Source organism: Salinicoccus jeotgali, from assembly GCF_055379195.1.
The window spans coordinates 1,436,935-1,494,605 of the sequence record NZ_AP043830.1; the positions used below are offsets into that span (position 1 = coordinate 1,436,935).

Here is a 57,671-nt window from a genome sequence, read left to right on the forward strand (position 1 = left end):
TGCCTGAAATATAGTGCTGGATCATTGCATACTGTACATGCAATACACCTTTTGGCTGACCAGTAGAACCACTTGTATAGTGGAGAATCATACCATCTTCCTTATCCAGCCATTCAATTTCAAAATCTTCTGAAGCATTATTATAACTTTTATTGAAATCGATGTATTTATCTTCTACATCGTCTCCTACGACAATGACTTTTTCTAAAGAAGGCAAATCGTCGACTGGGATTCTTGGTAGCAGCTCAGGTGTTGTTACAATGACTTTAGCATCACTGTTCTCAAGTCTATCCCTTACCGCCTTTTCCATGAAAGCCTCGAACAATGGACCAACGATTGCACCGAGTTTGAGTGCGCCCAACAGCGTGAAGTAGAGTTTGGGGCTTCTTGACATGAAGATGAAGACCCTCTCCCCTTTCACGACTCCACCCTCATCTTTTAGGATATTCGCAGCTTTGTTCGACGCCTTCTTCATATCTTCGAAGGTAAACGATGATTTGTTATCTCCATTCTTATAATGGAGCGCCACTTTATCACCACGACCGTTATCCACATGCTTATCGATTGCTTCATAAGCCATATTGAACTTGCCCGTTTCATACCAGGAGAAGTTCTTCTCGACTTCTTTCCAATCATGGTTTTTTACCGCTTCTTCATAATCCTTCAAGTTAGGATTTTGATCTGTTGCTTCATAAAGTTCCACGTCCATAATCTTAACTCCCCTTTTGTGTTTTCACTTTTACAATTCTTATTATATAATAGAATAGTAGCATATTTCAAAATAATTAAAATAACTTTCCAGGAGGTCTTCTTTTTGCGTCACATAAAGGCATACAATAAAGAAGAATATGACACGCAAAACCAATCATTTATCATAGAAGGACCGCTGACCGAAAAAGAACTTGAGCAGTTCACATATGATGATGGTCTTGATGCATTCCGCCGTCCTGCTGAACAGTTCGATGCATTAAAGGAAATTGCAGAGCTTGAGGAAGGAAGGATTATAATCGCACGCCTTAAAGACCATATCTTAGGCTATGTGACTTTCCATCACCCGGATCCCATGGAACGTTGGTCTGATGGTAATCTGCCTTATATCATGGAACTTGGAGCGGTTGAAGTCACTCTTAGCTATCGCGGTTTCGGCCTTGGCAAACAGATGCTTAAACATGCCATGAAAGACAATTTCATGGAAAATTACATCATATTGACTACAGAGTACTATTGGCATTGGGACCTCAAAAATAGTGGCCTCGATGTATATGAATATAAAAAGCTCATGATTGATTTTATGGCAAGTTCCGGTTTTGAAGTCTTTCAGACGAATGACCCCGAAATAACAGGCCACCCGGCCAATACACTCATGGCACGCATCGGTGAAAATATAACCAATGATCAGATGATGGAGTTTGACAAGCTCAGATTTAAAAATAGATTTTTTTTCTAGGAGGTTAAACATGCTAGTAGAAAGAATTATGACCAGCCCGGTTAAGACACTCTCACCGGAGCATACTATAGAAGACGCCTTGAATATGATGAGCACATATTCATTTAGACATATTCCAATTGTCGATGGTAATGGAGGCCTTCAAGGTATAGTGTCCGACCGCGATGTGAAGCTGACACTACCCTCAGTACTGTCTGATGATGACCCTGACTTTACGTTGAAAGTTCCGATATCGAGAATTATGCGAAAAAGGGTAACCTACTGCCACCCTTTGGACTTTGTTGAAGAGATAGCCCTCGATTTCTATCATTACTCCATCGGGGCGATACCAGTGCTCAGGAATGAGCAGGTTGTCGGCATCATCACGCAAAAGGACATGCTAAACACTTACTTGGAACTTACGGGTATAACTGAACCCGGCTCAATCATTGAAGTGGACATTGAAGACCGGACTGGCGTCATCTACGATATCGGTAAAGTTTTTAAGGATCTGAACATAAAGATAATCAGCATTTCCGTCTATGGAAATAAGGAAAAGAAAGGGTATAAGACAATTGTTCTCAGGGTGCAGGCGATGAATCCACAAAAAGCCATAGATACTCTTAAAGGTAAAGGGTTTTCAGTGCTTGAACCTTCTGAGATGGGCCAATGACGAAACCAATCTATATCTATGATGATTCATTGCTGAAATATCGCTTTAGTTCCACCCACCCTTTCAATCAAATGCGGGTCAAGATGACAACCGACCTACTCACCATGTCCTCACAACTCAATGAAGCTGACATTATCAAACCTCGTGATGCCACTGACGCAGAACTTGGCCTGGTTCATAAGCAGGATTATATGGATGCGGTCAAACAGGCGGGGGAAGGCAGATTGTCTCCTGAAAAAATGGAAAGTTATGGCTTGAACACAGATGACACACCAAGTTTTGAGGGAATGCATGAAAAAAGCCGTATGCTGGTCGGTGCTACATTGACTGCTGTTGATGCAGTGATGGAGGGGCGTGCCAAAAAGGCCTTAAGTCTTGCCGGTGGCCTCCATCACGGATTCAGCGGTAGAGCAAGCGGATTTTGCATCTACAACGATTCGGCTGTCGCTATAGAGTATATGCGCCAAAAATATAATCAGCGTGTGATGTATATTGATACGGATGCCCACCACGGTGATGGTGTCCAATGGATATTCTATGACAGCAATGAAGTCATGACTTATTCCATCCACGAAACGGGACGGTACCTATTCCCGGGTACTGGCAGCCTTACAGAACGTGGCACGGAAGAAGGTTTTGGATTTGCCGTCAATCTTCCAATTGATGCATTTACAGAAGATGAATCTTTCCTTGAAATCTTCAAGGAAACGTTGGAGGCTGCCATCATTAAATTTAAACCGGACATATTATTCAGTCAGAATGGTGTGGATGCACATTACAGGGATCCGATGACGCATCTTTCAGTGACTTCAAACACATTTGAGGAGATTCCAAGATTCGTCAATGAGATGGCAGATAAGTATACGGATGGAAAATGGATCGCAGTTGGTGGTGGCGGTTATAACCTATGGCAGGTCGTACCCAGGATGTGGGCGCAGATATGGCTTGCCATGAATGATATTCCTCCTTTACGGGGGCGGTTGCCTGAAGCATTCATCACCAAGTATGAAAGCAAATGTCCAGTTGACTTCCCAGTCCTCTGGGAAGACGATTTCAGTGATTATGATGATATACCCAGGCGGCGAGATATCAATGAAAAAAACAGGAGTATGCTCTCACGTGCCATGCTTCATATAGAAGATCAGTAAGGATACTCGGATATATGTGTTTTATGTGTATTTTTTAGCTGTGATATGGTTATACCGAATATTCATACCCATTACGACAGATGGGCATAAGAAAAATTTTGAACCTTATTTTGTCATTCACCATCAAAAAAACGGCTCGGAAATCCTAATTTAGGATTTCCAAGCCGTTTTCCGCTTCAGAGTTTGCCTCAGTGCGTTTACTTTGTAGTGGACCGATATTCAATTTTGTATGGGAGGATGACATTCGCTTCTTCAATCGGTTCATCCTTCATGTACTTCGTCAACAGCCTCATCCCGACAGCTCCGATATCGTAAAGCGGTAGAGCTATGCTTGATAAGGATGGACGCGACATATTGACCAGTCTTGTGTTGCTGCAGCTGATAATTTGTACATCAGCAGGCACCTTAAACCCTTCATCCATATAGGCATGAAGAATACCTATTGCAGTCTCATCACTCATGGTAATGATGACATCAGATTCAACAGTACGCAATTTCTCGAATATTTCTTTTCCAGACTGATAGTCTTCACCAGTCGAGAATATCAATTCATTTCTGAAATTTTTTCCTTTTTCCTTATAGGCAGCTTTAAGCCCTTCCTCAATATGCTGTTCAAGCTGCTCAGAATAGGAAGCTTTGACAAAACTGATCTGGGCGGCTCCTTCTTCAAAAAACTTCAAGGATGCTTCTTTAATTGCTTTGTGATAGTCAATATTGACTGAAGGCAGATTCTCATCCTTCTCACTTGTTCCACAGATGACTACAGGAAGATGCGAGCGCTTGATATCATCCAAAGTTTCGTCATTCAATGCACCACCCAAAAAGACGATGCCATCCACTTGTTTACTGATGAGACTCAAAAAGGCATCGCGTTCCTTTTCCGGATCATTATCTGTATTGGTGATGATGACCTGATAATTATACATTTCTGCTATATCATCCAATCCTCTTGCCAAAGAGGAATAGTATAGATTGGAGATATCAGGAATGATGACACCGACTGTTGTCGTTTTCTTGCTTGCCAGACCGCGTGCTACAGCATTAGGTCGATAATCAAGACGCTCGATGACGTCTTTGACTTTCTTTCTGGTATCTGGTTTAACATTGGGATTCCCATTTAATACCCTAGAGACTGTCGCCATCGAGACTTTGGCTTCCCGGGCAACATCATATATTGTAACCGTCATATTGCACCCCCGCGCGCTTTCTGAAAGCGCTTTTTGTATTATGATAACACGAAGAACAGCAATTAGTCACTGTTATGAGATGTTTTGATGAAATTTATCAAACTCCTCAAGTGTCATCTGCTGAGCCTGATCGCTAAGGGCATTTACAGGATCTGGATGCACTTCAGCCATTATGCCATCCGCACCTGCTGCAAGGGCAGCATTGGCACAGTCTGCCATGATTTCCTTAACTCCTGTTGAATGCGTAACATCAACCATGACAGGAAGATGAGTTTTTTGCTTAAGCAGTGGTACAGCAGAGATATCAAGGGTGTTTCGTGTCATCTTTTCATAAGTCCTTATGCCACGCTCACATAATATGACATTACTGTTGCCTTCTGAAAGTATATATTCGGCAGCCATCATAAACTCTTCTATTGTTGCACTCAGACCCCTTTTCAGAAAAACTGGTTTGTCGGATCTTCCAACAGCTTTCAATAATTCGAAGTTCTGCATATTGCGTGCACCAATCTGGAACATGTCCAAGTAAGGCTCGGCCAGTTTAACATGTTCAGGCGCTACAATCTCACTGATCACTTTCAGATTATAAGTCTCCTTGATCTTCAGTAATATTTCCAGACCCTCTTTGCCAAGACCTTGGAATTCATAGGGAGATGTACGCGGTTTGAACGCCCCTCCCCTTAAAATATCGAAACCTTTACTTTTCATGTGTTCTGCTACTGTCGCCACTTGATCGAACGATTCTACTGCGCACGGCCCGAAAATATGTACAGGAGAACCTTCACCTATCGACACATCGCCTACTCTCACAACAGTGTCCGTAGCTTTGGTAGATCTTGACACCAACAAAGGTGTTTTCCCTTTAGACTCGGCTGTAAGATTCAGGAGCGCCTCCATTCCTTCTCGTGAACCGAGCTCGCCAGCCAACTGTTCCAACCTTTTAAAATGATCAGTCATGTTGAAGGATTCTGGTTTGTCTAGCATTAATTCATGCCGTTTTTGAAAAAGTTCAAGCAATTCAATATCCGTATCCAAAATGGCTTTTTCAATATCCTTGCTTTGTCCATTCATGTTTTCACCTCATAAAATTAACCACATGCATGTACATGTGGTTAGTAGAAGAATGCCATCATATTATTACTATTTCTTATCTCCGTCAAGTGTTTCCTCGAATTTAGATACATCAACCGTTCTTACATCGTCACGGCCAGGCTCTTGGACTTCTTCCTGAATTGCATCTTTTTGAGCTTTGACGGCAGATTCGTCAAGGGATTTGACTCTCTGCTTTTCCTCTTGCTCACCTTTTTTTGCTTTTATCTCATCTTTGGTTTCATTAACTTTATTGCTGAGCTCTTCTTTTTTTTCTTGAGCCTTTTCCTTCAGACCACCCTGTCCCCCACCGGTTTCAGAGTTCAGGCCTTCTGAGAGCTTCTGGGTCTGCTCGGAGATATCATCCCTAAGCGCATCGCCAGATTTTGGTGCCAGTAATAAACCGCCGACTGTACCTACAATTAAACCGACAGCCAGGCCGACAGTGAAATCCCTGCCGGTCGATTGATGGACTTGTTCTTCATACTCTTCAACACCATGAAGGTGACGGTCACGGTTATAGGTTTCCATATATAAACCTCCTGTTATTTACGATCTTGTTCAAGACCTGCATTGATGCGGTCTTCATCTACATTATCGCTTTCTGTTACCGCTCGATTTACAGCGACCGGAAGATTATCCGGATCTGTTTCTGCTGTTGCAGAATATTTCGTGTTAAAAGCACTATTGCGCTTTTGTCTCATCTGCCATTTGTCGGCAACTTCCATCGCTACGTTTGACCATTGGACGACTTGCGAAATCTTATCTTCATTTTGGGAAATGTTATGTGTAATGGAGTTTGTCACTCTATCTACAGATTCATTAAGATTCCCCATGGAATTACCGATGCCTTGGACTGCATCCACTACAGAATTGAGTTTTGCAGATTTACCCTGAACATCTTCAGCAAGACGGTTCGTCTTATGAAGCAGGTCTGTCGATTCCCTAGTGATGCCTTGTATCTGACCTTCTACACCATCAAGTGTTTTTGCAACATGATCCAGATTCTTCTTCACTGAAAACAGTACTACCGCCAGTGCGATACAAAGAATCAGAAAAGCAATTGCAGCAATGCCTGCAGCAATATATAAAACTATTTGCCAATCCATTCCAACGCCTCCATATTCATTTATATTTGATTAGTCATACTTAAGATTAACCCAAAACATACGGGTGTAAACATGATTCATCCCTATTATGATAATAACTCTGTAAATCTCTTCTCATATTTCTGTATATCTCCCGCACCCATGAATATTATTACGGCTTCCTTGTGCATATTCAACTTCCCGATATCTTCTTCATCAAGGAGTTCAGCTCCTGGTATGAGCGCCACAAGATCCCGACTTGATAGGCTGCCCGCGTCTTCACGTGCGGAACCAAAGATATCCACTATATAGGACTTGTCGGAGCCGGACAATACTTCTGCAAATTCCTTAAGGAATTTTTCGGTTCTTGTAAATGTATGCGGTTGGAACACCGTAACGATTTCCCTTCCGCTATACTTTTTTCTGGCCGTTTCCAAAGTAGCCCTGATTTCACGGGGGTGGTGTGCATAGTCATCCACTATCACCATTCCATCTTGGTAGGTTTCGCTGAAACGCCTTTTAACCCCCCCAAAAGTGGTGAATGCTTCTTTAATGTTGGTCATATCCAAGTCTTCTAAGTAACTGACGGCTATGACAGCTAAAGCGTTTAAAACATTATGGTCTCCATGGAGGGGAATAAGGAAGTTGTTCAGGAATTCTCCTTTAAAATAGACGTCAAAAACCGTCCCATTGCTATTTGACTCTATATTATCAGCATAGAAATCGTACTCTTGCCCTATCCCATAGAAGTAGACAGGCACCTGATAGTCGATCTGCTGCGCATAATGGTCTCCACCATAAGCAATGACTGCTTTTTTCACCTGGGAAGCCATATCGGAAAATGCATCTATAACATCATCCAAGTCTGTGAAGTAGTCGGGATGATCGAAATCAATGTTGGTTATAATTGCGTAATCCGGATGGTAGCTTAGGAAATGACGTTTATATTCGCACGATTCAAAAGCGAAATATTCACTACTCTCAAGTCCGAAACCTGTGCCGTCCCCTATCAGGAATGTAGTGTCCACATCCCCATTCATAACATGGCTGAGAAGTCCCGTGGTCGATGTTTTACCGTGGGCCCCCGTGACTGCTATCGATGTAAACTGATTCATGAATTCAGATAAAAATTTATGGTATCTGATGACTGGATACCCGAGTTCATGAGCCTTTTTAATTTCTTCATGCTCGTCATTGAATGCATTGCCGGCAATATACGTCACACCTTCGACAATGTTATCGGCACTAAAAGGCAATATCAAGATGCCCTTATCTCTAAGTTGGTACTCTGTAAACACTTCTTTTTCTATATCTGATCCTTGGACCTGGTGCCCAATATCATGCAGAACTTGTGCTAAGGCACTCATGCCTGCTCCTTTGATTCCTATAAAATGATATTTTTCCATGAGACCACCACACTTTCATAAAATCTATTCATTTTCTCATTCCCTTGATGTGGGAAAATATCCTCTGCTTGATTTCCGGGGTCAGAACGCCTGCGTTGACTCGTACAGGCTGATTGGAAATTGGGATTTGAACCAGCATATCGTTTCCTTCTGCAAGTTCATTACTGCCATCGATCACCTTCGATTTTTCATCCTTAAACGACAGACGCGTCTGCATCTGTTGAAGCAGCTCGAATCGGATTCCAACATCACTTCTTGAATGGTTCAAGATCAAGTGCATTCCAAGCGGTTTGCCTTTTTTAAGCAGTTGGACGATTGCCCGTATCGCTTCAGGATTATTGTACTCGAACAAGTCAGATAAATCATCAATCACTACTACTATGACACTCTTTTTAGCATCATTGCTGACCCTTTGGTTATAACTGCTCAAGTTCCGCACATTCGCTCTTCTGAACTGGTTATGCCTGTCGTTCAGTTCATTGAGGGCATCTTCAAGTACCGTCTTGTCCCCAATTGACTTAGGTGTGCTGAACATGTGGGGCAAATCTTTGTAGGCGTCATAATGCGCCTTATCAGAAGCCACATGAATCCGAAACTCATCGGGGCTATGGTTCATCAGTAGGGAGACGAGTATATTGTCGATGACTGATGAGGTCTCTGCTTCATTTCCACCGTAAAGCAGGATATGTCCGGCTTTTGGCAGAAGGAAGCTGAAAATTTGATCGTCGACGGTTTTGCCCATGACGAACTTGTAATCATTTTTGCGAAGTCTAAGGCTGCTGGATGTAAAGAGTGTGGCGAAGGAAATGGGATAAGGTTCAGGTAGCATGAACTCTATCCCGATATTCGATGTGCCTGTAATCGGTGCTATTATCTTCATATCATCAAATGGTAGATATGGCAGTAGATGTTCTTTAAGCTTACCGACTACATTCAGCCTGAAATTCCGGTCCAAAGACAGTTCATAGCGGGCGGTTACACCATTCGTCTTGACATCACGCAGACGGGTCGGCACACCAATGGCCTGGAACGCTGAAACGATGACATCCCCCAGGCCTTCATCCCTCAACTCATACTGGCCATCCTTTTGCTGTCCCAGAATTTCGAGCGGCGGCAAGGTGTTTTTTGGTCCACTGCGTTTCACAGGGCGGTTAGGTGCGCTTTGTGATTTCTTTTTATCATAGGGCGTCATGATGACATTAAAAGGAGTTGATGCTTTAACCGAGTTTTGTTCATCAGCCTCTTTACCATCGTTTTCTCCAGATGAACTATAGGTCAACTTTCCAGGAGCAGTTCGCATTCCCTTCTTTTGTAGCGGGCCCTGATATTGGTTATGCTGAATTTTCGCCTTCTTTTTCTGGCGTCGTGCCCGTTCTTCGCGCTGGCGTTTCAATTCCTCGACGAGTGGAGACACATAGCCTCCATCTTTTTTTTCTTTTGCTTTTGCCTCGGATTCTTCTTTCTGATCCGGTTCGTGACCTTTTTTTGTTCCATGGATCGCAGAAGGCACTTCACGGGCTTTACTTATCGTGAACTTCGATGCACGGCGTTTCCTGGAATTATGCTCATCCAACAGAATCTTCTGTTGCTGTTGTCTGATCAGATCTTTTGAAGGTTCGTCAAAATCATCTGGGCTGCTTTCGCTACCCTTCGCCTCGTCGCCTATATCCAGCGGAAACCTGAAGTTTTCGCTGCTTGGATTTCTGTCTTCGAAATCACGACTGAATCGTCTTCTCCTTCTTCCTCTATCCACTTTCATCACCCTTATTTAACTTCAAATGGTTGTGATACTTCATAGCTGTCGTCCAACACATAAATTCCTTTGACACCATCATCCTCGAGGTTGAGTTCTTTCTTCGAACAGATCATCCCCGATGATTCCACGCCTCTTAATTTAGAAGGCTTGATATACATCCCGTCCGGCATCACTGCGCCGACTTTAGCGACCACTACAAGTTGGTCTTCACTTACGTTAGGTGCCCCGCATACTATCTGCAGCGTTTCATCACCGACGTCCACTTGACATACATTCAATTTATCAGCATCGGGATGAGCTGATTTCTGTATCACTTTTCCGACTACGAACTTTGGTGATAGATCTGGTTGGATTGTTTCCAGTCCGTCCTTCTCAAGTAGGTTATTGATTTCCTGAACAATATTTTCATCAGGCTCTATATTGACATCATCGGGCATAGTGATATGTTTTGAAGCATTGAATATATTCAATCCTATGATCCTATTCCCACTTTTAATGATTGTAACATCATCATGATACTCATAGATTGGATCATCCGCTTTTTCAAAGGTAACAAGTAGTACATCACCGACGTGTTTCCTGTTATATGTCAATTTCATTCTTCTCTACCTCTTTTATTGTTCTGTTGTTTCCCGAGTATGAATACCGGCTGCAGTTTGTCGCCATCATAGGAGAAGGACAGCGAAGTGATTGGTGTCAACCCTTCGGCGAAATACTGCATCATCATTTGTGCCATCACATCATAGCCCACATTATTTTTGACATCTGCGATTATAAGGACGTCCTGATGCGGTAAACCGACCATCATTTCACCTTCCATACTGTGGTACATTTCTCCGAGGAAGGCGTCATTCAGGATCCTGGTCGCATCATAGCCATCATTGTGGTTGATGAAATAGAAATCATTTTCCTGGATTGTATCCTTTTTGTAACTGATGGGTAATTTCTCAAGGTTTTTCCAAGCGAGTTTCTTTAAAGCTGCTTTATCGATGCCTAAGGAGTTGAGCAGTTCTTCATCAATCAGACGGTAGCTTTTCTCAAAATCGAGGGCATAATAGATATTTGTTTCATTTGTATGGTCATCTGTTATGAAAGGCAATCCACTTTTAGTTTCTTTATGGAAACTCGTTGACCTTACAACAGGATAGATGGCATTCTCATCGAGTGTCAATTCGCCTTCTTTCATTCGCTCGAGAGTTTCATCGATATAATACACCACTTCATCGACGAATTTATCATCCTTCTTTGCTTTGTCCACGGCTTTTGATAACGCAATATCCAATCCTTTGCCATTGTCAATGCGCTCCACCCTCAGCATTTCCTCTTCGCGATCAAATGCTGTCTGAAAATCATCACGCTTCTCCTTTAATTTCTCGATGATTCTGTCTCTAAGCTGAAAAATATTCATAAAAAAACCTCCACATCTGATTCTAATCTCATGTTCCCAGTTTAAGTGTCTGATCCCCTTCTTTTATCAAGCCTATACGTTTAAGCAGGATATAGAATATCAGAGTTACAACGGCTGGTAAAATAATTTGGAAGATCAGGATAAGTAACAGTACTTCCATCGTCGGCCCCATGGTTTCTATGGTCATGATCTGTCCAACAAGCCCGCTTGTGCCCATCCCGGCACCGGCAGCATTATTTTCCATCGGAAAGAATACGGTCATGATAGGGGCGATGATTGCACTCGCAAGGATTGGAGGCATAAGGATAAATGGATTCAACAATACATTAGGCACTTGGAGCATTGATGTGCCGAGGCCGATGGATAATACACCAGAAAAACCATTGTCCCGATACCCCGTCACAGCAAGACCCACCATATGACAGCAACAGCCAATGACTGCAGCTCCCGCAGCAAGTCCGCTTATATCAAGCATCAGGGCAAGGGCAGCACTCGATAATGGGGCCGTCAATGTAATGCCGAATATGACTGCTACCAGCATACCCATCACAAATGGACGCTGTTCCGTGGCAAAGACGATTACATCGCCCATGCCAGTCATGAAATCACCGATTACAGGTCCAATAAAACGCGCCACACCGTATCCGATGATAAGGGTGAAGAGCGGTGTCAATATAATATCTATTCTGGTCCTTCCAGCATATAGTCTGGCAATCTCTATAGAGGCGATGCTCGCAATATAACTACCTGCAGCCCCACCCATGTCATAGGCTGCATAACTGATCGCCACCACAGTGAAGATGACAAGAGGTGGCGCCTTCAAGCCGTATCCGATTGCGGCCCCTATGGCAGCTCCTGCCATGCTCATCGCCACAGCCCCTATCTCCCTAAAACCTGAAAGGTAAGGGATATATGTGCCGATGGTATCAATGATGAGGCCGATGATCAGTGATGAGAACAGACCGAGTGCCATAAAACTCATGCCATCTATGAACCATCTCCTAAGAAGCGTCCTCATCAGTGTCCTCTCAACTGTTCAACCTTTTGGGCGTCAATACCCTTCACAAGCTCCATCAGCATCTTCCTCGCTTCAAGATAGTCATTCCTATTGATGATTGAGTGGCTCGTGTGTATGTAACGTGCCACAATCCCAACCACTGCACTCACCACTCCATCATTGGCAACATGGATGCTGCCTGCGTCCGTGCCGCCTGGGGACTGATAGTATTGATATTTGATATCGTTCTCTTCCGCCGTGCTGATCATATAGTCGCGCATCGGTTTGGATAGGATCATTGTGCGGTCCATTATTCTCAGGAGGGTTCCCTCACCCAGTTTCCCAATGTCATCATTTTTACCCATCATATCATTCGCCGGGGAACAATCCACTACAAACGCGATGTCTGGCTGTATCATGTTGGCGCTTGCTTTTGCCCCTCTGAGCCCTACCTCTTCCTGGACATTCGCGCCGACGTATAAGTCACAATTAAGCTCAACATCCGCCAGTGCCTCGAGCGTCTCTATCGCGATCAGACAGCCGTAGCGGTTGTCCCAGGCTTTGGCGAGAAGTTTGTCCTCATTTTCCATCACTTGGAAATCCACATCTGGTACAACAGAATCTCCTGGATAGATGCCCATTTCCTCTAGTTCTTCCCGGCTATCTGCTCCGACATCAAGCAACATATCCTCGATCTTCACCATATTGCCTTTATCGTCCCTTTTTCTGAAGTGGACGGGCACGCTGCCTATAACCCCTGGAATCTCTCTGTCCCCAGAAGCCCTCACTTTAAACTTATGGCTAAGCAGTACATCATTCGACCATCCCCCAAGCGGAGTGATCTTCAATAGACCATTGTCGGTCGTTTGGGTAATCATGAAGCCCACTTCATCCATATGGCCTGCTATCATCACTTTAGGCGCATCTTTCACTTTGGATTTTTTAAGTGCAAAAATGCCTCCTAGACCATCTTGGATGATGTCATCCGCCAAAGGTGCCATTTCTTGTTTCATATAAGCGCGTACCTGATCTTCAAATCCCGGTGCGCCATGAAGTTCTGTCAATATTTTCATTCTCTCGAGAGTGTTGTCTGTGACTTTCATTACAATTCCCCTTTTCATGATCATTTGACACATAAATATGATAAAATTATTGCGATAGGAGGTCATACCATGCCATCTAGAAACATAAAGATTTCCATAGCTATTCTTCTTGCGCTGCTTCCCGCCCTTATATGGATCAGGATGAACAAAAACATCCACCCCCATGCCATCCTAGCAGAGTTACGTGCTCAATATGATGACATTACATTTATCTCACTTGACTATAGCCCTTCAAAGAAGAAGTTCCTCGGTCTCGAACGCGATGTCTACACTGGCCGTTTCCATACAGGAGAAGGAGATGCGACAAGGCGTTACCAATTTACTGCCGATGCTTATACAGGTGAAATGATGGAAGCTGTGGAACTGTAGTTCCCCAGCTTTTTTATTTTTCCATACCTTGAGAAACAATGGCGCCATTTACATTTTATCATTATTCATTGAGGAAATACACGACATAAAAAAAGCATCCTAGAAAGATGCTTTTAACCGATATATTTTATTTCCTTGAGCCGAGAACTTATTCTCATATTCAGTACGTATGTTCTCAGGAGGCTCATCAGCATGAAGATCCAGGATGACTTCTTCAAATGCCATTCCATAATTGTTCATGCTTCTCAGGCTGAACTCGAACAGATTCCTGTTATCAGTCTTGAATTCAACGTAGCCTTCCCTGTGCATTATTTTTCTATATCCATCAAGGAACCCTTCATGGGTAAGCCTTCTCTTCTCATGTCGATTTTTCGGCCACGGGTCGGAGAAATTGAGATATATCCTTTCCACTTCCTCTTCCCCGAAATATTCTTCCAGCTTACGGGCATCCAGAAGGACAAGCTTGATATTATCAAGCTCCTGTTCCTTCACCTTCTCGACTACACGGATCAGAACATTTTTGTCGAGCTCGATGCCGACGTAGTTTATTCCAGGGTTTCTTTTAGCCATTTCTATGATGAAGCTCCCCATTCCAGTACCGATTTCCATATGAATCGATTGCTTTGAAGGGAAAAACCCTTGAATATTTCCTGCATAGGACGAATCCGTATCCACGATATGCCCATGTTCGTTCAGAAAATCCATAGCCCATGGCTTATTACGCATCCTCATTATATACCACCTGTTACCGATTCTTATAAAACGTGACTCTATATGAAGCGGTCCCTCTCTATCACTTTGTTCAAAAAGATAATCCAGTCGTTCATGTCCTTAAACCGCTTATGGTCCTCATACCACTGGATCATAGTGATCGCCTGGACCAGAGTATACCACTTCATACGTTTCTTTAAATCTCTATTGAGCGGTTTACCATAACCCTCAAGCCATTCTTCCCAATCCTCCGGCTCCACATAAGTATACAGCAGCATCCCGAGGTCGATGGCCGGATCGGCTATCATCGCGCCTTCCCAGTCCACCAGATAAAGTTCATCCTGTTCAGACAGCAACCAGTTATTATGGTTGACATCCCCGTGACACACTGTGCAGAAGGATTCATCAATCTTTGGCATTTCATTCTCCAGATATTGAATGGCCGTCCGCACAGTATGATGGGCATTCACCTTAGGTGAAAGAGACGTTTGAATCTTATTGAGGAGGAGATCCGGCAACATCGGTTTCATGCCCAATTTTTTCAGCATGGTGCGGAGAGGATTGGATGAGTGTATCTTACTCATCAATAAAGCGACCCTCTCCGAGCACATTTCATCACGAGTCAGCTCCCGGCCATTCTTCCAATGCTGTGCCGTCACTACTTCGCCGGTCTCTATTCTTTTTGTCCAGACCAGCTTCGGAACGATGCCTTCAGCAGACAACGCAGCAAGGAAAGGGCTGGCATTTCGTTTCAGGAAGAGTTTCCTGCCATCCTGTTCCGCCTTATAGGCTTCACCGGAGGCACCACCGACGGGGTCTAGTGTCCAGCCGAGCTGATAGAAATGCTCCAAATTCCACACCTCTTTTCATCATCAAAGAAAAAAGCGCTAAATATTCAAGAATAAGATAGCGCAGATTTCTGTTCGTGTTATAAATTTTATAGTGTTTCTTCGGTTATTTCAAGAACTATCGTCGAACCGATTTTGATAACTGGATGTCCGGCACCTTCAAATCCATACAGTGCAAGCGTTGAAGGAATAAAAAATAATTAGAGTAATTTTTCCGTTTAACATTATTTGGACATGTTTAATTTTTGGGTCTTTTTTTGAAAGGTTTCTTGGATTCGCATCGTCATCGGACCTTTACTTCCTTCACCGATCGTCTGTCCATCCACTCTGCCTACCGCCAGCACTTCCAAAGTTGTGCTTGTAATGAATACTTCATCAGCTGCAGCGAGGTCAGCCAATGTAAAACTTTCTTCTTTTACTGGAATCTCCAATTCACCAGCTATTTCGAGTACTGAAAGTCTGGTAATGCCATTCAGTATTAAATTGTCCGCTGGATGAGTATATAAGACACCCTCCTTGACGATGAATACATTCGTTGAGGTTCCTTCCGTAACGATGCCATTGCGGTGCAATACCGCTTCTTTGGCCCCCTGCTCTACAGCACGCTGTTTTTCCAGTACATTCGGCAGCAGGTTGAGGCTTTTGATATCACACTTCAGCCAGCGGTAGTCTTCAGATGTGATGATGGCCGCTCCTTCTTTACTATGTGCGGCAGAGCCTTCAATCGTATTCATATATGCCATAACTGCAGGAGGCGTGTTAACCGGGAAAGAATGGTTTCTGCGATCTATACCTCTTGATACCTGAAGATAGATATAGCCATTGCTTATTTGGTTCTGTTGCTGCAGCCCAGCTATGATCTCCATGATTTCATTACGTTCGATCCCTTTGATCCCTATCTTTTCAATACTTCTGAAAAGCCGATCGATATGTGCTTCAAGTGTATAGAAAACGCCATTGTAAAGTCGGATGACTTCATAAACGCCGTCCCCAAAATAAAATGCTCTATCATTATAGTCAATCGAAATGTCAGAATCTTGCTTGAATTCACCGTTATAATAACTAATTTTCATTCAATTCACCCTTTATACATATTCTATGCAACGCTTCCAGATAGATTTCAGTGGCCAATAGCAGTTCTTCTATTTTCATCCGTTCATTCTTCTGATGCATAGTATCTTCCGTATCATTGAACATGGCACCATATGCAACACCCTTCTCGAGGACTCTCGCATATGTACCCCCACCTATCGTGAATGGTTCGGAATCATCTTCTACATGGTTGCGGTATGTATCTGTAAGTATTTTAACTAGAGGATCATTTTTATCCACGTAGTGGGGAGGCTGAAAGTCGACATCTTCGACAGTAAAGCCTTGTTCCATGATCTCCGCATCCAACTTTTCCACACTTGCTTCAAAATCGAGGCCTTCGGGATATCTCAGATTGACACCAAAGACGCCGCCATCGACTTCGGTATAGTTGATCATTCCGACATTGACGCTCGTCTCCCCGAGTTCCGGATGGGAGGCATCCATGCCGAGTAATGAACCATCGGTGCTGTTGGCCAGTCTTTCAGTGGCAAAACTTACGAAGCTCTCCGCATTATCATCCAGATTCAATCTCGATAGGAAGTCAAGCAGTATAAGTCCGGCGTTGACTCCTGCTTCTGGTGTAGACCCATGCGCACTTTTTCCTTGGACCCCGAGCTTCAGGAATCCGTTATCCACTTCATAATTCCCTTCTGCCTCAGTTTCGCGTAAAAAGTCTTCAAACGACTGGATCACTTCACTCATGTTCTGGAGCACTTTGAGTTTGGCTTCCGCATCTTCAGGCACCATATTATATCTCTCGCCTGAAATCAGAACCTTCAATTCGATGTTCGGCTCAGTTTCATCAACCTGAAGATTCTTTTGTACAAGATTGAATGTAGAGATGCCCTTTTCCCCATGTATAAGCGGAAATGCAGCATCCGGCGCAAACCCTGCCTCAGGCATCTCTTCTGACTTGAAATAGGCTTCTGTACATTTCCAATCGGATTCCTCATCAGTGCCGATGATTAGACGTGTCCGGTGTTTGAAGGGCAATTCTTGTTCATTGAGTATTTTCATTGCATAATAGGCAGCCATTGTCGGCCCTTTGTCGTCCTGCACGCCACGCGCGACAATTGTGCCATCCACGACTTTTGGCGTGAACGGATCGGAATCCCAGCCGCTACCCGGCGGAACTACATCAACATGCCCCAATATTCCAAACAGCGGCCCTTCCTTCCCTGCTTCGATATGTCCCGCTATCGAATCGACGGTCTTAGTCAGGAAACCATCCCTCTCACCAAGTTCCATCATGTAGTCCAATGCCTGTTTCGGTCCAGTACCGACTGGTGCACCTTCTACGGCCTCTCCCTTTACACTTTCTATCTCAAGCAACCCTTTGAGATCATTGATCAGTGCTTCACTATGCGATTCTACTAATGATTTATAATCCATCGATGACAACCCCCATAAAATATGACGCAATCTTTAGCTTAATGATAAAGAAAAGGAACCACAAAAACAAGGGGACACGTGTATATCACGCGTCCCCGTTATTATTACTTATTTTTCTTTTTTGATTGTAGACCTTCATCTGTGACGACGTGGATATTATGGTTGCCGTCCATCTCACCTTCGTCTTGTACCACATCAACATCTTCCTCGTCTTCTAGCCCTTCAATCACTTTTGCTTCATCCTTATTCAACTCACCGTGACTGACATCGTCCTGCAAATGTTCCTGCGGATGGATGCCGCCTTCTGAAATCCACTCATTGTTCATCTGTTCGTCTGTCAGCTGACCTTCTGCATCCATTCTGTCAGGTTTTGTGGAGTGTTCACCGGAAACACTACTTTTGCCCTGGCTTGCAGAAACCTTGTCACTATCATCTGAACCATCGTCTGAACTTGCTGATTCATCTTTGTTCATTCTTGATTTGGCTTTCTCCTGCGCTGACTGGGCATATCCTTTAGGATCTTCTTTAGCTTTCTCGATTTCGGATTTTGCCCGCTCCTGATATTCAGCAGCTTGTTTATTCACTTTTTCCTGTACATTTTGAGCGTAGCCTTTCGGATCTTGTTTCACCCGATCATATTCACTTTTCGCTCTTTCCTGGTATTCTCCAGCCTGTTTTGAAAGTTTGTCCTGAACATCTTGGGCATAGCTTTTAGGATCTTCTTTCACTTTATTGTATTCATTCTTCACTGCATCACGGTTTTCTTTCTTGGAAAGTTGTTTGGCAGCTACCGCCAGGCCAAGCATAGCTGCAACTTTCAGCAATCCACCTGTTTTTCTAGCCATTTAAAACACCTCTTGTCATATTATTTTGTAGTTGTCTACTGATTGATATTTACCCATTGGCATATTTGTTAAACGTTTCTCAACAAAGCAATTTCATTTTCTTTGAGTCGCCTGTATTCTCCAGGTTCTAAAGTCTTATCCATCTCCAAGACGGCAAAGGAGCTGCGCTCAAGGGCAATGACCTCATTTCCCAGGTAGCCGAACATTCTTTTCACCTGATGGAACTTGCCTTCGGTGATCGTCAACTCAACGACCTTCTCAGACAACCTATGTGCTTGAGCCGGAGCGCTCGTAAAATCTTTCAGAGGTATCCCTTCCCTGAGCAGCTCCAGGTCTTTTTCCTCCGGTACTTCTGACAATGTTGCGATATATGTCTTGGGTTGTTTTTTCTTTGGACTCAAAAGAGTGTGGGCGAGTTTGCCATCATTGGAGATCAGCAACAGACCGGTTGTATCTTTGTCGAGTCTTCCTACTGGAAAGAGTTCTTCTTTTTGCGGGTGATCGATCAGGTCGATAACAGTTGACGTGGCACCTTCTTCAGTGGAAGAAATGACACCTGAAGGTTTATTCAGCATAAAGTAGATGTACTGTTCGAGCTGGATTGTTTCTCCCTCCATCTCGACTGTATCTTCGGTTGAAACGGATGACTTCGGATCGGTTACCACTTTGCCGTTGACTGCGACATGTTTTTTTCTGATGAATCTTTTAACATCATTCCGACTGCCCACGCCGGCATTCGACAAATACTTGTCGAGTCTCATTTATAACACCTTCAATCTTTTGCGAATCTTATCTGCTCTACTTCCCAGTATTTCATCAGCCAGGCCGGTTCTGAAGGATAGTATCATATAGACTATTCCCCCCACCGGAACTGCGACGGCCATGATGATGATGGAGTTGAGTTTCTGCTCAACCTCGGTATTCAGGATGAAAATATAGTATACAACTTCGACTGCGAGAAGCATCACGAGACTGTAGACCATTATTTCCACCAGTGGTCTGAACAACGTCCTCAAGCTGAACCCACCGTGCTTTCTGATGATGTAGAAGTTGATTGCGACACCAATGCTAAGCGCTATGCCGGTGCCCATGACGGCTCCGACCGTGCCGAACTGCATTATAAGCGGAATATTGATTGCCGCCTTGATGGCAAGCATCGTCAGAACGACATAAAGCGTCAGATTCTGTCTATCGATGCCCTGAAGGATGGAGCATGTGATTGTGAATAATGAAATGACGATGCTGACCGGTGCATAGAACATCAGAATCTTAATGCCCATTTCATTATAGCTGTAGAACGAAGTATACAGTGGTGCTGCCAGGATCATCATGCCGATTGCTGCAGGTACTGCAAAGAACAGCAACATTAAAACCATCATCTTGATCTGGTGGTGTACGCCTTTCAAATTGCTCTGATGGTAGTTTTTCGTGATGAACGGCAAGATCGTAATAGCAAATGCAGAGGCAAAGGCCGTCGGAATCATGACGAGTTTGTGCGTCGTCAAGTTCAGCATGCCAAACCATGCATCATGAAACTCTTCAGGTACCCCTCCAAGGGCAAGACCATTATTATGGGTCAACTGGTCGATGAATAGAGTAAGTGGGATGCTGATGCCGACTATGATGAATGGAATACCGTATCTGATGATTTCAGAGTACATTTCCTTATATGAGAAATCATAGTCCGTCTCATCCGACTCGACCATTTTTTGGATATGAGGCTTTCTTCTGCGCCAAAAGAACCACAGTGTCGCCAGTGAACCAAGTCCCCCGATGAATGCTGCAAACACTGCAAGTTCATTGGCCGTCTGTACAGATCCACTCCAGACGTAGAGTACAAGAGAAGAACCGATGAGCAGGAAAGCGATCCTTAAGATCTGTTCGACGACTGCAGAGGCGCTTGTTGGTCCAAATGACTCGAACCCTTGGAAAATACCACGCCAAGTCGCCATGAATGGGATGATGATCACCGCAACGCCCACGACCCTGATGATGCGGGTGATATCTTCGGTAGACCAACGATGCTCACCATCACCGGCAGCAAGCGTCTGCAGTTCTGCAATATAGGGTGCCGCCATGAAAAGAATTAAAAAAGCGATGAACCCTGACGCCATCATGACGATCAGACTTGACCGGTATAACTTCTGGCTTGTGGCATACGCCCCTAATGCGTTGTATTTGGAGACGTACTTGGACACTGCCCCCGGCACTCCGGCTGCAGCAATAGACAGCATGATTGTGTAGGGCGTATACGCATAACCGTAGAGGGCAAGATTTTCTTCCCCGCCCATAATGCTGTAGAATGGTATCAGGTAAAGCATACCAAGGACTTTCGTGATGACTGTCGCGATAGTGAGCAGAAATGTTCCGCGCACCAGCTTATTTGAATCAGACATTTTATAACCCTCTTATTTTAAGAATAATATTCATTATAATCGAAAGCATAACAGTTTTAAACAAAAAGGAGAACAACAGATGTACCAGACAGTTGTAATAGGCGGCGGTGTGAGTGGGCTCATGGCGGCATTCGCCGCTTCCCAGACCCAAAAAAAAGTGCTGCTGATCGAGAAAAATAAAACTCTCGGAAGAAAGCTGCTCATTTCGGGGGGCGGCAGATGCAATGTCACCAACCGCCTTCCCTATGAGGAGATCATCAAGCATATCCCCGGTAACGGCAAATTTCTCTATGGGCCCTTCTCTACATTCGATAATGAGAGCATCATCGAATTTGTCGAAACCAGGGGGGTGGCGTTAAAAGAAGAAGACCACGGACGCATGTTTCCGAAAACGGACAAGGCAAAAGACATACTGCAAGTATTTCTGGACGCCCTTGAACGAAACGGTGTGGAAATCATGACTGAAACGATCGTAGATGAAATCATATCCGACAACAGTACGGTGCAGGGAGTCAGACTCACTGACGGCCGTACCATGAATGCCAGGTCAGTCATTGTAACCACAGGCGGCAAAAGCGTACCGCACACTGGCTCCACTGGTGACGGGCACCGCTTTGCAGAACAGGAAGGCCATAAAATCACTGAGCTCTTTCCGACGGAAGTTCCCATCACTTCTTCGGAACCTTTCATAAAATCAGGTGCGTTGAAAGGGTTAAGCTTGTCGGACGTCGCCCTTTCTGTGCTGAAAAAGAACGGCAAGCCGCGGGTGACCCATCGTATGGATATGATCTTCACCCACTTTGGCATCAGTGGCCCGGCAAGCCTCAGGTGCAGCCAGTTCGTCCATAAAGAGCTGCAGAGCCAGAAGTCAGAGACCATAAAAATGTCGATCGATTTCCATCCCGATGCAACTGTCGGCCAATTGAAGGAACAAGTGGAGCGTGCCATCAGGGAGAATCGGGACCGCTCCTTGAAAAACATCCTGAAGCCGCTCATGCAGGAGCGTATGGTAGTCTTCATGCTTGAATTTTTGGATATTGATGCAGCGCTGAGCGGCCATCATGTTTCCAAGGAAAATATCAATGCAATCATCCAGTTCCTGAAGCGTTTTGAGTTCGATGTAGATGGTACCCAGTCCATTGAAAAAGCCTTTGTGACCGGTGGGGGTGTAAGCCTCAAGGAAATCGTGCCCCAAACGATGGAAAGTCGTCTGGTGAAGGGGTTGTACTTTGCTGGAGAAGTGCTTGATGTCCATGGCTACACAGGCGGTTACAATATTACAAGTGCACTTGTCACGGGCTACGTCGCCGGCAACAGTACAGCACAATAGAAAACCCGCTTCCAAGGTATTTTGGAAGCGGGTTTTCTATTAATTGGCTACTATATTCACAAGTTTATCCGGAACCACGATTACTTTACGTACCGTTTTATCTCTGATCGCCTGTTGGACGTCATCGGATTCTATTGCAATTCGTTCCAGATCATCTTTTGAAGCGCCTGTTGGTACATTCATCTTCTGTTTCACTTTACCATTGACCTGAATGACGATTTCAATCTCTTTTTCAACAAGTTTTGATTCATCATATATTGGCCAATCTTCGTAGGCGATTGTAGTATCATATCCCATCTTTTCCCACAGTTCTTCCGCTATGTGCGGTGCGACCGGAGACAGGAGTTTGATGAAGCCTTCGACGAAATCCCTGTTTATCTGTTCTTTTTTATAGCCTTCGTTAACGAATACCATAAGCTGGGATATTGCCGTGTTGAAGTTGAGCGTCTCGTAGTCATCAGTCACTTTCTTGACTGTTTCGTGGTAGACCTTAGTCATATCGGCGGTTTCTCCATCGACTATGAAGTCCCTTATACTGCCATCCTCATCTATGAACAATCTCCATACCCGGTCCAGGAAGCGGCGGGCGCCATCCAATCCTTTATCACTCCAGGCAATCGACGCTTCGAGCGGCCCCATGAACATTTCATAGAGTCTCAGCGTGTCTGCCCCGTGGGAAGCGACGATATCGTCCGGGTTGATCACGTTCCCTTTGGATTTACTCATCTTCTCGTTACCTTCCCCAAGTATCATCCCTTGGTTGAAGAGTTTCTGGAAAGGTTCTTTAGTATTGACGACGCCGATATCGTACAGCACCTTATGCCAGAATCTCGCATACAACAGATGAAGTACGGCATGCTCTGCCCCGCCGATATATAAGTCGACTGGCAGCCAGTGCTCGATCTTCTCCTTGGAAGCCAGGGCGTCCGGGTTATGGGGATCGATGAATCTCAGATAGTACCAGCAGCTGCCGGCCCACTGTGGCATCGTATTCGTTTCCCGCCGGCCTTTGACACCATCTTCACGTGTGACGGAAATCCATTCTTCGTTGTTTGCCAACGGCGATTCGCCTGTCCCGGACGGTTTGATCTTCTCCATCTGTGGAAGGGTGAGTGGCAATTCATCCTCTTCCAGGACACTCATTGTGCCGTCCTCCCAGTGGATGATTGGAATCGGTTCGCCCCAATACCTTTGGCGGGAGAAGAGCCAATCATGCAGCTTGTAAGTCGTCTTCTGCTCCCCTACTCCTTTTTGCTCGAGGAGCTGGATTGCTTTTTTGATTCCTGCATCTTTATCCAGGCCATCCAACTCTCCAGAATTGATATGCAAACCGTCGCCCGTATAGGCTTCTTTTGAAATATCGCCGCCGTCAAGAACTGCTCTGACAGGCAGGTCGAAAGCATGGGCAAATTCGTAATCTCTCTCGTCATGAGCTGGTACAGCCATGATCGCACCTGTGCCGTAGCTCGCCAATACATAATCTGCAATCCATATCGGCATTTTTTCGCCAGAAAGCGGGTTTATGGCGTAAGCGCCTGTAAACACTCCTGTTTTTTCCTTTGCCAAGTCAGTCCGTTCAAGTTCACTTTTCATTGCTGCTTGTTCCTGATATGATTTGACCGCTTTAATCTGTTCATCTGAGCATATCTTTTCAATCAGTGCATGTTCAGGGGAAAGGACGGCATACGTCGCGCCATAGATGGTATCCGGGCGGGTGGTGAATGCTTCAAAGGATTCCTCGGTGCCGGCTATGTCAAAGCGTACGTTGGCGCCTTCAGATTTGCCGATCCAGTTGCGCTGCATGTCCTTTAAAGACTCTGGCCAATCCAATTCCTCCAAATCTTCGAGCAGTCGGTCGGCATATTCTGTGATCTTCAGCATCCACTGCTTCATCGGTTTTCTGACGACTGGGTGTCCACCGCGCTCCGACAACCCATCAATGACTTCTTCATTCGCCAGTACCGTACCGAGTGCCTCGCACCAGTTCACCGGCACTTCATCGATATAGGCGAGATCCTTTTTATAGAGCTGGATGAAGATCCACTGTGTCCATTTATAGTATTCCGGATCCGTCGTATTGATTTCGCGGTCCCAGTCATAACTGAAGCCGAGCTCTTTTATCTGACGCCTGAAATTATCGATGTTCTTTTCATTGAAGCTGCGGATATCATTCCCCGTATCGATGGCATACTGTTCAGCAGGCAGACCGAAAGCATCCCAACCCATCGGGTGCAGCACATTATACCCTTGCATGCGTTTCATCCTTGAGATTATGTCGGTTGCTGTATATCCTTCCGGATGTCCCACATGCAAGCCGGCTCCTGAAGGATATGGGAACATATCCAGCGCGTAGAATTTATCCTTCCCGATTTCATCCTCAGTTTTAAAAGTTTTCTGCTCTTCCCAGTATTGCTGCCATTTCTTTTCAATTTCTTTGTGGTTGAACGTCATGATAATCCTCCTTGAATATAAATAATCCCATGCCAATATAAGGCATGGGACGATCATATATGTATACGACCGCGGTACCACCCGCATTCACTTGATAGTGCAGCTCTTTTATACTACATGGAATTGATTCGTACCGGATGAGTTCCTATGCACGCATTGCCGGTTTGCAGCATCCACCGGCTCTCTGGAAATGATTATGCACAATACTAGTTCCTATACTTATAAATATAGATTATAAACCGCCAATAAGCAAGACGCAACCTCGCTATAGCCCCGTCCCTTCAATCATTAGAAGTTTTGTTTTTTTGTCTACTCCACCAGTATACCCCCCAAGCGACCCATCTGAGGCAATGACCCGATGGCATGGGATGATGATTGATATCGGATTTTTACCGTTCGCATTGGCTACTGCGCGTGAATAGGTTGGTCCACCGCAGTCGACTGCCAATTCCTTATAGCTTATGGTTTCGCCGTAAGGTATCTCGCTGAGCCGGCGCCATACTTTTCTCTGGAAGACCGTGCCGGAGCGGGTGATATCTACAGGCACTTCAAAAGTACGGCGTTCTCCTGAAAAATACTCTTCAAGCTCCGTTACACATTGGCGGATGACTCCGGACACTTCCGATAAATCCCCACCGACTTTCGGTCCATCAGCATGATCGAGTTCCACGATCACCCCATCTTCAGAACGAATTTTCAACCATCCTACTGGTGCATCCATAAAATAGATGTTTTGCATTTCCTTCACTCCTTATAGGTGATTTTGAATCCTTTATCATAGCGCTCTGCCACTTTGCGTAGCAGCCATATTGAAACCACTGCTGGTAATATGAGTGAACCAGCTACCAAAACTTGCCGGTCCACTCCAGTTGACCCGTCCATCAGCCCTGTAGCCACTCCTGTCAGCATAAGTACGACCACGAGGGAGAAGCTGATCATTACATTGCTTAGGGTATCAAGCCTTTTCCTCGGATTCCTATAGCTGACCACAGGGTTTTTGCTGCCTATCATCATGCCGATCGGCACTGCTACCAAGGCGGACAGCCATATCATGATGATTAGGAGGACGAGGTCCGCTGGCGTCGCTGGGGATAAGTACCAGACCACAGTGAAGGCCGCCATCATTACAGGTACAGTGGTCAGCAGAGTGAAAAGGTATTTAGAGACCGCAATGCTTGAGCCTTTAAGCGGCAGAGCTTTCAGCATGGCGAAATGTTCAGCATCACGCGCAGTATTATATGCTCCGACAAATAAAGACATCACCAATGTCCCTCCAACTGCCGATATGAGGATGTCGGTCATATCCAGAGTGCCCGCCTCGGTCTGCTTTGAGAATCCAGAGATGTATATTAGAAATAGTGGCAATAGATAATATGGCAATAGTACAGCCAGCTCCTTAAAGTCGCGCATTGTCACTTTCAAGTCTTTGCGCATCAGCGTAACGATTGGATGCATGACCTGCTCGTGTTTCGTTCCTGACTTCATTTTCTTGCCGGAATGACCGTAAAAATTCCAACCCCGGACCATCGCCCGTCTTGTCACATGGCTGGCTGATTTGGCCATTACGACCGCAAGCCCGACTAGAGACAATATGACTATGATGCTTTTTAATCCATCAAACCCGTAAAGGAACCCGTCGAATGACACAGGACTCCCAGGCATACTCTTCGTCCATCCTTCTATCGAATCCCCAAGAGCGAAGAAAGCGAGATAGACCAGTATGAAGGATGCAGCTCCTACGAATGAGAGTACCCCGCTGACCTTTTTGACTGGCAGGATATGGGCTGTCAGAAAAGTGCATAAATAAGCCAAGGATGTGATTACTACGCCTACTGCCAGAAAGTATACCGCGCTATTTACGAGCAGCATCCATTCCTCGAACCGAATGGCTAGGGCCACCCCCACTATCATGCCTATCGGCATAAGGATAATGGCCGCATGAAGAAATGCATGTTTGATGAACTTAGCCCAAAACAATTCCCCGGCCGAGATGGGAAAGGAGAGATACATCGGTACATTGGCACTTAAAATCATGTCCTTGATGATGAAATGTATCGACAGCAGAGTCAATATGACTATCGCGGCCAGCGACAGGATCATTATGTAACTGCTCAAATGATCCGTTTTCAGCGATAGCGTCAATGTAAAAAGTAATGATCCGAGCAACGGTAATGGCAGAAGCATGAATAGAAGCGCCATGATGATGTATAAAATCACCTTTGTTTCTCCCATTGACTTCCAATAGTTGAAGGCAGAACGCATTTCAGTTTTAAGTATCAGACGAATCATCGTGTGCCCTCTCCATCAGTCAATTCCAAAAAGATATCTTCCAATGTCGCGCCAACCGCTTCCTGCTTCAAGGAATCGAGCGAACCATGGGCACGTTTCTTCCCGTTATATATAATCAATATATCCGTGGCAATCTCTTCAGCAAGGGAAAGGTTGTGGGTCGTCAGGAAAACCGTTTTGCCGCTCTTTACGTACTCCATCAAGTATTGCTTGAGATTTCTGTTGCTTTTAGGATCGAGCCCCACGGTTGGTTCATCCAGAAATAGGACATCCGGCTGATGGACCAAGGCACCGACGAGAGCCAACTTTTGTTTCATGCCATGGGAATATTCTTCTATCAAGGTCCCGAGAGCGCTTTCTAGGTCAAACAGTTCCAGCAGTTCCTGTTTTCTTTCCATAAATACAGATTGCTCCATACGGTAGGCACTCGCTATAAAATTCAAATACTCATGGCCATTGAGCCTGCCTATCAAGTCAGGGGTATCCGGCACATAACTGATACGCTGCTTTAGCGCAACCTTATCGAGGCGCATTTCCTCACCAAATAGCTCAACTGAACCCGATGAGGGTTCGAGCAGGCCCGTCATCATACGGATGGTTGTGGATTTGCCGGAACCATTCGGGCCTATGAACGCAAACAGCTCGCCATCCCCCACTTCAAAATCGAGGTCTGTCACTGCATTATGTGCGCTATAGTTTTTATTCAACCGCTTTACTTTAATCATAGAATCTCCTCATCGTCCACACTCTGGATTAATAATTCCATCATACCTCATCTACGCCCTATGATAAACTTTGCATTTCTTCTTCAATTCTGTGGAGACCCGGTAAAACCATCCACGACATATGGTACACTTCTCAATATGTCAGGATGAGAGGTGGATGAACGATGGATTTTAAGTACAGTTTTGATGATAAACGATACCATACTTTGAATTATCATCTTAAAAATAAATTCAATGAAAAAATATTCAAGATCGCACTAGATGCTGGTTTTGACTGTCCAAACAGGGACGGCACCGTAGCCTATGGTGGATGTACCTTCTGTTCCGTCGCTGGCAGCGGCGATTTCGCCGGAGATCGGGTGGATCCGATACCGGTCCAATTTGAAAAGATCCGATCCAAAATGCAGTCACAAAAATGGAGGCATGGCAAATACATCGCCTATTTTCAGTCTTTTACCAATACCCATGCACCACTCGAGGTGCTGCGCGAGAAATTTGAAGCGGCGCTTGAAATTGAAGGAGTTGTCGGATTGTCGATCGGCACACGCCCCGACTGTCTCCCTGATGATGTCGTCGAATACTTAGCTGAACTCAACGAACGGACTTACCTATGGGTTGAACTGGGTCTTCAGACGATTCATGAAAGTACTTCAAAACTGATTAACCGCGCCCACGATTTGAAGTGCTATCGTGAAGGGGTCGATAAGCTCAGGCGACACAACATCAATGTCTGCAGCCATATAATAAATGGCCTTCCTGGTGAGGATTATCAAATGATGATGGAAACCACCAGGGCAGTGGCCGATATGAATGTTCAAGGCATCAAAATCCACCTGCTCCACCTGCTACATGGAACGCCGATGGTCAAACAGTATCAAAAAGGGTTACTCGAATTCATGACCCAGGCGGACTATGTCAATCTGGTCTGTGACCAGATTGAGGTGCTTCCTGAAGAAATGATCATCCATCGCATCACCGGTGACGGCCCGATCGACCAGATGATCGGACCGATGTGGAGCACAGATAAGTGGAATGTGCTCAATAGTATAGACACCGAGTTGAAGGTGAGGAATACGCATCAGGGACTGAAATATAAGAAGGAGGAGAGAGTCGATGTTTAGACGTATATTGCCTCAAGCAAAGCATTTATCAGAAGAAGTCATTCAGCCTGGCGACACTGTCATAGACGCCACGTGCGGGAATGGTCATGACACGAAATTTCTGGCAGAAGCGGTAGGACCAGACGGCGCAGTGTTCAGCTTCGATATCCAGGCCCAGGCGATCGAAACCGCCAAAGACTTATGTCATTCCCACAACAATATAGAATTCATATTGGACTCGCATGCAAACCTTGGGCGCTATATACCAAAAGGCACGCCAATCCGTTCCGCAATGTTCAATCTCGGCTACCTGCCAAAAGGTGATAAAGAAATCACCACTGTCTATGAGTCCACCTTCACCGCCTTAAATGAAATATTCAACCGTCTCACTGTCGGGGGGAGAATCATCATCGTGGTCTACCATGGGCACCCGTCCGGGAAAATAGAACGCGATAAACTGCTCGCCTCCCTTTCAGACTGGTCCCAAAAGGAAGCGCAGGTCCTCAAGTACCAATTCATCAACCAGAATAATGATGCCCCTTTCCTGCTGTGTGTGGAAAAAATCAGCATGCCTTAACGGTAGATTATTTTCCGCTTCATCAAAGAAGTATGCCCAACAAGTAGAAACCGCAGTTTCGATGTTATCTTCAGCCTATCCGAGTATATACAGGGACTTAAACATTTTTTTATTATATTAGAAGTTTACAGCTCGAAAAGAAAGATGAATATGGAATACAAAACGGCTCTACTTATGCCATGATGATCGTTGAAATGCTTCCCGAACTGAAACGTAGAGCCAAGGAAAATGACATTCCCGTCATATACTCAAACGATAACTTCGGCCTGTAGCATGAAGATATGAACCGGAGATAGGTGTGTTCTGTTCACTTCCTCCGGGGGATACATGCGGGAATTTAACTTGTGGGTGCCTTTTAATTGTGTGAATTCGGAGGTGGATGAAGATCACACCGTCTGCTGAAACTGATATTCCTGAAGCTTTTTAACGGTTCAAGTGAAAGTACAACTAAAAAATCCTTCAACCCAATAATATGGGCTGAAGGATTTCTTTCATTGACCAGGCACTGTCTCTTTTATATTTGTGCACAATAGGAATTACTGCGTAGACTATCTAATTTAAATGTCACTTTACTGCATGTCATCCATATAGGTGATGGACACTTTCAAATTTGCATTTTCTTCGCGTATCCTATCCAATAATTCTTTATCACTTGTCGTGTTTTTGCTGCGGATGGCATAAGTGTACAGAATCATCGTCCCCAGATTCGTCGTTTCAATCTGGCGAAGCGAGTGGCTGAGTGTATACTCATTGAAAGCATCCTCAAGCAGCCCATCATGATTCAGATTTTCTGGAACAGTAACTTTAAGTATCTGAGTATCCTTACCTTTCCCATATTCGAATTTATAAAGCAGGTACAAAACCAGACTTGCAAATAAAGTCAGTAGGATGGCCAATTTGAATTGGAAAAGTCCACTTGTCATGCCGGCACACAGGCCAAAAAATATGTAAGCAATGTCTTTAACGTTCGTGACAGCACTTCTAAAACGAATCAGTGAAAATATCGCAAACAAACCAAACGCTACTCCAGCATTGTCACTGACGACATTCATGACCACCGAGACCAAGACACTCAATATAACGATAGTATGGACGAATGATTGTGAATATCGTTCTCCAGTAAAAGTAATCATATATACTTGCGTAATAATCAAGCTCAGTAAAGCTGCAAGAACCAAAGCGACCATCACCATATAAATGCTTTCTGAATTCCCAGCTTGTGATTCAAATAAATTTGTAATGAAATCCACTTATATCATCTCTCCAATACAACTTTTTCTTTATTTATTCCGTTTGGCAGCTCATGGCCGCGCAGTAGTTCCATACTGGTGCAGTATTTGGATGCGCTGCGTTGTTCACACTCAAGCTCTTGCAATATGCGTGCCAACCACAGAGGAACACTGTTGTTCACTTTCACCTCTAACACGACCAACCCGGGATCAATAAAATTCACCCCGTCTGGACCGTTTTCAAGGTGAAGGTCCTCGCTGCGCGTCCGCAAGTTCAAATCAAAAGTAATGCGGAGTTGTGGATCATCGACGGCAAACAGAGCGAGTCGATCATAACTGACTATCATCTCAGGCCTCAACTGATACAGGCTTCGAAAACGATCTATTTCACGAAGAACTTGCGAGTCGCGAAGCATCTCCTTCACTTCTTCTTTTGATCCATCTTTCGTCATGGAAATATATCGGTACGCTTGTTGAAGTGGCAGGGATGTCCTACGCTTATTCACCACTTGACTATGCTTTTGCTTCACCTCAAAAAAAGAAGGATCTTCTAATCCGGCTTGACCATATATACGAAGGCGAAGTTTTTGTCTGAATGGCAATTTATTTTTGGTTTCAAAATATATTTTATGGTCGACACTATCGAAATATAGACTGGTGACGGTGTACCTCCCCTCATCTCCCAATCGGTCCGCCCTCATATAAGGCGATATTTTTTCCAAGAGTTTTTCGTATTGTTTCTTTGTAATAAGATATTTCTGTTCTCTTCTATTGAAGACTTCTACAGACATTCTCTGCACCTCTTAAGCGATTTTTAATAACCAATTTAAAAAAAGACAATTAGAGTACTTTACAGTAACATTATTATTTTGTCAATTTTCATTAATTTGTCTATATAGAGTAAATGTTTTCTATTTCTGCATCATTATTATTTAAAAGGAAAATCAAATTAAAAAAAGCCTCTTTAGAGGCTTTTTTTAATCAATCTTTGAATAGTAATGCACGGCTGTTGGGGTAAGTCGGAAATTGATTGAAGGGAATGGTCCAGTCCTGTTCTGGTACAGAAAAATCATATCTATTGACTAGGTGATCGGAGAATACCCTCATGCTGTGGAGGGTGATCCATTCTCCGGCACACCGGTGCATCTCCCTGAACTTCCCGCCCCCTTGGGCAATCATTTCATACTCTTCTTCGTAGGAGAGCGATGTCGCATTGTCCTTGTACCGAGTGATCTCAAATTTTTCAGGATCTGCAATCGTTCTCGCATCATGGTTGCTGCCGTAGAGGTCAAGCACTACCCAACTGCCTTCAGGTATTTCATAGCCGTCGATTTCCACATCACGCACTGCGATCGCCGGCAGCATCGGGAAGAATGGATAGTAGCGGCGCATTTCCTGGATGAATGGGTCTTGCAGGGCATCAAAATCTTCCTTTAGTGCCGTGCGAATGTCATCGTATGAGAACAACGCATGTCCCATCAGCGCAATCCAGACTGTCAAGGCGACTGTCGGTCTGATGATATTCAATAGTTCAACAGCAGCCACTTCCACAGGCAGCAGGTTGCCATCCAAATCAGTTGCCTGAGCAAATGTATACAATGCAAGATGTTCCTTGCCCTTCACCGGATGGGCGCGAGCTTCTTCTATCAATCCGCGTGCCCACTTTTCCGATTCATTGCGGTCTGTGACTCCCTTTATATGATCTTTAGGTGAAGTGACTGCACCACTGATCATGGATATTTGGTTCTGTGCCAGATCTTCAAGCGTCTTGTCGTCGTACCTCTCCAGATTGATGCCTGACCACTCGGCGATGGAATTGAACAGTACTCTGTTGGCTAGGTCGAACAACTCGAATTCTCCGTGCTGCTTGTCGAGTTCCGCCGTCAGGTTCCTATCCAATATCTTCTGGTAGTCCTCCATGCGTTCAGGTTTCATCAGATCCATGAAGTAATTTTTGCGATGGTGGTGCGCTTCACCGTCGAGTGTCTGGACACCATCTTCTCCAAACAATGTTTTCAGGATGGGGGTCGGCATTGCGCCGCCCCTTTTGAAGTTTTCCGGGTCGTAGAATTTGCGTGCCGCTTCTTTCCCGTAAGTGATTATCATCTCTTCATTCAAAAGTTCCGCTTTTACTACCGGCGCCCCTACATCCTGCCGAAGTTCCTCTAAAAGGCCATAGCCTTTATCCATCAGCTCTTTGATTTCGGTCAATTTGATTTTTGTTTCTGGTACTTGTTTCAATGTTCATTCTCCTAATACTTTTTTAAGTTCTACACTATAATGATAACGATTGATGTAAGCGCAATCAAATAAAATGCATGCAGACGACATTTATTATCCCGGTTCAGCGACAGCCAGCTCCTTGCGACGCCAACGTTTGGACAGTCAGTTTATGGAATTATGGTATTGGAGAAGATGAAGGTCTCCGGAAAGTCAAAGTACGCCGATCCGGAACAGCTGATCATCGAGGAAACGCGCCACGTAATGGTAAGGCTCTGTAATGTCGTCTCTTTGGAACACGCTGTGCTGGACATTGTCTAACGCCAGCAGTGTCATCTCGCTTGTATTTATATCTTTTAGAATCTTAACCGTCAACGACTTTTCAATGATGTCATTTTCCTTGCTTGTAATCGCCAGTATGGGAACATCCGGCATATCATCAATGTACTCAGAAGTATCTTTCATCTGATTGACGACAGTGCGGTACCAATGATGGCTCACTTTACGCACTAACAGCTCATCATTCTCGTACAGTTCCAGATATTTTTTGTCTGTCGTAAAATACCCGGGTTCGAGCCCAGGGTCAAAGCGTTGGGTGTCACTTCCCATTCTGATGCTCGAGCGGATTGTGTTTTTGCGGTTGATGAATGATTGCTTGAATGCAAGCAGCGGATTAAGCACTATCAATCCATCTGCCCTGACCATATTGTGTCTCAGTGCTTCAATTGCAATAAGCCCCCCAAGCCCTTGTCCAAGGATGAATGTTGGCAGTCGATAGGCCCGTGCCACCTCATGCCATTCCTTCATCCTATCCAGATATTGGGCGAAGTCGGATATGTGCCCTTTATTCATACGTGTCGTCTGGCCATGGCCCGGCAGATCACCTGTGACCACATGGTAGCCGTCATTTCTGAGCTGTGCGATCAGACCGGCATAATAATCATGATGCTCCATCATATCGTGTATGACGAGGACGACCCCTTTCGGCCGTTTATCAGTTTCCCACTTCCACATTACAAAGCTCCTAACATACTTAAATTCATTCTTATATGATAAACTTATTATAACAATACTTGGAAGAAAGGAAATATGAAATGATAATGGACTATAAGGGATATACCCCTGAAATTGATGAAAGCGCTTTTATCGCCCCGGATGCCACCGTCATCGGTGACGTGGTGCTCGGCGCCCACTCTTCTGTGTGGTTTGGCTCCATACTGCGGGGGGATGTCGCTCCGATCAGGATAGGTAGCCATACCAACATCCAAGACTTATCGATTCTTCATGAGACTCCTGATATGCCCCTGACCATAGAAGATCACGTCACTGTAGGCCATAAGACTACGTTGCACAGCTGTACAATCAAAAAACATGCTTTAATTGGAATGGACTCTACAATACTGGATGGGGCCGTCATCGGCGAAGGTGCTTTTATCGGCGCTGGAAGCCTAGTTACTCCCGGGACTGAAATCCCTCCAGGTACATTGGCGTTTGGACGGCCTGCAAAAGTGGTAAGGGAACTCACAGAGGAAGACAAAGAAGAGATGCAGAGGATAAATGAAACATATGTGAATCATATCCCGTATTACAAATGACACTATATGTTTCTTCTAACTCGAGATTCACGTATGATAATATAAAGATAAAATTCAGGAGGTACACTATGCCACTACTTAGGGATGTCTTCATCAAACTATCAGAGAATCAGGTTTTGAATGATGCAACAAAAAAGATGGGACTTAAATTCGGTGCAAACAAGGTCGTAGGCGGCATTTCCGTCGATGACACGATTGAACGCATCAAAGATCTTAATTCACAAGGTATGAGCGTGTCGTTCGATAACCTTGGAGAGTTCGTAACGAGACGTTCTGATGCAATACATGAGAAAGACATCATCTTAAACATGATCAATGCCATCGGCGAGAACGGTGTGGATGCCTCAGCTTCCATCAAACTCAGCCAGATTGGACTCAATATAGACTATGATTTCTGTATAGAGAATATTACAGAGATAATGGATGCTGCGAAAAAACACAATATGTTCGTCAATATCGATATGGAGAACTATGCATCATATGAAGATACCGTACGTGTCATCGATCATCTGATGGAGCGTTATGATAATATCGGTACTGTTTTGCAGTCCTACCTCTTCGATGCGAAGAATGACGTCTATAAATATAAGGACAGGAGAATCCGTCTTGTCAAAGGGGCCTACAAAGAGGCGCCTGCAGTCGCCCTCCAGGAAAAAGAAGACATCGATAAAGCATTCGAACTGCTCATCAGACTCCACCTGACAAAGGGTGATGGGTTTACATCAATCGCCACCCATGATCATAATATCATTGAGAAATCAATTGAGTTCATTAAGGAGAATGATATTCCGAACGACCGCTTCGAATTCCAGATGCTGTTCGGTTTCAGGAAAGAACTCCAGAAAGAGCTTGTTGAGCGCGGATACAATGTCTGCATCTACATTCCGTTCGGCAATGACTGGTACGCCTACTTCATGAGACGTCTCGCTGAACGTCCACAGAACATCAACCTTATCGTCAAATCCGTAACTAAAGACCCGATGTTCCAGACGGGAGTAAAAGTAGTAGGTGCTCTGGCACTTGGTGCCGCGGCACTGAAATTTTTCAACAGAAAATAGTTTATGAAACGAACCAAAAAAAGGGGTGCAGCTGCACCCCTTTTTTTAATACATGTCTTCATAAAAACTATTAATCAGCTTTTGCGCATTTTTTTGAAGTAACTGTACAGAGTTCGAAAGATAATCCGACCCTATCGTCAAAGCACCGAGCGCATACATACCTTGAACCGTGCCGACCTTCGGACTGATGACATGCCTGCTTGCATCCACCATGATGCCACCAAACTCACTTGGTGCTATGATCATATGGTTCATCAACGATTGGATGATTTTCGAATCCCCTCTGCGCACATCCTTGACAGGCCCTGTGGCGTTAATCAATGTGTCGACTTGATATTTTTCACCTTCTTTAGTCAGAATGGTGAATCCAGCCTCTTTTTTTATGTGTTCTGTACCGTCTATGATATGCAGCCTACCTTCTTCGCCCCATTGCACCAGTAATCGCGCTACCTCAGCAGGCATGGGTGAATGGTTCTCTTCAATCAAGTGATGATACTTTTCAAGAAAGGCTTTTTTATCATTGCGGGAGAGGTACTGATAGACATCACTGAAAATCGGATTGACTTTGATGATGAGGTACTGCAGCTGTCCCACTGTCTCTTGATGTTCAAGGTCATAATTCAAGTCCTGTAGTGTATTGCCTGTACGACGGAAGAATAGTGATTGATCAATATTTTGATGCTCCAATTCCTTTTTGAACAGTGTAATGATATCTGTGAGCGCTATTTCATCATTCCGGATTCTATTTTTCAGAATTTCTTCAGTAAAATACTTCAATTTGATTTCTGTCTGCTCTCCTCTGACAGAAGGCATTTCACCACTGCGGGAAAATAGAGAAACTTTTTCCACTTGTTTATCCATAATCAGATAACGCACACAGTCAATCGCCGAAAGGCCTGCACCGAGGATTCCTATATTGTCATCTTCAATGTCTGCGAGCTTTCTTGAGAGGGGGTAGGGATCATAGAGGAAACCCTGACTCCCTTTAAGATCATAGGGATCGCCGTAACTGAGCTGTCCGATGGTCAGAAAGACGCGGTCGTATAACACTTCTTCCCCTTCTATGGAAAGCGTGAATTTCCCGCTACCGGAATCATATTCAATCCCGTCAACTTTTGTATATTTCAAATGTACTCCTCCGTGTGCGGACCCAATCCCCTCCAACTGATCTTTAACATAATCCCCGAATTGTTGACGGCTGGTATACATTCTTCTACCATTTTCTGTTCTAAGCCAGGTTTCATAATCCGGGTGGCTCTCTCCTAGCGACATTTCATCAGCAGGAACATTAATGAGCAGATGCTCATTATCTTCCTGATAAGCCTGGCCTCTGCCCATCGTATACGCGTTATCGTATATATCAACTGTAATCTCACTAGTGAATCGTTCATCGTGCACAAGATGGCTTAATATGGATACCCCTGTTACGCCACCACCTATAATCGCCACTTTAGTCTGCTTCATACACCCACACTCTCTTCCTTCTTTACTTATGGTACATTATATAGGTATATGAAAGATTTTGCATTTTCATTCTTGTTTTAAGGGGGTCGGGCGTATGAAAAAGTATATTGCCATTTCATGTGGCGCAATGATCGGGGCCATTTCAAGGTATGCGATTGCGTTGTCTTTGGCCTCACTGACACCCTTTTTCTTTACTGCCACATTGGTCGTCAACCTTCTTGGGGCATTTTGTATAGGCTTCATCTTCAAGAAATTGGTGGAGCGTAATCCACTGTGGCATGACTTTTTGATTACTGGTCTCCTCGGCAGCTTTACAACTTTTTCCCTGCTCACCTATGAAAATTATACACTGGCGGATACTGGAGACTTCCTTACACTTTCCATTTATCTGGCAATCAATTTGTTTGGTGGATTCATGCTTGCATTTCTTGGGATGAAATCTGGAGGTGCTTCATGATTACAATAATATTTATCGGTATTGGTGCCGCTCTTGGAGCTTCATTGAGAAGTTATATATCAACACGCCCGAAACTGCAGAGTTTCGGCTTTCCTCTCGGGACCCTCATCATCAATTCGGTCGGCTCTTTTCTGATGGGGGTCATCATCATATTCCTGAGTACAGGCGGGACACTCTATTCAATCATAGTTACAGGGTTCCTAGGTGGGTTCACCACGTATTCATCGTTCACCCTCGACCAATTGAAGTTATATGAGCAAAGGCGCTATAAAGCATTCATCGCATATTCGCTTTTGATGTTTACCGTGCCCTCCCTGGCCCTTCTACTCGGCCTTTACGTTTCCTCTCCATCATAAAAAGTCCGCCCCGGCATGGGACGGACTTTTTGCTTTAAACGCGCATGGATGTGATTTTCGTTTCGAGATACGGTTCGATGCCTTCAGGGCCGCCTTCACGCCCCATCCCGCTTTCCTTGAGTCCGCCAAATGGAATCTGTGCTGCACTCGGTTTACCATTGTTCCAGCCCAACACACCGAAATCAAGACCTTCCTGGAGCTTGATGCCATCGCGGTAACTTTCTGTGAAGAAATAAGCTGCCAGACCATACTCGGTATCATTTGCTTTTTCAATGGCTTCATCCAAAGTGGAGAATGTCTGGATTGGCGCCACCGGTCCGAACGTCTCTTCATTCATGATGACCATTTCATCAGTGGCACCGGTGATTATTGTCGGTTCGATGAAGTATCCTTCATCCTTTGAACCCTTACCGCCCGTTAGGATCTTACCACCTTTCTCCTCGGCATCGTTGATGTGTCGCATTACCTTATCGTAGCCATCTTCGTTGATCATCGGTCCTATTGCGACGTCTTCATCAAGACCGTTGCCCATCTTCAGCTTCTTCGAAGCATCTGCAAATTTTTTGCTGAAAGCGTCGGCAATATCTTCATGGATATAGAAGCGGTTGGCACATACGCATGTCTGTCCGGAGTTTCTGAATTTGGAGGCAATCGCCTGCTCGACGGCCATATCAATGTCCGCATCCTTGTGGACGACCAGAGGGGCATGTCCGCCCAATTCCATGGTGATGTTCTTGACTGTTGAGGCAGCACCTTCCATCAATGACTTTCCGACAGCGGTGGAGCCTGTGAATGTTATTTTCATTACTTTATCAGACTCTGTGAAAGCCTCACCGGCATCTTTACCAGAGGCGGTAACGTATTGGACGACACCTTCATCGAATCCTGCTTCCAATGCCAGATCAAGGAATTTCATTGCAGATAATGGGGTTGCACTTGCAGGTTTAACCAGGAAAGTACAGCCAGCTGCAACTGCAGGTGCTGCTTTGCGGGCCATCATCGCAATCGGGAAGTTCCATGGCGTAATGGCAGCGACGACGCCAATCGGCTGTTTGGTCACTACCATGCGCACATCATCTTCGTGCGGTGGTATGGTGCGGCCATATACACGTTTTGCCTCTTCAGCATAATAATCGACATAACTGCGTGCATAGTCGACCTCACCGCGTGATTCCTGTAGCGGCTTACCATTCTCTTTTGTTATCAATTCAGCGATTTCCTCTTTGTGTTCACCTATCAGCTTGGACCACTCTGTAAGTAGTGCACTGCGGTCATGAGGATTCTTTTTCTTGAACTTTTTGAATGTTTTATGCGCTTTTTCAATTTTCTTGTCAATATCTGCTTTATTCTCTTTTTTCACCCTGTCGATTTCCTGACCTGTTGCAGGGTTCAGTACAATGATTTCTTCAGACATAAATGATTGCCTCCCATTAAATAGAACGCCGATTGTAAAATTAAGCTAGACACCTAAAAAGGGTCACGCGTGATACACTCAAAATGAGTTTTCCGACCAAAGAAAATCATAGGAGTGATCACGCATGACCTACACCCATATTACCACGGACGAGCTAGTAATCATAGAAGCCTATTTCCATCAAGAGACCCCGACTTCACAGATTGCGAAACGGATTGGGCGTGCCCGTCAGACGGTCCATAATGTCATCGCATATCTCAAGGACGGGCACACTGCGCTGGAGTATTATCGGCGCTATAAGGAAAACAAAAGCCGGTGTGGTAGAAAACGGATTGTTCTACCGACCGATCAGCAGAAACATGTTGAAAAGCAGGTGGCGCAAGGCTGGACACCGGATGTGATTGTCGGTCGGCAGGAGATGCCAATTGACTGCTCGGGCCGTACACTGTATCGAATGTTCAAACGAAAAACCTTTGATGTAGCCACACTGCCGATGCAAGGCAAGCGAAAACCAAATGGCCATCAGGAACGCCGGGGCAGACAGGCCTTCAGGCGAAACATCTCTGAAAGAACAACTGACTACCCGGCGTTCAATGAAGAATTCGGCCATCTCGAGGGAGATACCATCGTCGGTGTCCGCCACAAGAGTGCCGTCATCACGCTGGTTGAACGCCTATCTAAGGTCATTATCACCTTGAAGCCTGAAGGCCGGACGGCACAGGCAATCGAGTCTGCCATCAATACGTGGTGTCAAGAGATGCCCAGAAACCTGTTCAAGTCCATCACTTTCGACTGTGGTAAGGAATTCTCCAACTGGCAATCGATGAGCAACCAGAACGATCTGTCCATCTACTTTGCCGACCCAGGGACACCGTCTCAACGGGGATTGAATGAACATTCCAATGGCCTGCTCAGAAAGGATGGACTGCCCAAAGACATGGATTTCAACACGGTCGATCAGATATTTGTCTCGTCTGTCGCTTCAAGAAGAAACCACATACCGAGAAAATCATTGAACTACCGGACACCATTGGAAGTCTTTTTGAGTTACATGGGTGAAAAGGAACTGTCTAGCTTATTTTGACAAACGAAAGAATAAAAGCCTTATAAGAAAATTATAAGGCTTTCAGTCCATCAAAACAAAAGTTTCGCTTATGGATTCAGTTGGAATATCGCTTCTGCAATTTCATCCAGGTCTTTAACCGTATACTGGAACCGGCCGTGGAAGACATATTTCATGAAGAAATTTTCAAGTTCCTCCTCGCCCACCAATACTTTTATGGAAGGGTCATTGGAGTAGTTCGCGATGGAATAGTTGCCGTTGTCTTCAGGGTTGAAGTAGATGATCGGCACAACGTCGTACTGGAGCTTGAAGATATTCTTGAGTTTTTCAGCAGAGATTTTAGTTTCTTCGATCGTTTCATTATAATGGTTGACTGCCACATTCTGCTCATTTCCCTTTTCGAATATCAACGTCTGTTCTTTTGCCTTGTCAATATCCAGAAGATCAAAGAAATGTTCTACATAAGGCAACTGTTCAAAATTCTCTTCATTGACACCATGCAGTATATGCCCACTCCAATATTTGGAGTCGATCAAATAGATGCCCGTCCGCGTAAGTACCAGATGATCGATTTTACGGGTGTTCGTGTAATTGCGTGAAGGCAGATACACATTGGAGAGTATGTACATATCCGTCTCCCTGATCTTTTCATCTGCCACAAGGCGGTCCTTCAGCTGTATGAGCGATAGATCAGTCAAGTACTCTCCCTTGTCTACAGTAAACTGGCGCAGGCTTGAAAGTTTATTGTTGAGCAATGTCGTTTCTTCATGATATTTTTCATTGACTGACGACAATTTCTCTTCATGTTCCTGGCGCTCGGCTGCATTATCAGCCTCATATTGTTCGACCAGTGCATCCTTCTCTTTATCATACTCCTCCCGGAGCGTATTCACTTTACCTCTATTCCTGAAATAATAGACCAGGAACGCAATTGCAACGATAAGAAGTAGAATTGCCACCACGATGAATATCGGATTGGTAAAAATATCTGTATTCATGGACTTTCCTCAATTCCTTTCCTGTTTGACTTTCCCGTCTTAATTAAGACTCCGTTCATTATACCGGAAATGCTATATCTTTACATAGAAAAAGTGAGCTTTTCAGGGAAAATAATGCACATGCATCTAAATATCCCGGATTAGCGTACTTATGTAATTTAGCCCCCTGTTTCATAGGGGGCTATCCATTTATTTCATCGTGACACTCTCAAGTTCTGTCTTTATGGCAGCGGCCTTATCAATCTTCTCCCATGGGAATTCAGCATCGTTACGGCCGAAATGGCCGTAGCTCGCCGTCGCTTTATATATCGGGCGCTTTAGGTCAAGCATATCTATGATGCCGTCAGGCGACAAGTTGAATTGCTTCCTTATAACCGCAACGATATCCGACTCACTATATTCAGAGGTTCCAAATGTATCTACTGAGATCGAGACCGGTTCGCTGACCCCTATCGCATAAGCCAGTTGAATTTCACATTTCGCGGCAACTTTCGCCGCCACGATGTTTTTTGCGATATAGCGCGCAGCATAGGCTGCAGAACGGTCGACTTTAGTCGGGTCTTTACCGCTGAAAGCCCCTCCACCATGGCGGGCATATCCTCCGTATGTGTCGACGATGATCTTGCGTCCAGTCAACCCTGCATCACCTTGAGGACCTCCGATGACGAAACGGCCCGTCGGGTTGATGATGTAACGTGTGTCTGCGTCAAGCAGTTCTTCAGGCACCACCTCACGGATGACATGGTTAATGAGATCTTCGCGGATCTTTTCCGTCTCCACTTCTTCATGGTGCTGTGAAGAAATGACGATGGTATCGATTCTCTTTACATTATTTTCCTCGTCGTACTCCACCGTCACCTGAGTCTTACCATCCGGTCGCAGATAATTGATGATCTCTTCTTTACGTACATCCGTCAACCGCTTGGCAAGCTGATGTGCCAAGGCGATCGGCAGCGGCATGAACTCCTCTGTCTCATCGCACGCAAAACCAAACATCAGACCTTGATCGCCTGCCCCTGTTGAAATGGTTGACGAATCGCGCGTTTCAAAAGCGTCATCAACACCTTGGGCGATATCTTCAGACTGTTCATCAATTCCCGTCAGTACTGACATCGTCTTATAGTCATAACCATATTTAGCACGGATATAGCCGATATCTTTGACTGTTTCCCTGACGATTTTAGGAATATCTACATAAGTATTTGTACTTATCTCTCCAACAATCAGTGCCATACCAGTATTGACCACCGTCTCGCAGGCCACCCTGGCATTTTTATCACCTTTCAGTATCTCATCAAGTATCGCATCGGAAATTTGGTCTGCAATCTTGTCGGGATGACCTTCAGTAACAGATTCCGAAGTGAAAAGTCTACGCTCTGCCATTAACTTTATCTCCTTTAAGTATATTAGCTATCTCCCACTGCAAAAAAATAGAGCCTTTTTCTCCATAAGACGAGAAAAGGCTCCGCTCTTCCCCTTATCGATCAGAATCACTTCTGCATCCTTTAGCACCTTTCTTCAGTAAAGAGGTTGCTGGGCTTCATCGGGTATGTTCCCTCCACCGGCTCTTGATAAGAGATAACTTAACCTATAATATACTAGATGAGAGGTTTCAAATCAAGCCATTCTTGTTTGATATTTATTATGTCACCTCAATTATGAATGTGTTATACTAATTCATGAAAAGCTTCATCTATGCATAATCTATAAAACGGGGGCATAAACAATGGTAAACCATTCCGAGTTAATTCAAAATCTCGTGTCGAAGGATGCGGCACACATTCAACTCCCCACTTCCCAACTTGTCGAAAAATCTTTGGAAAGAGGAGAGGGAAAACTGACCAATACGGGGGCTTTGCGTGCAGAAACCGGAAAGTATACCGGCAGAAGTCCTAAGGATCGCTTCATCGTCGAAGATGACACTTCCAGGGACAAGGTTGATTGGGGAGAAGTCAACCAGCCAATTTCCGAAGAAGTCTTCAACAACCTCTTTGCGAAAGTCGTCGACTATCTCGATAAGAAGGAAGAAGTCTTTATCTTCAACGGGCACGCAGGTGCTGACGAGGCAACCAGCCTTGATCTTAGAGTAATAAATGAATACAGCTGGCACAATATGTTTGCCCGCACCATGTTCATCAGACCGGAAACGAAAGAAGCGGCTCTTAACATCAATCCTGACTTCACCATCGTATCCGCCCCGACATTCAAGGCAGACCCTGAAGTCGATGGTACCAAATCGGAAACGTTCATCATCGTTTCCCTCGAAAAAGGCATAATCCTCATCGGCGGTACGGAGTATGCTGGTGAAATGAAGAAATCCATCTTCTCGGTCATGAATTATCTGCTTCCAGAACAAGGAGTCATGAGCATGCATTGCTCTGCCAACGTCGGTGAGAATAAGGATGTTGCACTGTTCTTTGGCCTTTCAGGCACCGGAAAGACGACATTGTCTGCAGATGCGCAACGGGAACTGATTGGTGACGATGAGCACGGATGGAATGAAAATGGTGTGTTCAATATCGAAGGTGGCTGCTATGCCAAAACGATCAATCTATCTGCTGAAAAGGAACCAGAAATCTACCAGGCAATCCGCTTCGGAACGGTTCTGGAAAACGTGGCAGTAGATGAAGAAGGCACTCCGGACTATGATGATAATTCATTGACTGAGAATACACGTGCAGCTTATCCGCTTGATTACATCGACAATGCACGCATCCCTTCAGTGGCAGGCCACCCGAATACGATTATATTCCTGACTGCTGATGCATTCGGCGTGTTGCCTCCCATCTCTAAGCTGACTAAGTCACAGGCCATGTATCATTTCCTAAGCGGCTTCACTTCCAAACTTGCAGGTACAGAGCGCGGCGTCACTTCTCCGCAGCCTGTCTTCTCTACATGCTTTGGTTCTCCATTCCTGCCGCTTCATGCGACAACTTACGCGAATATGTTGGGTGACCTCATCGATAAGCATAACGTCAATGTCTACCTCGTAAACACCGGTTGGTCCGGAGGAGAATACGGCGTCGGCAAGCGTATGGATCTCAAATATACGCGTTCCATGGTAAGGCGCGCCATCAGTGGAGAACTTGTCCTCAATGATTTCGAAGAAGATTCCGTTTTTGGTCTAAGTATACCGGTTTCTGTACCTGGTGTACCGAAGGAGATATTGAATCCGCGCAATACATGGGTATCCGAAGAAGCATATGATGAAAAAGCGAAGCAACTGAAGGAATCATTCATCGAGAACTTCAAAAAGTTCAGTAAAGATTCCGAACATATCGCACAAAAAGGTGGCTTCACAGTCTGATGAAGCTGCCTGCACCATAATAAAAGATCAGGTCGCATTGCGACCTGATCTTTTATTTGTCATCTGGAATGCTCAACTGAAAAAGCCATCAGTTCTACTGATTTCATATATGTAGTGGATGCACGGGTCATCAAGCAGGAAACTCCGCTTTTCTTCTGGCACTGCCTCTATCGAAGGGTAGACGACAGGGCCATAAGTTTCCATGTATTCACATTTGAAGAAAAGGTCATCGACGATGCCGAAGTAGACTCCTTTTTTGAATGGTTGGGTGCCATGTACAGTATATGCCCCCATATACTTGAGTTCGGCGAGGCTCGCGCCCGTCTCTTCAAACACTTCCCGTTGCAATGCTTCTCTGAGCGTCTCACCATCTTCCAACTTGCCACCCGGGAATTCAATGCCGCGGACCTTATGTTCTGTGAATAGATATTTTCCATCCATCTTGCAGATTCCCAGCACATGGTCTGCATCTTCTGCACTATTTGGGTCAAAAGTGACCTTGCGTTCATGATGATCTGTAAATTCCAGCATTGCATCCTCTCCAAATCGATTTTGAGTCTTAAATTTGATTAAATCCAGTGTACCTTATATTATGGAAGTTATAAATAAAAGAGCGGTGATAACAAATGAAATCAATCCTTCTATCCATGATTCGTTTTTACCAGAAGGCCATCTCCCCGATGTTTCCACCAAGCTGCAGATTCTATCCGACCTGTTCGAACTACAGCATCGATGCTGTACAGGAACATGGCGCTTTAAAAGGCGGGTATCTGGCTGTCAGACGCATACTCAAATGCCACCCGTTCCATGAAGGCGGTTTTGATCCTGTGCCGGTAAAAAATAAAAAAAGAAGCGACAGTTCGACATGACCTTGAGGGCCTGCGCATGATGCAGGTTTTCAGGGTCATGTCATTTTAATGACTGCCATTTTTACTTTGATCGTAAACTTGCTGGTTTTGTCCCCGTGAAACCTTGCCAGTCGAGGTCATTATAATATTTTCAACCACTTTTATTTCTTTCGGCAGCTTGTAGCGGGCTAACCTTGCCTCGAGATGCCCCATCAGATTACTTTCTTGTATCGTTTCACCTGCTGCTTCTACGAGCAGAACAGGCACTTCGCCCCATTCATCATCCTGACGCTTCACTACAGCGGAATTCGCAACTTTTACATATGCGTTTGCTGCGTCCTCTATTTCTTTCGGATAGATGTTCTCTCCGCCGCTGATGATCAGATCTTTACGCCGATCAAGGATATAGAGGTAGCCTTCTTCATCCAAATATCCCATATCACCTGTCCTAAAGAATTTTTCAGTGATTTCGATATCTGCATTCAGGTAATGTCCTATGACAGGGCCGCCCTTGACCAGTATTTCTCCATCGTTTGCATGGTCGATTGCCACTTCCACATTATCCAATGGCCGCCCTGCAGTGCCTTCCAGGATTTTCGGGTCGTCGGCTCCAATCGAGACGATCTGCGAACATGTTTCCGTCATGCCAAAAGAGTTGTAGACCGGCAGCCCTTTTGATAATGCCTCTTTCAGTACCTCTCTGGTCACGCCTGCTCCACCGAGCAATATGCCTTCAAGCCTATGGTCAGGAATAGAATGTGCCATCAGTCTCTTAAGCATTATCGGAACCATGCTCGTATGCGTTATGTCATATTCGACAACCTTCTGCCAGATGCGCGCTTCGTCAAACTTGTCGACCAATACCATCGGACATCCCGCGATGACGGACCGCATAAGAATCGAAAACCCCGATATATGATAGATCGGATTGACGTTCATCCAGACGCTCGCATGCCCATAGCCGAATCGTTGTTCACATCCCTTGGCAGAAGTGAAATGGTTCCTGTAACTTTGGGGTACGGCTTTCGCCCGGCCTGTGGTGCCCGAGGTGAACATGATGGATAATGTTGTTTCACCGGCTGGGGAACCGACCTTGTAATCGAGTGGCTCCAGTTCATATAAATCAGTGAGATCATATAGACGGTGCCCTTCCAATTCGAAAGGCTTTGTTGTTATGACCGTGTCCACATTAATATCTCCAAGCTGAACTGTAATTTCACGTGCTGTCAGACGAGTATTGATCAGGATGATTTCAATTCCCGCAATCATTGAAGCATGTACCAGAACGACTGCTTCCAGTGTATTACCGATATAGAGTCCCACTCGATTACGGTCGAGCCTTTTCAGGTGTCTGCTCAGTTTCAAAGCTTCTTTGTAGAGACTTTTGAAGCTTAAATGCTGACCTTCGTAGACTACTGCTGTTTTGTCGGGCTGCTCCTCTGCTTGTGCTTTCAGCCATTCATACATAAATGTCTCACCTCTCAAAAGAAAGCCCATCATATGATGGGCTTTACGATTTCTTATGGGAATCTCGGGAATTGTCCGAAATCAGGCTTTCTTTTTTCTTTGAATGCTTCGCGTCCTTCTTTTGCTTCATCAGTGGTGTAATAAAGGAGTGTCGCATCCCCAGCCATCTGCTGAATACCCGCCAAACCGTCTGTGTCAGCGTTCATTCCAGCTTTTAGCAGGCGTAGTGCTGTCGGGGAGTGCTCGAGCATTTCCTGACACCACTGGACTGTTTCGTCTTCTAGCTGTTCAAGCGGCACTACAGTATTGACGAGTCCCATATCGAGGGCTTCCTGGGCATCGTACTGACGGCACAAGTACCAGATTTCTCTCGCTTTCTTATGGCCGACGATGCGTGCAAGGTAACCGGAACCGTAACCTGCATCAAATGAACCGACTTTCGGGCCTGTCTGGCCAAAGCGTGCATTATCTGCTGCAATAGTCAGGTCGCACACCACGTGCAGAACATGTCCACCACCGATTGCGTAGCCTGAAACCATCGCCACTACCGGCTTCGGAATGACCCGGATGAGTCGCTGCAGATCGAGTACGTTCAATCTTGGAACGTTGTCTTCCCCTACATAACCACCGTGTCCGCGTACTTTTTGGTCGCCGCCTGAGCAGAATGCCATATCGCCTTCCCCAGCCAGCACGATGACACCGATTTTTTCATCGTCCCGCGCTCTAGTGAATGCATCAATCATTTCATTTACTGTCAGTGGTGTAAAAGCATTGCGTACTTCAGGACGATTGATTGTCACTTTAGCGATGCCATTATAATATTCATATTTAATTTCTTCATATTCGCGAATCGTTTGCCATTCTCTTGCCATCATTCATTCCTCCTGATAAATAGTCTAATAGTAGTATACCAAACTTCGGGCCTGCTTCCATATGAATATTATGCCCTGCCCCATCTATGATCTCCAGTCGGGCATCAGGCATATGCAGAGACATGCGAGTATTGATATCGATGAATTTCTGGTCCTTACTGCCTACCGCCAAAAGAATCGGCATGTGGAGCCGGGATAATTTTGTCCAGTAGGAAGGTTGCACCCCGGTCCCATATTTCAACAGGCTGTCAGCCACTTCCTCCGGTTTTTGGGCCAACCGGTTTTCACGCTGTCTGGCCTGGTCATCACGGGTCATTGTTGCTTGACTCGAAAAGAGGGGCAGCATTTCCCATTGTGAGATAAAGGCGGGATAATCCCGTAATATTTCATCAGCACGACTTTGATCCACCTGTCGGCGTATAGCACGATCTTCCTTGGAAGCTATGCCCGGTGAAGTGCTTTCCAATATCAGCCGCTTCACATAACCCGGGTGGTTGATTGCGAATGACAGCGCCACACGCCCGCCCATCGAATAGCCGTAGATATCCGCTTGGGTAATTGAGAGTGACTCAAGCATCCCAGCCAAAGCATTCGCGATTGTTTCGATACCGTAGTCTTGTCCTATGCTCTTTGATTGCCCAAACCCTGGCAAGTCTACAGTGATGATGTTGCGGATGCCATCGAGCTCGGTCGATATCTGTGCCATGCTCGACTTATCCGAGAGGAAGCCGTGCAGGATCACTATAGTTTCTGTTTTACCGTTATCTTCAAAATGATAATTAAGTTCCATAAGATTGGATCATCTCCTGCACCTTGAACCGCAGTTGTTGATGACTCTCCACGTTAGCATCTCTATCCGTCCTGATTTCCATGATATTCCGGCCAGCTGCCGACATATCATCTTCAGTGATTGCCTCTGCCGCCTCCACCAATCGGTAGTTAAAACCGTACATGGCAGCAGCGTGTGAGAAATCGATGCTGATCGGCGTACCGAAAAGGCGTTCATAGTGGGTGGCTTCCTGCTTTTGGGGCAGGAAGCCAAAGATACCGCCACCATTATTATTGAAGACGATGATGTTGATGTCGATCGATTCAAGCTTTGATATGAGCAATCCGTTCATATCATGGTAAAGGGCAATATCACCAATGATCAGAGTGACTGGTGTCTTTGTAGCCATACCTAAAGCGGTCGAAACGACACCGTCTATGCCATTCGCGCCCCTATTGGCTAAGATCTTGTGGCGATTGCCAACATCATACCGTTCAACATCCCGTATCGGCATGCTGCTGGAAACGAACAGTGTGCGGTCCTCCGGCAATCGTTCAAGCATCTCGTACATGAATCTGCCTTCATCTTTATAATCCGGCATCTGCGTCATGATGTAGTCACGGATGGCAGCATCGACCCCAGCGAACCACCCTTTGACGGTGGAGCTTCCCCCTTCAAAATCCATGGAACGGAGTATGTGTCCGATAGAACCGACAAATACCCTTTCCGGCGTTTTCGGATAAGTCTTCAACTGTTGATGCTCACTGATCAGATATTGTGGGATGGATGTCTGGGACAAGAAGCTGTTGAGTGCCTTTGAAGTGAATGGATCGCCGATTCTGATAATGAAGTCGACTTCATTATCAAGCCAAGCCTTCTGCTCTTCAGAAAGGCTGCCGAACAGAAGATCATGGTGTGTGACTGTCGCAGCCTTCATTCTTATATGTTGCCTCGGATCGGTGATGACCGTCAGCCCCTTGTTCTCCATCAACGGTAAAAGACCCTCGAGATCTTCGATGGTCTCCCCTATGAAGACGATGCCACTTCCTTTAAAGGTGAAGCTTGGCACTGGCCCTGTAATCTGGGCAGGAGGCTCCGATCTACTCCTGAAAAAGAGGTCTGTTCGCGTCAAATCAGGCATCAATGGCTCGCGGATGGGTACATTGATATGAATAGGGCCCCGATTGGCACCAAAAAAGTATTGGGCTCCCTGGAGTACCTTGGCTTCCAATAAGTTCTGACTGCTCAAATGACCATCAGCAATCGGCAACTCCGTATAGTATTTCGTATAGTTGCGGTACATATCTTCCTGACTGATCGACTGCGGTGCCCCGACATCCCTCAGCTCATGTGGCCGATCTGCCGTCAAGGCAACGAGCGGCACATGGCTGAGGCCTGCTTCTGCGATTGCCGGCGTATAGTTTGCAGCCGCTGTACCTGATGTACAGATCAAAGCCACAGGTTCACTTGAATATTTGGCGATTCCAAGCGCAAAAAAAGCCGCGCTCCGTTCATCCGGGTGGACATGCGTCTTCATGCCCGGGTGCATTTCTGCTCCGATGGCCAGAGGTGTCGAGCGCGAGCCTGGGCTGATGACGCATTCGCTGACGCCTTGGGCATATAGCAGGTCAATCAGAGTAAAGACTTGATATGTCATATTGTCTTTATGATCTTTAGTCATCACTCCGGTTCCACCCCCAGCACATTCAGCATCGGGGTGAATTTAATCCGGGTCTCCTCATGCTCCTTCTCACTGGAAGACCCTCTGACTATTCCACAGCCCGCAAACAGCGTGGCGCTTTTCGAATTAAGGAGCATTGATCTTATGGAAACGACAAATTCGCTGTCGTCATTTTCATGGATCATACCAAGCGGTGCCGCATACAACCCCCGAGTACCGTATTCATTTTCCATGATGTAATCCCGCGCCTTATCTTTCGGCATCCCTCCAACAGCAGGAGTCGGATGAATGGCATCAAGTAGTGCAAATAAACTCGCATCTTCAGCAAGTTTTGCACTGATCGGTGTATGGAGATGATAGATGTACCTATTTGACAGTATGGCCGGACCTTCAGCAAATTCGATATCCTCTGTATATGGCTCCAGATTCTGGACAATCGATTCCCGGACCAATTCATGCTCGTAACGGTTCTTCTCATCATTCAGAAGGAACGCCTTCTGCTGCTCATCAGTCGCTTCTACACCCGTGCGCTCTGCCGAACCGGCAATCGCATTAGTACGGAGCACGCCGTCCTTGATGTCAAAAAGCTTCTCTGGGGATTTGGAGATGAAGATCGACTGACCCTTTTCGTAATATATCGTATAAGTGCCCGATTCATCATTCAACCTATCCAGGAGGTAGAGCGGATCAGCCTGCGCCTTGAATGTCAGCAACCTCTGCCTGGCAAGTACAATTTTCCTGAAGTCGGTGTCGTCCAGGACCCCAAGCGCCTCATCCACTAACGCCTTCCACTCTTCCGGGAAGATATCTTTCATCATATGGACTTCGGGCGCCTGAGCTGGTTCTGGAGTGATGGCTCCAATCTCCCGAAGCTTGTCGCTGATATCTATAAGGATCTCATCAAGATCCACTTCGTCTGTCCTTACCGTATAGAACAACTCACTATTCGCCAAGTCAAACTGCCACTTCGGCAGATGGAATTCCACCATGCCGAAATCGTTCCATTCGTCCGTCGTGTCCTTATCATCAAAGCGTGTACCTCCGAACAGACCTAAAGAAGAAGCCATCCCATCCTTCACAGCCACTTGCTGGATTTTTTGAAATAGAGATGTCTTCTGCTCCTCAAGGACTTCCGCCGAATACTTATCCCGCTTTATGCTTTCCTGGAATTTGATGCCTATGGAATCATAGCGGCCATCCTTCGAACGGAACCAATATCTGGACCCTTGTGCATCATGGAAATGCGAAAATATCTTCCGCTCATTTAAATCAAATCCGTCAATTGGCATTTGCAGACTCAAGTACTTTTTATCAGTATCAAGTTTGAGGTCATCCAGAATACGCTGGTAAGCTTCCAAATTCATTGCTACACACTTCTTTCTGCATAATTAATACCATTTTATCATTTATTTATTTCCCTGTGTATGATAACAGGTTAATTGTGATAAAATTGTTATCATCATAGATACAAAGGAAGATAAAAAATGCAAGGAACAGATACACATACTGGGATAAGGAAATATATAAGCCTGACACGGCCACATACGCTGACCGCCGGCTTCATCCCCGTGCTTGTGGGTACTGCAAGCGTATTGTTATTCTCGTCGATCAGATGGGATATGTTTTTCGCCATGCTGATCGCAACACTCCTCATACAGTCTGCAACCAATATGTTCAACGAGTACTTCGACTTCAAAAAAGGACTGGACAGTGAGGATTCGGTCGGCATTGCAGGTGCCATCGTCAGGAACGGTATGTCCCCGCGCATCGTCATGACCATTGCAGTCATATTTTATGCCCTTGCTGCAGTGATCGGCATATACATCACCGTCAACAGCTCGGTATGGGTGCTCATAGCCGGCATCATATCGATGGCCGTCGGCTACCTTTACACCGGCGGCCCGTTCCCCATATCATGGACACCGTTCGGTGAAGTGTTTGCGGGGTTCTTTATGGGTACCGTCATCATCATGATCACCTTCTACATCCATACGGGTATATTGCACATCTTCCCGTTTCTCATCTCGATTCCTGTAGCCATCACAATCGGACTTCTGAACATGGCGAACAACATAAGGGATCGTAAAAAGGATAAGGAAAGTGGCCGTAAGACCTTCGTCATATTGGTCGGCAAACCGTTAGCCGTCATGACTACCGGAGTGCTGTTGGCATTCGCCTACCTGTTCATCACATGGATAGCGATATTCAAACCTTACGGCTCCCTATTTATGCTGCTCACCTTCCTCTCCATACCACAGTTCATAAAGACCGTGAAGTTGATGTGGCAGGGAGACACGCCGCAGGAATTGATTCCCGCGATGGCAGCTATGGGCAAATTGAATTCGATCTTCGGCATCTTATTGACATTGGGTCTTGTCCTCTATGGATTGACGGGAATCTAGAAACTCCGGCACTTATGCCGGAGTTTTTATTTTATCGATACATATCCAACTTGAAGGATGCCCTTTTAAAACCTTCACTATATGCGAGTATGTTGTTTTAAATATTTATTTATTTCAATAACCGAAATAATATTGATTATTCCGTATAGTATACTATAATTAACCTGTATCTAATTAATAGGGGGAAATAAAATGAGTCTAAGAAAGTACCTGCTTACGGGTGGCCTTTCTGCTGTACTGCTCCTTGGAGCCTGCAGCGATGATGGCGGTTCTGACGAGGGGCAAGCAGAAGACGAAGCAACGGGGGAAGAATCAAGCGGTGAGGCCTCTGATGAATCAAATGAAAACGGATCATCTGAAGAGGGTGCAGTTTCATACTCCGGAGAATATGGGGATTATGCATTCAATGAATTCAGTCAATTCACCATCGAGCCAGAAGAGAACGAAGAAGAGTCGACTGAAGAAGGTGCCGAAGAACCCCAACCTTCAGAAGTTGTAGTCATAGAATTCGAATTCACGAATAACTCCGAAGTCCCGACTGCACCACAAGAAGCATTTGGTCTGGATCTTGCGGTAAGACAAGTAGCTGAAGGAAGTGAATCGACACTTGAAAATATGACCACAAGCCTTCCGGAAGATTTCGAAATGAGTGAAGAGGCGGCAGCCGCCACCGAGACAGTCGAGCCTGGAGAGAGTGCTACAGCCGTACTAGCTTATGGATCAGTCGACCCGGAACTTGAAACAGTTCTCCAAAGCCGTGAAAATCCGATGGCAGAAGAGCAGTCGGAACCACTTGACCATAAGATAGAACTTGAAAAATCCGAATGATGAGTAAAATAATATAAAAATGCTTCAGGCATTTTAATCCGGCCCCCAGAATATACAATTTTGGGGGCCGGTGATTTTATCCATTCTTACTAAAGGAGTCTCCGCGATGATTATAACTACCGGCGGCAGAACGGATGAACAGACCGTTTTGTACGCATATTCCCTTGCCGATAAATATGATGCCCCCTATATCAAGCGTTCGAAGAGATCGATTGAAACCCTAAAGAGGCATTATCATCAGGATGTCGTGGTCGTCAGCAGGAGCGGAATCATCATCCATCCGTTCCCTCAAATCGAGCCGATTCATTTCCATCCCAATATGGCGATGGTAAGGGCCAAAAGAATATTGGAAGGGAAAGCCGATCCTTTCATCAAAACAGCTGGTCTGGAATCTGGCATGCATGTACTCGACTGTACAATGGGACTCGCTGCCGACAGTTTGATTGCCAGCCTTGCTGTAGGCGATGATGGGCGGGTAACCGCGCTCGAAAGCGATCCACTCCTCTACTTGGCCGTATCAGAAGGCCTCAAGCACTTTACCACGCAACACGTAGAAATCAGAGAGGCGATGAGTCGAATAGAAGCACTGCACGCCGTGCACCACGAATTCCTACAGAGGCAGGAAGACAATTCTTTTGACGTCATCTACTTCGATCCGATGTTCACCGAAACCGTCGAAACATCAGATGCAATGCAGGTTATTCATGAACAGACAGATAAATCGGATTTGTCACTTGATACCATCACTGAAGCCAGACGCGTCGCCAGAGAACGCATAGTCATGAAAGACCACTGGCAGAGCAGCCGGTTTCATGACTTGGGTTTCGTTCAAGAGAAAAGACCTTCCAGCCTTTTTCATTATGGCTATATCAACATAGATCTTAGCGAATGATATCGCTTATGTATGCGTTTCATCATGCAACATAGAGGAAAGAATAGAGCGTATTAGACTACTTGCCAGCAGGAGATTTCCAATGGAAATTCAATGCAATCATCCGCTTGAAACGCTGCAGCAATGCATGACCGAGCGCAACTGCTGCTTCGATGCCTGTCTTAAGGAAGACGATGTCAAGATGATGGCGGAATGCATACGACTCGACAGGGAATGCGCCGATATGTGCGGGTACTTGGAACAGGCCATCTCCAGAATTTCTCCATTCATCAAAGCACTTGCAGTAGTATGTGCCTCAATGTGTGATGCGTACGACGAAGAATGCGAAAAAAAGACCATGAACATTGCCAAAGATGTGGAAAAACATGTGCTGAATATGCAGAGGCGCATAATTCGGCTTTGTCCAATAAGCCCTGTCACTTGAGATGGGACTTAATTCATTGTTTGCCATCCTGGATTCTACAGTTTGATGCTTAAAATTTTGCAGCTCGATAGGAGGGTCGTCCTGATGGAAAAAAAGCATTACAAGAAGCTGGTACTGCTGCTGGCATCCGTCTCCTTCTTTCTGGTTTCCTGTATTACACCGCCTACATCAGAACTGTTGGAAGATCCCTCACCCAGACAAAATCTATCCGGCACCTCAAATAATGTTTCCCTTTCCCTCGATAAAACTACATACGACCTACCCATGCAGACAATGACACTTCACCTCCATAATGCTGGTGATACCGTGTATACATACGGTGAGTTCTTCTATATAGAAAAGCAATTCGAAGATAAATGGCATATGCTGGAAATAGAGGACTCCGTCTTTGACGACTTCACCTCATTCGATAACTACGGCAGTCGACTTGGACCGGAAGACAAAGCAGATATTACAGTGATCTTGGATGATTATGGACTAACATTCGACGTGGGTACATACAGAATCGTCAAGGCGTTCAGTGATGAGGACACGGGAGAGACTACTTGGCTTGCGGCCGAGTTTGAAATCATTGACTGATTGTTTCAAAAGCAAAAAACCCTCCCGTAGAAATTTTATCTGCGGGAGGGTTTTGGATTATCTTACATATTCGAAGATGCCTGCTGCGCCCATGCCGACTCCAATGCACATGGTGACCATGCCATATTTCGAATCGGTTCTGCGTTTCATTTCCGACAACAGTCGTGCCGTCAGCATTGCACCAGAAGCGCCTAGCGGATGTCCAAGCGATATCGCACCGCCGTTTACATTCGTCTTATCGATGTCCAAGCCAGTTTTACGGATCGAGGCGACGGTCTGAGAAGCAAATGCTTCATTCAATTCCACCAGGTCCATATCCTCAACTGATAGGTCGGCCTGCTCCAGCACTTCAGGAATGGCATATGCCGGACCAATCCCCATTATTTTAGGGTCGACGCCTACAGCTTTGAACCCGACGAACCTCGCGATTGGTGTCACCCCGAGCTCCTTCACCTTATCACCTGACATCAGAACGACGAACCCGGTACCATCGGTCAATGGCGCTGATGTACCTGCAGTCACTGTACCATCTGCCTTGAATACTGTACGCAGTTTCGCCAGTCCCTCCATTGTAGTGTCCGGTCGTATATGTTCATCCGTTTTAAACTCTTCCTTAGTGACGACGGGACCATTCTTGTCATAAGATACTCTTGTCACATCAATCGGGATAATTTCATCTTCAAAACGGCCCGCATCTAGTGCCGCCTTGGCACGCTGGTGGCTCTGCACCGCGTAAGCATCCTGATCTTCCCGGGAGACCTCGAACTCCTCAGCCACCATCTCTGCGGTCAGTCCCATCGGATAGGAGACGCCTGAGTCTGCATCTTGAAGAATGGGACTGTTCGTAGGCTCATTCCCACCCATCGGTACAGCGCTCATCAGCTCAATTCCACCTGCCGCCAGGACATCTGCCTGGCCTGCCTGAATCTGATTTGCTGCAATCGCAATCGTTTGAAGCCCCGATGAACAGTAGCGATTTACAGTCTGTCCCGGTACACTGTTTGGCATTCCCGCAAGCAATGCAATGGAACGGGCTATATTTTGCCCCTGTAGTCCTTCTGGAAAAGCATTGCCCACTATGACATCTTCAACCATGGAAGATTCAAATCCTCCATCCACACGTTTCAGCACGCCTTTAAGTACTTGTGCCGCTATTTCATCTGGCCTATCGTGGAACATCGCGCCGTTTTTAGCTCTGCCTGCAGCAGAACGGCCATAAGCCACTATATATGCTTCCTGCATTAAGACTCATCCTTTCTTTTTAGCCGATCCATTAATTGCGTAGTGGTTTCCCTGTTTCAAGCATATGACTGATTCTTGCATGCGTCTTTTCATTTTGGAGCAGGCTCAAGAAACGCTCGCGCTCCAGTTTCTGGATATACCTTTGATTTACATAGGTGTTTCGCGGTAGATTTCCACCTGCCAATGCTTCTCCAATTTTCAAAGTAATCTCATGATCATAGTCGCTGATGAAATGACCGAGACGCTGTGCATCAAGTTGACCTTTGACAAGTGCAATGAAATCCCGACCTAAGGCGATGTACTGCCCTTTTGTCTTAGGTATATAATTGGTTTTGGCTTCAAATCGCGCTTTTTCAAGCGCCACTTCAATACGCTTTTCTGAATTAAGCAGTATGGAATCTGTATCTCTCAAGTAACCATACCTTTTCGCTTCATAAGCATTTGTCGAAACTTTAGCCAGGCCGATATTCATCAGTACTTCCGTCATCAATTCCTGTTTGTCATTTTGTTTATGGGATGTACTTAATATACGATCTGCCATTTCAGCGAGTCCACCACCACTCGGTAATAGACCAACCCCGGTTTCCACCATACCCATATAAGTTTCGCTTGCAGCTACGACGAACGGTGAATGCAGCACCAGCTCACACCCACCACCAAGCGCCTTGCCCTGGACAGCGGTTACAACCGGCTTCAATGCATATTTTAAGCGGCTGAAGCTTTTATGGAGCTGATCTATGGCTGGGCCGACCAGATCATCCACCTGCTTCATTTCATGTGCTTTCTTCATCATATATAGATTTGCCCCTACGCTGAAGTTCCGGCCGTCTGCATAGATGACCATACTTGAGAAATCCTCAGTTTCGAGCAAGTCTATGGCTTCGATCAGATCGCTTGAAAAACCATCTGAGATGATATTGTTGGCACTTTGCAGCTTCAACAACAACTGATCGGAATGGGCTACCGAGAGATTGGAATCTTCCCGGTCCCATATCTGACTGTCTATAAACGATGCCACTGGAGTTATCCGTTCAATGGTCTCGCCTGCTTCATAGAATTCTGAAGCACGTTTCTCGATCCAATCAGGTAATTCTTCAAGT

Annotated in this window: 57 protein-coding genes and 1 riboswitch (2 of these 58 only partly in view); of the genes, 19 read left to right on the forward strand and 38 right to left on the reverse strand. The window is 45.3% G+C overall.

Annotated elements, in window-relative coordinates; all coding sequences use genetic code 11:
* Positions 1 to 709, reverse strand: the beginning of a protein-coding gene (gene acsA, locus ACZ43I_RS07205; RefSeq protein ID WP_344702577.1) for an acetate--CoA ligase. 1,004 nt of this gene lie to the left of the window's left edge; only the first 709 of its 1,713 coding nucleotides appear in the window; the start codon lies at positions 707 to 709; the stop codon falls past the left edge of the window.
* A 105-nt stretch (positions 710 to 814) separates the two neighbouring features.
* On the opposite strand from acsA, the gene ACZ43I_RS07210 reads away from it, so the two are divergent.
* From ACZ43I_RS07210 to ACZ43I_RS07220, 3 genes are read left to right on the forward strand one after another with little or no spacing between them, the layout of a single operon-like run.
* A complete protein-coding gene (locus tag ACZ43I_RS07210; RefSeq protein WP_344702575.1) occupies positions 815 to 1,447 on the forward strand; it encodes a GNAT family N-acetyltransferase in 633 nt (210 codons plus the stop codon).
* Positions 1,448 to 1,457: 10 nt separating this feature from the next.
* The gene (locus ACZ43I_RS07215) at positions 1,458 to 2,099 is read left to right on the forward strand and encodes a CBS and ACT domain-containing protein (protein WP_344702573.1); all 642 of its coding nucleotides are present in this window, start codon (positions 1,458 to 1,460) and stop codon (positions 2,097 to 2,099) included.
* Positions 2,096 to 3,247 (forward strand): acetoin utilization protein AcuC, encoded by a 1,152-nt coding sequence (locus ACZ43I_RS07220; RefSeq protein ID WP_344702571.1) that lies wholly within the window; start codon positions 2,096 to 2,098, stop codon positions 3,245 to 3,247. Before ACZ43I_RS07215 ends, ACZ43I_RS07220 begins: the two co-directional genes overlap by 4 nt.
* A gap of 197 nt (positions 3,248 to 3,444) precedes the next feature.
* Here ACZ43I_RS07220 and ccpA read toward each other — a convergent pair whose 3' ends face one another.
* The 10 genes from ccpA to ACZ43I_RS07270 form a co-directional block, all read right to left on the reverse strand.
* Entirely contained in the window at positions 3,445 to 4,434 is a 990-nt protein-coding gene (gene ccpA, locus ACZ43I_RS07225; RefSeq protein ID WP_344702569.1) for a catabolite control protein A, read from the reverse strand.
* A 72-nt stretch (positions 4,435 to 4,506) separates the two neighbouring features.
* Positions 4,507 to 5,505, reverse strand: coding sequence for a bifunctional 3-deoxy-7-phosphoheptulonate synthase/chorismate mutase (locus ACZ43I_RS07230; protein WP_344702567.1), 999 nt, complete (start codon positions 5,503 to 5,505; stop codon positions 4,507 to 4,509).
* Between the two features lie 69 nt (positions 5,506 to 5,574).
* Complete coding sequence (locus ACZ43I_RS07235; protein WP_344702565.1) at positions 5,575 to 6,054, reverse strand: YtxH domain-containing protein; 480 nt, start codon at positions 6,052 to 6,054, stop codon at positions 5,575 to 5,577.
* A 14-nt stretch (positions 6,055 to 6,068) separates the two neighbouring features.
* Positions 6,069 to 6,632, reverse strand: a complete 564-nt coding sequence (locus ACZ43I_RS07240; protein ID WP_344702563.1) for a DUF948 domain-containing protein — start codon at positions 6,630 to 6,632, stop codon at positions 6,069 to 6,071.
* A gap of 86 nt (positions 6,633 to 6,718) precedes the next feature.
* Positions 6,719 to 8,017 carry a UDP-N-acetylmuramate--L-alanine ligase gene (gene murC, locus ACZ43I_RS07245; RefSeq protein WP_344702561.1) on the reverse strand — a complete coding sequence of 433 codons (1,299 nt, stop codon included), beginning with the start codon at positions 8,015 to 8,017 and terminating at the stop codon, positions 6,719 to 6,721.
* Positions 8,018 to 8,045: 28 nt separating this feature from the next.
* Positions 8,046 to 9,770, reverse strand: a complete 1,725-nt coding sequence (locus ACZ43I_RS07250) for a DNA translocase FtsK (protein WP_344702559.1) — start codon at positions 9,768 to 9,770, stop codon at positions 8,046 to 8,048.
* 11 nt (positions 9,771 to 9,781) lie between these two features.
* Positions 9,782 to 10,372 (reverse strand): YtpR family tRNA-binding protein, encoded by a 591-nt coding sequence (ytpR, locus tag ACZ43I_RS07255; RefSeq protein WP_344702557.1) that lies wholly within the window; start codon positions 10,370 to 10,372, stop codon positions 9,782 to 9,784.
* On the reverse strand, positions 10,369 to 11,181 hold the full coding sequence (locus ACZ43I_RS07260) for a DUF1444 domain-containing protein (protein ID WP_344702555.1): 813 nt from the start codon (positions 11,179 to 11,181) through the stop codon (positions 10,369 to 10,371). Before ACZ43I_RS07260 ends, ytpR begins: the two co-directional genes overlap by 4 nt.
* Before the next feature lie 28 nt (positions 11,182 to 11,209).
* Positions 11,210 to 12,199, reverse strand: a complete 990-nt coding sequence (locus tag ACZ43I_RS07265) for a PTS sugar transporter subunit IIC (protein ID WP_344702553.1) — start codon at positions 12,197 to 12,199, stop codon at positions 11,210 to 11,212.
* Positions 12,199 to 13,281, reverse strand: coding sequence for a M42 family metallopeptidase (locus tag ACZ43I_RS07270; RefSeq protein WP_344702551.1), 1,083 nt, complete (start codon positions 13,279 to 13,281; stop codon positions 12,199 to 12,201). The genes ACZ43I_RS07265 and ACZ43I_RS07270 overlap by 1 nt, the downstream gene beginning before the upstream one ends.
* A 69-nt stretch (positions 13,282 to 13,350) precedes the next feature.
* On the opposite strand from ACZ43I_RS07270, the gene ACZ43I_RS07275 reads away from it, so the two are divergent.
* A complete protein-coding gene (locus tag ACZ43I_RS07275) occupies positions 13,351 to 13,650 on the forward strand; it encodes a hypothetical protein (RefSeq protein WP_344702549.1) in 300 nt (99 codons plus the stop codon).
* A 99-nt stretch (positions 13,651 to 13,749) separates the two neighbouring features.
* On the opposite strand, the gene trmB is transcribed toward ACZ43I_RS07275, so the two are convergent.
* The 7 genes from trmB to ACZ43I_RS07310 all read right to left on the reverse strand — a co-directional run bounded on the left by trmB (position 13,750) and on the right by ACZ43I_RS07310 (position 20,934).
* On the reverse strand, positions 13,750 to 14,382 hold the full coding sequence (gene trmB, locus ACZ43I_RS07280) for a tRNA (guanosine(46)-N7)-methyltransferase TrmB (protein WP_344702547.1): 633 nt from the start codon (positions 14,380 to 14,382) through the stop codon (positions 13,750 to 13,752).
* 38 nt (positions 14,383 to 14,420) lie between these two features.
* Complete coding sequence (locus ACZ43I_RS07285; protein WP_344702545.1) at positions 14,421 to 15,212, reverse strand: phosphotransferase family protein; 792 nt, start codon at positions 15,210 to 15,212, stop codon at positions 14,421 to 14,423.
* 221 nt (positions 15,213 to 15,433) lie between these two features.
* A complete protein-coding gene (gene dat / locus ACZ43I_RS07290) occupies positions 15,434 to 16,282 on the reverse strand; it encodes a D-amino-acid transaminase (RefSeq protein ID WP_344702543.1) in 849 nt (282 codons plus the stop codon).
* On the reverse strand, positions 16,272 to 17,693 hold the full coding sequence (pepV, locus tag ACZ43I_RS07295) for a dipeptidase PepV (protein ID WP_344702541.1): 1,422 nt from the start codon (positions 17,691 to 17,693) through the stop codon (positions 16,272 to 16,274). Before pepV ends, dat begins: the two co-directional genes overlap by 11 nt.
* A gap of 104 nt (positions 17,694 to 17,797) precedes the next feature.
* Positions 17,798 to 18,538: a hypothetical protein gene (locus tag ACZ43I_RS07300; protein ID WP_344702539.1), complete on the reverse strand. Its 741-nt coding sequence runs from the start codon at positions 18,536 to 18,538 to the stop codon at positions 17,798 to 17,800.
* Between the two features lie 68 nt (positions 18,539 to 18,606).
* On the reverse strand, positions 18,607 to 19,299 hold the full coding sequence (locus tag ACZ43I_RS07305) for a pseudouridine synthase (protein WP_344702537.1): 693 nt from the start codon (positions 19,297 to 19,299) through the stop codon (positions 18,607 to 18,609).
* The gene (locus tag ACZ43I_RS07310) at positions 19,300 to 20,934 is read right to left on the reverse strand and encodes a putative polysaccharide biosynthesis protein (protein ID WP_344702535.1); all 1,635 of its coding nucleotides are present in this window, start codon (positions 20,932 to 20,934) and stop codon (positions 19,300 to 19,302) included.
* Between the two features lie 79 nt (positions 20,935 to 21,013).
* Between ACZ43I_RS07310 and ACZ43I_RS07315 the strand changes: the two genes are divergently transcribed.
* On the forward strand, positions 21,014 to 22,264 hold the full coding sequence (locus tag ACZ43I_RS07315; RefSeq protein WP_344702533.1) for a BaiN/RdsA family NAD(P)/FAD-dependent oxidoreductase: 1,251 nt from the start codon (positions 21,014 to 21,016) through the stop codon (positions 22,262 to 22,264).
* A gap of 39 nt (positions 22,265 to 22,303) precedes the next feature.
* Here ACZ43I_RS07315 and leuS read toward each other — a convergent pair whose 3' ends face one another.
* From leuS to ACZ43I_RS07335, 4 genes are all read right to left on the reverse strand, one after another.
* Positions 22,304 to 24,715, reverse strand: coding sequence for a leucine--tRNA ligase (gene leuS, locus ACZ43I_RS07320; RefSeq protein ID WP_344702531.1), 2,412 nt, complete (start codon positions 24,713 to 24,715; stop codon positions 22,304 to 22,306).
* A gap of 265 nt (positions 24,716 to 24,980) precedes the next feature.
* Positions 24,981 to 25,454: a methylated-DNA--[protein]-cysteine S-methyltransferase gene (locus ACZ43I_RS07325; RefSeq protein ID WP_344702529.1), complete on the reverse strand. Its 474-nt coding sequence runs from the start codon at positions 25,452 to 25,454 to the stop codon at positions 24,981 to 24,983.
* Positions 25,455 to 25,459: 5 nt separating this feature from the next.
* Positions 25,460 to 27,004, reverse strand: a complete 1,545-nt coding sequence (locus tag ACZ43I_RS07330; RefSeq protein WP_344702527.1) for a hypothetical protein — start codon at positions 27,002 to 27,004, stop codon at positions 25,460 to 25,462.
* Positions 27,001 to 27,729 carry an ABC transporter ATP-binding protein gene (locus ACZ43I_RS07335; protein ID WP_344702525.1) on the reverse strand — a complete coding sequence of 243 codons (729 nt, stop codon included), beginning with the start codon at positions 27,727 to 27,729 and terminating at the stop codon, positions 27,001 to 27,003. Before ACZ43I_RS07335 ends, ACZ43I_RS07330 begins: the two co-directional genes overlap by 4 nt.
* A gap of 164 nt (positions 27,730 to 27,893) precedes the next feature.
* Here ACZ43I_RS07335 and mnmL point away from each other — a divergent pair, with 164 nt between their 5' ends.
* Both mnmL and mnmM read left to right on the forward strand, forming a co-directional pair.
* The gene (gene mnmL / locus ACZ43I_RS07340; protein ID WP_344702468.1) at positions 27,894 to 28,850 is read left to right on the forward strand and encodes a tRNA modification radical SAM protein MnmL/YtqA; all 957 of its coding nucleotides are present in this window, start codon (positions 27,894 to 27,896) and stop codon (positions 28,848 to 28,850) included.
* Positions 28,843 to 29,406, forward strand: a complete 564-nt coding sequence (gene mnmM, locus ACZ43I_RS07345) for a tRNA 5-(aminomethyl)-2-thiouridylate-methyltransferase MnmM (RefSeq protein ID WP_344702466.1) — start codon at positions 28,843 to 28,845, stop codon at positions 29,404 to 29,406. The genes mnmL and mnmM overlap by 8 nt, the downstream gene beginning before the upstream one ends.
* Positions 29,407 to 29,975: 569 nt before the next feature.
* Here the strand turns inward: mnmM and ACZ43I_RS07350 are convergent.
* The 4 genes from ACZ43I_RS07350 to ACZ43I_RS07365 form a co-directional block, all read right to left on the reverse strand.
* Entirely contained in the window at positions 29,976 to 30,656 is a 681-nt protein-coding gene (locus ACZ43I_RS07350; protein WP_344702464.1) for a DUF4956 domain-containing protein, read from the reverse strand.
* 5 nt (positions 30,657 to 30,661) lie between these two features.
* Positions 30,662 to 31,426, reverse strand: coding sequence for a polyphosphate polymerase domain-containing protein (locus ACZ43I_RS07355; RefSeq protein ID WP_344702462.1), 765 nt, complete (start codon positions 31,424 to 31,426; stop codon positions 30,662 to 30,664).
* A 190-nt stretch (positions 31,427 to 31,616) separates the two neighbouring features.
* Entirely contained in the window at positions 31,617 to 32,876 is a 1,260-nt protein-coding gene (locus tag ACZ43I_RS07360; protein WP_344702460.1) for a cytochrome P450, read from the reverse strand.
* Positions 32,877 to 33,068: 192 nt separating this feature from the next.
* Entirely contained in the window at positions 33,069 to 33,869 is an 801-nt protein-coding gene (locus ACZ43I_RS07365; protein ID WP_344702458.1) for an alpha/beta hydrolase, read from the reverse strand.
* Positions 33,870 to 33,949: 80 nt separating this feature from the next.
* Between ACZ43I_RS07365 and ACZ43I_RS07370 the strand changes: the two genes are divergently transcribed.
* The gene (locus ACZ43I_RS07370; protein WP_344702456.1) at positions 33,950 to 34,450 is read left to right on the forward strand and encodes a gamma carbonic anhydrase; all 501 of its coding nucleotides are present in this window, start codon (positions 33,950 to 33,952) and stop codon (positions 34,448 to 34,450) included.
* A 68-nt stretch (positions 34,451 to 34,518) separates the two neighbouring features.
* A complete protein-coding gene (locus ACZ43I_RS07375; protein ID WP_344702454.1) occupies positions 34,519 to 35,508 on the forward strand; it encodes a proline dehydrogenase family protein in 990 nt (329 codons plus the stop codon).
* A gap of 45 nt (positions 35,509 to 35,553) precedes the next feature.
* On the opposite strand, the gene ACZ43I_RS07380 is transcribed toward ACZ43I_RS07375, so the two are convergent.
* A complete protein-coding gene (locus ACZ43I_RS07380; protein WP_344702452.1) occupies positions 35,554 to 36,972 on the reverse strand; it encodes an FAD/NAD(P)-binding protein in 1,419 nt (472 codons plus the stop codon).
* A 94-nt stretch (positions 36,973 to 37,066) separates the two neighbouring features.
* Here ACZ43I_RS07380 and ACZ43I_RS07385 point away from each other — a divergent pair, with 94 nt between their 5' ends.
* Positions 37,067 to 37,429 carry a fluoride efflux transporter FluC gene (locus ACZ43I_RS07385; protein ID WP_344702450.1) on the forward strand — a complete coding sequence of 121 codons (363 nt, stop codon included), beginning with the start codon at positions 37,067 to 37,069 and terminating at the stop codon, positions 37,427 to 37,429.
* A complete protein-coding gene (locus ACZ43I_RS07390) occupies positions 37,426 to 37,785 on the forward strand; it encodes a fluoride efflux transporter FluC (RefSeq protein ID WP_344702448.1) in 360 nt (119 codons plus the stop codon). The genes ACZ43I_RS07385 and ACZ43I_RS07390 overlap by 4 nt, the downstream gene beginning before the upstream one ends.
* Positions 37,786 to 37,819: 34 nt before the next feature.
* Here ACZ43I_RS07390 and ACZ43I_RS07395 read toward each other — a convergent pair whose 3' ends face one another.
* Positions 37,820 to 39,199: an NAD-dependent succinate-semialdehyde dehydrogenase gene (locus ACZ43I_RS07395; protein WP_344702446.1), complete on the reverse strand. Its 1,380-nt coding sequence runs from the start codon at positions 39,197 to 39,199 to the stop codon at positions 37,820 to 37,822.
* A 124-nt stretch (positions 39,200 to 39,323) separates the two neighbouring features.
* Between ACZ43I_RS07395 and ACZ43I_RS07400 the strand changes: the two genes are divergently transcribed.
* Entirely contained in the window at positions 39,324 to 40,283 is a 960-nt protein-coding gene (locus ACZ43I_RS07400) for an IS30 family transposase (protein WP_380710055.1), read from the forward strand.
* Positions 40,284 to 40,351: 68 nt separating this feature from the next.
* Here the strand turns inward: ACZ43I_RS07400 and ACZ43I_RS07405 are convergent, their stop codons facing one another.
* A complete protein-coding gene (locus ACZ43I_RS07405) occupies positions 40,352 to 41,260 on the reverse strand; it encodes a nuclease-related domain-containing protein (protein WP_344702435.1) in 909 nt (302 codons plus the stop codon).
* A gap of 189 nt (positions 41,261 to 41,449) precedes the next feature.
* Positions 41,450 to 42,643 carry a methionine adenosyltransferase gene (metK, locus tag ACZ43I_RS07410; RefSeq protein WP_344702433.1) on the reverse strand — a complete coding sequence of 398 codons (1,194 nt, stop codon included), beginning with the start codon at positions 42,641 to 42,643 and terminating at the stop codon, positions 41,450 to 41,452.
* Between the two features lie 91 nt (positions 42,644 to 42,734).
* A riboswitch (SAM riboswitch) is annotated at positions 42,735 to 42,838 on the reverse strand.
* Positions 42,839 to 42,986: 148 nt separating this feature from the next.
* Between metK and pckA the strand changes: the two genes are divergently transcribed.
* The gene (gene pckA / locus ACZ43I_RS07415) at positions 42,987 to 44,567 is read left to right on the forward strand and encodes a phosphoenolpyruvate carboxykinase (ATP) (protein WP_344702431.1); all 1,581 of its coding nucleotides are present in this window, start codon (positions 42,987 to 42,989) and stop codon (positions 44,565 to 44,567) included.
* Between the two features lie 72 nt (positions 44,568 to 44,639).
* On the opposite strand, the gene ACZ43I_RS07420 is transcribed toward pckA, so the two are convergent.
* The gene (locus ACZ43I_RS07420) at positions 44,640 to 45,098 is read right to left on the reverse strand and encodes an NUDIX domain-containing protein (RefSeq protein WP_344702429.1); all 459 of its coding nucleotides are present in this window, start codon (positions 45,096 to 45,098) and stop codon (positions 44,640 to 44,642) included.
* A 95-nt stretch (positions 45,099 to 45,193) separates the two neighbouring features.
* Here ACZ43I_RS07420 and yidD point away from each other — a divergent pair, with 95 nt between their 5' ends.
* Positions 45,194 to 45,436, forward strand: a complete 243-nt coding sequence (gene yidD, locus ACZ43I_RS07425) for a membrane protein insertion efficiency factor YidD (RefSeq protein WP_344702428.1) — start codon at positions 45,194 to 45,196, stop codon at positions 45,434 to 45,436.
* Positions 45,437 to 45,481: 45 nt separating this feature from the next.
* Here yidD and menE read toward each other — a convergent pair whose 3' ends face one another.
* From menE to ACZ43I_RS07450, 5 genes are read right to left on the reverse strand one after another with little or no spacing between them, the layout of a single operon-like run.
* Positions 45,482 to 46,882: an o-succinylbenzoate--CoA ligase gene (gene menE, locus ACZ43I_RS07430; protein ID WP_344702426.1), complete on the reverse strand. Its 1,401-nt coding sequence runs from the start codon at positions 46,880 to 46,882 to the stop codon at positions 45,482 to 45,484.
* Positions 46,883 to 46,935: 53 nt separating this feature from the next.
* Positions 46,936 to 47,757: a 1,4-dihydroxy-2-naphthoyl-CoA synthase gene (gene menB, locus ACZ43I_RS07435; RefSeq protein WP_344702424.1), complete on the reverse strand. Its 822-nt coding sequence runs from the start codon at positions 47,755 to 47,757 to the stop codon at positions 46,936 to 46,938.
* On the reverse strand, positions 47,720 to 48,544 hold the full coding sequence (gene menH, locus ACZ43I_RS07440) for a 2-succinyl-6-hydroxy-2,4-cyclohexadiene-1-carboxylate synthase (protein ID WP_344702422.1): 825 nt from the start codon (positions 48,542 to 48,544) through the stop codon (positions 47,720 to 47,722). The genes menB and menH overlap by 38 nt, the downstream gene beginning before the upstream one ends.
* On the reverse strand, positions 48,534 to 50,204 hold the full coding sequence (menD, locus tag ACZ43I_RS07445; RefSeq protein WP_344702443.1) for a 2-succinyl-5-enolpyruvyl-6-hydroxy-3-cyclohexene-1-carboxylic-acid synthase: 1,671 nt from the start codon (positions 50,202 to 50,204) through the stop codon (positions 48,534 to 48,536). Before menD ends, menH begins: the two co-directional genes overlap by 11 nt.
* Positions 50,204 to 51,568: an isochorismate synthase gene (locus tag ACZ43I_RS07450; protein ID WP_344702420.1), complete on the reverse strand. Its 1,365-nt coding sequence runs from the start codon at positions 51,566 to 51,568 to the stop codon at positions 50,204 to 50,206. Before ACZ43I_RS07450 ends, menD begins: the two co-directional genes overlap by 1 nt.
* A gap of 120 nt (positions 51,569 to 51,688) precedes the next feature.
* Between ACZ43I_RS07450 and ACZ43I_RS07455 the strand changes: the two genes are divergently transcribed.
* The 5 genes from ACZ43I_RS07455 to ACZ43I_RS07475 all read left to right on the forward strand — a co-directional run bounded on the left by ACZ43I_RS07455 (position 51,689) and on the right by ACZ43I_RS07475 (position 55,329).
* Positions 51,689 to 52,606 (forward strand): 1,4-dihydroxy-2-naphthoate polyprenyltransferase, encoded by a 918-nt coding sequence (locus ACZ43I_RS07455; protein WP_344702418.1) that lies wholly within the window; start codon positions 51,689 to 51,691, stop codon positions 52,604 to 52,606.
* Between the two features lie 192 nt (positions 52,607 to 52,798).
* Complete coding sequence (locus ACZ43I_RS07460; RefSeq protein WP_344702416.1) at positions 52,799 to 53,434, forward strand: DUF5067 domain-containing protein; 636 nt, start codon at positions 52,799 to 52,801, stop codon at positions 53,432 to 53,434.
* 106 nt (positions 53,435 to 53,540) lie between these two features.
* On the forward strand, positions 53,541 to 54,326 hold the full coding sequence (locus tag ACZ43I_RS07465; RefSeq protein ID WP_344702414.1) for a class I SAM-dependent methyltransferase: 786 nt from the start codon (positions 53,541 to 53,543) through the stop codon (positions 54,324 to 54,326).
* A gap of 82 nt (positions 54,327 to 54,408) precedes the next feature.
* Positions 54,409 to 54,750, forward strand: coding sequence for a four-helix bundle copper-binding protein (locus tag ACZ43I_RS07470; RefSeq protein ID WP_344702412.1), 342 nt, complete (start codon positions 54,409 to 54,411; stop codon positions 54,748 to 54,750).
* Between the two features lie 84 nt (positions 54,751 to 54,834).
* Entirely contained in the window at positions 54,835 to 55,329 is a 495-nt protein-coding gene (locus ACZ43I_RS07475) for an immunoglobulin-like domain-containing protein (protein ID WP_344702410.1), read from the forward strand.
* 57 nt (positions 55,330 to 55,386) lie between these two features.
* On the opposite strand, the gene ACZ43I_RS07480 is transcribed toward ACZ43I_RS07475, so the two are convergent.
* The gene (locus tag ACZ43I_RS07480; protein WP_344702408.1) at positions 55,387 to 56,571 is read right to left on the reverse strand and encodes a thiolase family protein; all 1,185 of its coding nucleotides are present in this window, start codon (positions 56,569 to 56,571) and stop codon (positions 55,387 to 55,389) included.
* A gap of 31 nt (positions 56,572 to 56,602) precedes the next feature.
* Positions 56,603 to 57,671 carry the 3' end of a 3-hydroxyacyl-CoA dehydrogenase/crotonase FadB gene (gene fadB / locus ACZ43I_RS07485; protein WP_344702406.1) on the reverse strand. Its footprint extends 1,190 nt past the window's final position, so only the last 1,069 of its 2,259 coding nucleotides appear in the window; its start codon lies beyond the right edge, outside the window; its stop codon occupies positions 56,603 to 56,605.

Bases quoted from the DNA above. Each gene is read 5' to 3' on its own strand.
- ACZ43I_RS07475 (WP_344702410.1), top strand. From the start codon at position 54,835: ATGGAAAAAAAGCATTACAAGAAGCTGGTACTGCTGCTGGCATCCGTC.
- ACZ43I_RS07370 (WP_344702456.1), top strand. From the start codon at position 33,950: ATGATAATGGACTATAAGGGATATACCCCTGAAATTGATGAAAGCGCT.
- ACZ43I_RS07260 (WP_344702555.1), bottom strand. From the start codon at position 11,181: ATGAATATTTTTCAGCTTAGAGACAGAATCATCGAGAAATTAAAGGAG.
- ACZ43I_RS07365 (WP_344702458.1), bottom strand. From the start codon at position 33,869: ATGTGGAAGTGGGAAACTGATAAACGGCCGAAAGGGGTCGTCCTCGTC.
- murC (WP_344702561.1), bottom strand. From the start codon at position 8,017: ATGGAAAAATATCATTTTATAGGAATCAAAGGAGCAGGCATGAGTGCC.
- menH (WP_344702422.1), bottom strand. From the start codon at position 48,544: ATGGAACTTAATTATCATTTTGAAGATAACGGTAAAACAGAAACTATA.
- metK (WP_344702433.1), bottom strand. From the start codon at position 42,643: ATGGCAGAGCGTAGACTTTTCACTTCGGAATCTGTTACTGAAGGTCAT.
- ACZ43I_RS07240 (WP_344702563.1), bottom strand. From the start codon at position 6,632: ATGGATTGGCAAATAGTTTTATATATTGCTGCAGGCATTGCTGCAATT.
- dat (WP_344702543.1), bottom strand. From the start codon at position 16,282: ATGAAAATTAGTTATTATAACGGTGAATTCAAGCAAGATTCTGACATT.
- ACZ43I_RS07270 (WP_344702551.1), bottom strand. From the start codon at position 13,281: ATGAAAGTCACAGACAACACTCTCGAGAGAATGAAAATATTGACAGAA.
- leuS (WP_344702531.1), bottom strand. From the start codon at position 24,715: ATGACGTTCAACCACAAAGAAATTGAAAAGAAATGGCAGCAATACTGG.
- ACZ43I_RS07460 (WP_344702416.1), top strand. From the start codon at position 52,799: ATGAGTCTAAGAAAGTACCTGCTTACGGGTGGCCTTTCTGCTGTACTG.
- pepV (WP_344702541.1), bottom strand. From the start codon at position 17,693: ATGGATTATAAATCATTAGTAGAATCGCATAGTGAAGCACTGATCAAT.
- ACZ43I_RS07380 (WP_344702452.1), bottom strand. From the start codon at position 36,972: ATGAAGCAGACTAAAGTGGCGATTATAGGTGGTGGCGTAACAGGGGTA.
- mnmL (WP_344702468.1), top strand. From the start codon at position 27,894: ATGGATTTTAAGTACAGTTTTGATGATAAACGATACCATACTTTGAAT.
- ACZ43I_RS07395 (WP_344702446.1), bottom strand. From the start codon at position 39,199: ATGTCTGAAGAAATCATTGTACTGAACCCTGCAACAGGTCAGGAAATC.
- ACZ43I_RS07215 (WP_344702573.1), top strand. From the start codon at position 1,458: ATGCTAGTAGAAAGAATTATGACCAGCCCGGTTAAGACACTCTCACCG.
- ACZ43I_RS07325 (WP_344702529.1), bottom strand. From the start codon at position 25,454: ATGCAAAACATCTATTTTATGGATGCACCAGTAGGATGGTTGAAAATT.
- mnmM (WP_344702466.1), top strand. From the start codon at position 28,843: ATGTTTAGACGTATATTGCCTCAAGCAAAGCATTTATCAGAAGAAGTC.
- ACZ43I_RS07315 (WP_344702533.1), top strand. From the start codon at position 21,014: ATGTACCAGACAGTTGTAATAGGCGGCGGTGTGAGTGGGCTCATGGCG.
- ACZ43I_RS07400 (WP_380710055.1), top strand. From the start codon at position 39,324: ATGACCTACACCCATATTACCACGGACGAGCTAGTAATCATAGAAGCC.
- ACZ43I_RS07375 (WP_344702454.1), top strand. From the start codon at position 34,519: ATGCCACTACTTAGGGATGTCTTCATCAAACTATCAGAGAATCAGGTT.
- ACZ43I_RS07220 (WP_344702571.1), top strand. From the start codon at position 2,096: ATGACGAAACCAATCTATATCTATGATGATTCATTGCTGAAATATCGC.
- ACZ43I_RS07450 (WP_344702420.1), bottom strand. From the start codon at position 51,568: ATGAATTTGGAAGCTTACCAGCGTATTCTGGATGACCTCAAACTTGAT.
- ACZ43I_RS07335 (WP_344702525.1), bottom strand. From the start codon at position 27,729: ATGATTAAAGTAAAGCGGTTGAATAAAAACTATAGCGCACATAATGCA.
- ACZ43I_RS07235 (WP_344702565.1), bottom strand. From the start codon at position 6,054: ATGGAAACCTATAACCGTGACCGTCACCTTCATGGTGTTGAAGAGTAT.
- ACZ43I_RS07230 (WP_344702567.1), bottom strand. From the start codon at position 5,505: ATGAATGGACAAAGCAAGGATATTGAAAAAGCCATTTTGGATACGGAT.
- ACZ43I_RS07275 (WP_344702549.1), top strand. From the start codon at position 13,351: ATGCCATCTAGAAACATAAAGATTTCCATAGCTATTCTTCTTGCGCTG.
- trmB (WP_344702547.1), bottom strand. From the start codon at position 14,382: ATGAGGATGCGTAATAAGCCATGGGCTATGGATTTTCTGAACGAACAT.
- menD (WP_344702443.1), bottom strand. From the start codon at position 50,204: ATGACTAAAGATCATAAAGACAATATGACATATCAAGTCTTTACTCTG.
- ACZ43I_RS07355 (WP_344702462.1), bottom strand. From the start codon at position 31,426: ATGTCTGTAGAAGTCTTCAATAGAAGAGAACAGAAATATCTTATTACA.
- ACZ43I_RS07480 (WP_344702408.1), bottom strand. From the start codon at position 56,571: ATGCAGGAAGCATATATAGTGGCTTATGGCCGTTCTGCTGCAGGCAGA.
- ACZ43I_RS07465 (WP_344702414.1), top strand. From the start codon at position 53,541: ATGATTATAACTACCGGCGGCAGAACGGATGAACAGACCGTTTTGTAC.
- ACZ43I_RS07300 (WP_344702539.1), bottom strand. From the start codon at position 18,538: ATGGCTAGAAAAACAGGTGGATTGCTGAAAGTTGCAGCTATGCTTGGC.
- pckA (WP_344702431.1), top strand. From the start codon at position 42,987: ATGGTAAACCATTCCGAGTTAATTCAAAATCTCGTGTCGAAGGATGCG.
- ACZ43I_RS07405 (WP_344702435.1), bottom strand. From the start codon at position 41,260: ATGAATACAGATATTTTTACCAATCCGATATTCATCGTGGTGGCAATT.
- ACZ43I_RS07470 (WP_344702412.1), top strand. From the start codon at position 54,409: ATGGAAATTCAATGCAATCATCCGCTTGAAACGCTGCAGCAATGCATG.
- ACZ43I_RS07390 (WP_344702448.1), top strand. From the start codon at position 37,426: ATGATTACAATAATATTTATCGGTATTGGTGCCGCTCTTGGAGCTTCA.
- ccpA (WP_344702569.1), bottom strand. From the start codon at position 4,434: ATGACGGTTACAATATATGATGTTGCCCGGGAAGCCAAAGTCTCGATG.
- ytpR (WP_344702557.1), bottom strand. From the start codon at position 10,372: ATGAAATTGACATATAACAGGAAACACGTCGGTGATGTACTACTTGTT.
- menE (WP_344702426.1), bottom strand. From the start codon at position 46,882: ATGTATGAATGGCTGAAAGCACAAGCAGAGGAGCAGCCCGACAAAACA.
- ACZ43I_RS07455 (WP_344702418.1), top strand. From the start codon at position 51,689: ATGCAAGGAACAGATACACATACTGGGATAAGGAAATATATAAGCCTG.
- ACZ43I_RS07385 (WP_344702450.1), top strand. From the start codon at position 37,067: ATGAAAAAGTATATTGCCATTTCATGTGGCGCAATGATCGGGGCCATT.
- yidD (WP_344702428.1), top strand. From the start codon at position 45,194: ATGAAATCAATCCTTCTATCCATGATTCGTTTTTACCAGAAGGCCATC.
- ACZ43I_RS07265 (WP_344702553.1), bottom strand. From the start codon at position 12,199: ATGAGGACGCTTCTTAGGAGATGGTTCATAGATGGCATGAGTTTTATG.
- ACZ43I_RS07420 (WP_344702429.1), bottom strand. From the start codon at position 45,098: ATGCTGGAATTTACAGATCATCATGAACGCAAGGTCACTTTTGACCCA.
- ACZ43I_RS07305 (WP_344702537.1), bottom strand. From the start codon at position 19,299: ATGAGACTCGACAAGTATTTGTCGAATGCCGGCGTGGGCAGTCGGAAT.
- ACZ43I_RS07310 (WP_344702535.1), bottom strand. From the start codon at position 20,934: ATGTCTGATTCAAATAAGCTGGTGCGCGGAACATTTCTGCTCACTATC.
- menB (WP_344702424.1), bottom strand. From the start codon at position 47,757: ATGATGGCAAGAGAATGGCAAACGATTCGCGAATATGAAGAAATTAAA.
- ACZ43I_RS07330 (WP_344702527.1), bottom strand. From the start codon at position 27,004: ATGATTCGTCTGATACTTAAAACTGAAATGCGTTCTGCCTTCAACTAT.